Annotated in this window: 64 protein-coding genes and 3 pseudogenes (2 of these 67 only partly in view); 40 read left to right on the forward strand and 27 right to left on the reverse strand. The window is 66.3% G+C overall.

From position 1 onward, the window contains the following. The 5 genes from Y900_RS17845 to Y900_RS17865 form a co-directional block, all read left to right on the forward strand. Window positions 1–455 carry the final stretch of a hypothetical protein gene (locus tag Y900_RS17845; protein WP_036343570.1) on the forward strand. It extends 763 nt beyond the left edge of the window, so 455 of the gene's 1,218 nt are visible here — the last part of the coding sequence; the start codon falls outside the window, past its left edge; it ends in the stop codon at window positions 453–455. Between the two features lie 275 nt (window positions 456–730). Continuing rightward, window positions 731–1,687 carry a mechanosensitive ion channel family protein gene (locus tag Y900_RS17850; RefSeq protein WP_036343571.1) on the forward strand — a complete coding sequence of 319 codons (957 nt, stop codon included), beginning with the start codon at window positions 731–733 and terminating at the stop codon, window positions 1,685–1,687. A 191-nt stretch (window positions 1,688–1,878) separates the two neighbouring features. Next, window positions 1,879–2,781: an NAD-dependent epimerase/dehydratase family protein gene (locus Y900_RS17855; protein ID WP_036343572.1), complete on the forward strand. Its 903-nt coding sequence runs from the start codon at window positions 1,879–1,881 to the stop codon at window positions 2,779–2,781. Between the two features lie 20 nt (window positions 2,782–2,801). After that, entirely contained in the window at window positions 2,802–3,191 is a 390-nt protein-coding gene (locus Y900_RS17860) for a YchJ family protein (protein WP_036343573.1), read from the forward strand. Between the two features lie 52 nt (window positions 3,192–3,243). After that, window positions 3,244–4,038, forward strand: a complete 795-nt coding sequence (locus tag Y900_RS17865; protein WP_036347129.1) for a glycoside hydrolase family 16 protein — start codon at window positions 3,244–3,246, stop codon at window positions 4,036–4,038. Between the two features lie 40 nt (window positions 4,039–4,078). On the opposite strand, the gene Y900_RS17870 is transcribed toward Y900_RS17865, so the two are convergent. From Y900_RS17870 to Y900_RS17880, 3 genes are all read right to left on the reverse strand, one after another. Then, window positions 4,079–4,312 carry a hypothetical protein gene (locus tag Y900_RS17870; RefSeq protein ID WP_051660127.1) on the reverse strand — a complete coding sequence of 78 codons (234 nt, stop codon included), beginning with the start codon at window positions 4,310–4,312 and terminating at the stop codon, window positions 4,079–4,081. An 84-nt stretch (window positions 4,313–4,396) separates the two neighbouring features. Next, entirely contained in the window at window positions 4,397–5,104 is a 708-nt protein-coding gene (locus Y900_RS33095) for a hypothetical protein (protein ID WP_131536207.1), read from the reverse strand. Between the two features lie 139 nt (window positions 5,105–5,243). Then, window positions 5,244–6,242 (reverse strand): GlxA family transcriptional regulator, encoded by a 999-nt coding sequence (locus Y900_RS17880; protein ID WP_036347134.1) that lies wholly within the window; start codon window positions 6,240–6,242, stop codon window positions 5,244–5,246. A 319-nt stretch (window positions 6,243–6,561) separates the two neighbouring features. On the opposite strand from Y900_RS17880, the gene Y900_RS17885 reads away from it, so the two are divergent. The 11 genes and pseudogenes from Y900_RS17885 (at window position 6,562) to sodC (ending at window position 13,797) form a co-directional block, all read left to right on the forward strand. Next, entirely contained in the window at window positions 6,562–7,092 is a 531-nt protein-coding gene (locus Y900_RS17885) for a DUF1097 domain-containing protein (protein WP_036343576.1), read from the forward strand. Continuing rightward, on the forward strand, window positions 7,092–7,829 hold the full coding sequence (nthB, locus tag Y900_RS17890) for a nitrile hydratase subunit beta (protein ID WP_036343578.1): 738 nt from the start codon (window positions 7,092–7,094) through the stop codon (window positions 7,827–7,829). The genes Y900_RS17885 and nthB overlap by 1 nt, the downstream gene beginning before the upstream one ends. Next, window positions 7,826–8,446: a nitrile hydratase subunit alpha gene (gene nthA, locus Y900_RS17895; protein WP_036343579.1), complete on the forward strand. Its 621-nt coding sequence runs from the start codon at window positions 7,826–7,828 to the stop codon at window positions 8,444–8,446. The genes nthB and nthA overlap by 4 nt, the downstream gene beginning before the upstream one ends. Further along, on the forward strand, window positions 8,443–8,754 hold the full coding sequence (locus Y900_RS17900; protein WP_036343581.1) for a nitrile hydratase accessory protein: 312 nt from the start codon (window positions 8,443–8,445) through the stop codon (window positions 8,752–8,754). Before nthA ends, Y900_RS17900 begins: the two co-directional genes overlap by 4 nt. 18 nt (window positions 8,755–8,772) lie before the next feature. Further along, window positions 8,773–8,997, forward strand: coding sequence for a CbtB domain-containing protein (locus Y900_RS17905; RefSeq protein WP_036343583.1), 225 nt, complete (start codon window positions 8,773–8,775; stop codon window positions 8,995–8,997). Next, window positions 8,988–9,806: a CbtA family protein gene (locus Y900_RS17910; RefSeq protein WP_081845155.1), complete on the forward strand. Its 819-nt coding sequence runs from the start codon at window positions 8,988–8,990 to the stop codon at window positions 9,804–9,806. Before Y900_RS17905 ends, Y900_RS17910 begins: the two co-directional genes overlap by 10 nt. A gap of 41 nt (window positions 9,807–9,847) precedes the next feature. Continuing rightward, window positions 9,848–10,270 (forward strand): annotated as a pseudogene (locus tag Y900_RS31005) (L,D-transpeptidase); the annotation flags it as partial. A gap of 225 nt (window positions 10,271–10,495) precedes the next feature. Then, window positions 10,496–11,689 carry an outer membrane porin GjpA gene (gene gjpA, locus Y900_RS17920; protein WP_131536209.1) on the forward strand — a complete coding sequence of 398 codons (1,194 nt, stop codon included), beginning with the start codon at window positions 10,496–10,498 and terminating at the stop codon, window positions 11,687–11,689. 83 nt (window positions 11,690–11,772) lie between these two features. Beyond that, window positions 11,773–12,537 (forward strand): hypothetical protein, encoded by a 765-nt coding sequence (locus Y900_RS17925; protein WP_036343585.1) that lies wholly within the window; start codon window positions 11,773–11,775, stop codon window positions 12,535–12,537. Then, complete coding sequence (locus tag Y900_RS17930) at window positions 12,534–12,905, forward strand: hypothetical protein (RefSeq protein ID WP_109751090.1); 372 nt, start codon at window positions 12,534–12,536, stop codon at window positions 12,903–12,905. Before Y900_RS17925 ends, Y900_RS17930 begins: the two co-directional genes overlap by 4 nt. A gap of 46 nt (window positions 12,906–12,951) precedes the next feature. Continuing rightward, window positions 12,952–13,797 carry a superoxide dismutase[Cu-Zn] gene (gene sodC, locus Y900_RS17935; protein ID WP_036343586.1) on the forward strand — a complete coding sequence of 282 codons (846 nt, stop codon included), beginning with the start codon at window positions 12,952–12,954 and terminating at the stop codon, window positions 13,795–13,797. Here the strand turns inward: sodC and Y900_RS17940 are convergent. From Y900_RS17940 to Y900_RS17950, 3 genes are read right to left on the reverse strand one after another with little or no spacing between them, the layout of a single operon-like run. Next, the gene (locus tag Y900_RS17940; protein WP_036347143.1) at window positions 13,775–15,334 is read right to left on the reverse strand and encodes a radical SAM protein; all 1,560 of its coding nucleotides are present in this window, start codon (window positions 15,332–15,334) and stop codon (window positions 13,775–13,777) included. The two genes, sodC and Y900_RS17940, sit on opposite strands and share 23 nt — an antisense overlap. Before the next feature lie 8 nt (window positions 15,335–15,342). Next, complete coding sequence (locus Y900_RS33100; protein ID WP_237752589.1) at window positions 15,343–15,774, reverse strand: hypothetical protein; 432 nt, start codon at window positions 15,772–15,774, stop codon at window positions 15,343–15,345. After that, on the reverse strand, window positions 15,771–16,556 hold the full coding sequence (locus Y900_RS17950) for a prolipoprotein diacylglyceryl transferase (protein WP_036343587.1): 786 nt from the start codon (window positions 16,554–16,556) through the stop codon (window positions 15,771–15,773). Before Y900_RS17950 ends, Y900_RS33100 begins: the two co-directional genes overlap by 4 nt. Before the next feature lie 151 nt (window positions 16,557–16,707). Here Y900_RS17950 and Y900_RS17955 point away from each other — a divergent pair, with 151 nt between their 5' ends. Next, entirely contained in the window at window positions 16,708–17,454 is a 747-nt protein-coding gene (locus Y900_RS17955) for an SDR family NAD(P)-dependent oxidoreductase (protein WP_036343590.1), read from the forward strand. Here Y900_RS17955 and Y900_RS17960 read toward each other — a convergent pair. Continuing rightward, complete coding sequence (locus Y900_RS17960; RefSeq protein WP_036343592.1) at window positions 17,445–17,939, reverse strand: MarR family winged helix-turn-helix transcriptional regulator; 495 nt, start codon at window positions 17,937–17,939, stop codon at window positions 17,445–17,447. The genes Y900_RS17955 and Y900_RS17960 overlap by 10 nt on opposite strands. Before the next feature lie 175 nt (window positions 17,940–18,114). Between Y900_RS17960 and Y900_RS17965 the strand changes: the two genes are divergently transcribed. The 4 genes from Y900_RS17965 to Y900_RS17975 are packed head-to-tail and all read left to right on the forward strand — an operon-like array spanning window position 18,115 to window position 20,906. Further along, window positions 18,115–18,327: a hypothetical protein gene (locus tag Y900_RS17965; RefSeq protein ID WP_036343593.1), complete on the forward strand. Its 213-nt coding sequence runs from the start codon at window positions 18,115–18,117 to the stop codon at window positions 18,325–18,327. Then, window positions 18,324–18,485, forward strand: a complete 162-nt coding sequence (locus Y900_RS32790; protein WP_192827526.1) for a hypothetical protein — start codon at window positions 18,324–18,326, stop codon at window positions 18,483–18,485. The genes Y900_RS17965 and Y900_RS32790 overlap by 4 nt, the downstream gene beginning before the upstream one ends. A gap of 24 nt (window positions 18,486–18,509) precedes the next feature. Beyond that, window positions 18,510–19,148: a pyridoxamine 5'-phosphate oxidase family protein gene (locus tag Y900_RS17970; protein ID WP_036343595.1), complete on the forward strand. Its 639-nt coding sequence runs from the start codon at window positions 18,510–18,512 to the stop codon at window positions 19,146–19,148. A gap of 6 nt (window positions 19,149–19,154) precedes the next feature. Beyond that, a complete protein-coding gene (locus tag Y900_RS17975) occupies window positions 19,155–20,906 on the forward strand; it encodes an MOSC domain-containing protein (RefSeq protein ID WP_036343596.1) in 1,752 nt (583 codons plus the stop codon). 4 nt (window positions 20,907–20,910) lie between these two features. On the opposite strand, the gene Y900_RS17980 is transcribed toward Y900_RS17975, so the two are convergent. Further along, the gene (locus Y900_RS17980) at window positions 20,911–21,948 is read right to left on the reverse strand and encodes a CobW family GTP-binding protein (protein WP_237752590.1); all 1,038 of its coding nucleotides are present in this window, start codon (window positions 21,946–21,948) and stop codon (window positions 20,911–20,913) included. Window positions 21,949–22,408: 460 nt separating this feature from the next. On the opposite strand from Y900_RS17980, the gene Y900_RS17985 reads away from it, so the two are divergent. Both Y900_RS17985 and Y900_RS17990 read left to right on the forward strand, forming a co-directional pair. Continuing rightward, entirely contained in the window at window positions 22,409–24,274 is a 1,866-nt protein-coding gene (locus tag Y900_RS17985; protein WP_051660419.1) for a glycoside hydrolase family 2 protein, read from the forward strand. A gap of 46 nt (window positions 24,275–24,320) precedes the next feature. Then, window positions 24,321–24,656 (forward strand): hypothetical protein, encoded by a 336-nt coding sequence (locus Y900_RS17990; protein WP_036347153.1) that lies wholly within the window; start codon window positions 24,321–24,323, stop codon window positions 24,654–24,656. Here the strand turns inward: Y900_RS17990 and Y900_RS17995 are convergent. Genes Y900_RS17995 through Y900_RS18005 form a run of 3 tightly spaced genes read right to left on the reverse strand, consistent with a single transcriptional unit; the run spans window position 24,638 to window position 27,030 of the window. Then, complete coding sequence (locus Y900_RS17995; protein WP_237752591.1) at window positions 24,638–25,978, reverse strand: FAD-dependent oxidoreductase; 1,341 nt, start codon at window positions 25,976–25,978, stop codon at window positions 24,638–24,640. The genes Y900_RS17990 and Y900_RS17995 overlap by 19 nt on opposite strands. Before the next feature lie 11 nt (window positions 25,979–25,989). Next, entirely contained in the window at window positions 25,990–26,262 is a 273-nt protein-coding gene (locus tag Y900_RS18000; protein WP_036343599.1) for a DUF6295 family protein, read from the reverse strand. Between the two features lie 12 nt (window positions 26,263–26,274). Next, complete coding sequence (locus tag Y900_RS18005; protein WP_036343601.1) at window positions 26,275–27,030, reverse strand: dienelactone hydrolase family protein; 756 nt, start codon at window positions 27,028–27,030, stop codon at window positions 26,275–26,277. Window positions 27,031–27,128: 98 nt separating this feature from the next. Between Y900_RS18005 and Y900_RS18010 the strand changes: the two genes are divergently transcribed. Beyond that, on the forward strand, window positions 27,129–27,911 hold the full coding sequence (locus tag Y900_RS18010) for a DUF427 domain-containing protein (protein ID WP_036343603.1): 783 nt from the start codon (window positions 27,129–27,131) through the stop codon (window positions 27,909–27,911). A 36-nt stretch (window positions 27,912–27,947) separates the two neighbouring features. On the opposite strand, the gene Y900_RS18015 is transcribed toward Y900_RS18010, so the two are convergent. From Y900_RS18015 to Y900_RS18030, 4 genes are all read right to left on the reverse strand, one after another. Beyond that, on the reverse strand, window positions 27,948–28,370 hold the full coding sequence (locus tag Y900_RS18015; protein ID WP_036343605.1) for an organic hydroperoxide resistance protein: 423 nt from the start codon (window positions 28,368–28,370) through the stop codon (window positions 27,948–27,950). Window positions 28,371–28,394: 24 nt separating this feature from the next. Next, window positions 28,395–29,168, reverse strand: a complete 774-nt coding sequence (locus tag Y900_RS18020) for an amino acid ABC transporter ATP-binding protein (RefSeq protein WP_036343607.1) — start codon at window positions 29,166–29,168, stop codon at window positions 28,395–28,397. Continuing rightward, window positions 29,165–30,550, reverse strand: coding sequence for an amino acid ABC transporter substrate-binding protein/permease (locus Y900_RS18025; RefSeq protein WP_237752702.1), 1,386 nt, complete (start codon window positions 30,548–30,550; stop codon window positions 29,165–29,167). Before Y900_RS18025 ends, Y900_RS18020 begins: the two co-directional genes overlap by 4 nt. Before the next feature lie 401 nt (window positions 30,551–30,951). Beyond that, window positions 30,952–31,611: a DUF3060 domain-containing protein gene (locus Y900_RS18030; RefSeq protein ID WP_036343609.1), complete on the reverse strand. Its 660-nt coding sequence runs from the start codon at window positions 31,609–31,611 to the stop codon at window positions 30,952–30,954. Between the two features lie 128 nt (window positions 31,612–31,739). On the opposite strand from Y900_RS18030, the gene Y900_RS32875 reads away from it, so the two are divergent. Next, window positions 31,740–32,261, forward strand: coding sequence for a hypothetical protein (locus Y900_RS32875; RefSeq protein ID WP_202807779.1), 522 nt, complete (start codon window positions 31,740–31,742; stop codon window positions 32,259–32,261). A gap of 14 nt (window positions 32,262–32,275) precedes the next feature. Here the strand turns inward: Y900_RS32875 and Y900_RS18040 are convergent. Next, window positions 32,276–32,909 (reverse strand): annotated as a pseudogene (locus Y900_RS18040) (TetR/AcrR family transcriptional regulator). 39 nt (window positions 32,910–32,948) lie between these two features. On the opposite strand from Y900_RS18040, the gene Y900_RS18045 reads away from it, so the two are divergent. Further along, window positions 32,949–33,878, forward strand: a complete 930-nt coding sequence (locus tag Y900_RS18045; protein ID WP_051660136.1) for a CPBP family intramembrane glutamic endopeptidase — start codon at window positions 32,949–32,951, stop codon at window positions 33,876–33,878. Between the two features lie 23 nt (window positions 33,879–33,901). Then, a complete protein-coding gene (locus Y900_RS18050; protein ID WP_420329825.1) occupies window positions 33,902–34,537 on the forward strand; it encodes a M15 family metallopeptidase in 636 nt (211 codons plus the stop codon). Window positions 34,538–34,542: 5 nt separating this feature from the next. On the opposite strand, the gene Y900_RS33470 is transcribed toward Y900_RS18050, so the two are convergent. Continuing rightward, a complete protein-coding gene (locus Y900_RS33470) occupies window positions 34,543–34,665 on the reverse strand; it encodes a hypothetical protein (RefSeq protein WP_272945557.1) in 123 nt (40 codons plus the stop codon). Between the two features lie 741 nt (window positions 34,666–35,406). Between Y900_RS33470 and Y900_RS18055 the strand changes: the two genes are divergently transcribed. Together Y900_RS18055 and Y900_RS18060 are read left to right on the forward strand one after the other, a co-directional pair. Continuing rightward, window positions 35,407–36,549, forward strand: coding sequence for a YncE family protein (locus Y900_RS18055; RefSeq protein WP_157838260.1), 1,143 nt, complete (start codon window positions 35,407–35,409; stop codon window positions 36,547–36,549). 21 nt (window positions 36,550–36,570) lie between these two features. Continuing rightward, window positions 36,571–36,957: a nitroreductase/quinone reductase family protein gene (locus Y900_RS18060; protein ID WP_036343611.1), complete on the forward strand. Its 387-nt coding sequence runs from the start codon at window positions 36,571–36,573 to the stop codon at window positions 36,955–36,957. On the opposite strand, the gene Y900_RS18065 is transcribed toward Y900_RS18060, so the two are convergent. Next, window positions 36,954–37,268 carry a hypothetical protein gene (locus Y900_RS18065; protein WP_036343612.1) on the reverse strand — a complete coding sequence of 105 codons (315 nt, stop codon included), beginning with the start codon at window positions 37,266–37,268 and terminating at the stop codon, window positions 36,954–36,956. The genes Y900_RS18060 and Y900_RS18065 overlap by 4 nt on opposite strands. Before the next feature lie 253 nt (window positions 37,269–37,521). Between Y900_RS18065 and mbp1 the strand changes: the two genes are divergently transcribed. Then, the gene (gene mbp1 / locus Y900_RS18070) at window positions 37,522–37,755 is read left to right on the forward strand and encodes a microaggregate-binding protein 1 (RefSeq protein ID WP_036343613.1); all 234 of its coding nucleotides are present in this window, start codon (window positions 37,522–37,524) and stop codon (window positions 37,753–37,755) included. Window positions 37,756–37,797: 42 nt separating this feature from the next. Here mbp1 and Y900_RS18075 read toward each other — a convergent pair whose 3' ends face one another. Further along, window positions 37,798–38,130 (reverse strand): YnfA family protein, encoded by a 333-nt coding sequence (locus tag Y900_RS18075; protein ID WP_036343615.1) that lies wholly within the window; start codon window positions 38,128–38,130, stop codon window positions 37,798–37,800. Window positions 38,131–38,191: 61 nt separating this feature from the next. On the opposite strand from Y900_RS18075, the gene Y900_RS18080 reads away from it, so the two are divergent. Continuing rightward, on the forward strand, window positions 38,192–39,247 hold the full coding sequence (locus Y900_RS18080) for an alpha/beta fold hydrolase (protein ID WP_157838261.1): 1,056 nt from the start codon (window positions 38,192–38,194) through the stop codon (window positions 39,245–39,247). A 46-nt stretch (window positions 39,248–39,293) separates the two neighbouring features. Next, window positions 39,294–40,922 carry a long-chain fatty acid--CoA ligase gene (locus Y900_RS18085; protein WP_036343617.1) on the forward strand — a complete coding sequence of 543 codons (1,629 nt, stop codon included), beginning with the start codon at window positions 39,294–39,296 and terminating at the stop codon, window positions 40,920–40,922. Here Y900_RS18085 and Y900_RS18090 read toward each other — a convergent pair. Further along, the gene (locus Y900_RS18090; RefSeq protein WP_036343618.1) at window positions 40,919–42,118 is read right to left on the reverse strand and encodes a lipid-transfer protein; all 1,200 of its coding nucleotides are present in this window, start codon (window positions 42,116–42,118) and stop codon (window positions 40,919–40,921) included. The genes Y900_RS18085 and Y900_RS18090 overlap by 4 nt on opposite strands. A gap of 84 nt (window positions 42,119–42,202) precedes the next feature. Between Y900_RS18090 and Y900_RS18095 the strand changes: the two genes are divergently transcribed. From Y900_RS18095 to Y900_RS18110, 4 genes are read left to right on the forward strand one after another with little or no spacing between them, the layout of a single operon-like run. After that, complete coding sequence (locus tag Y900_RS18095) at window positions 42,203–43,261, forward strand: NAD(P)H-dependent amine dehydrogenase family protein (protein ID WP_036343620.1); 1,059 nt, start codon at window positions 42,203–42,205, stop codon at window positions 43,259–43,261. A 14-nt stretch (window positions 43,262–43,275) separates the two neighbouring features. After that, window positions 43,276–43,749: an SRPBCC family protein gene (locus Y900_RS18100; protein ID WP_036343622.1), complete on the forward strand. Its 474-nt coding sequence runs from the start codon at window positions 43,276–43,278 to the stop codon at window positions 43,747–43,749. Beyond that, the gene (locus Y900_RS18105) at window positions 43,632–44,762 is read left to right on the forward strand and encodes an ankyrin repeat domain-containing protein (protein ID WP_337588781.1); all 1,131 of its coding nucleotides are present in this window, start codon (window positions 43,632–43,634) and stop codon (window positions 44,760–44,762) included. The genes Y900_RS18100 and Y900_RS18105 overlap by 118 nt, the downstream gene beginning before the upstream one ends. Beyond that, a complete protein-coding gene (locus Y900_RS18110; RefSeq protein WP_051660139.1) occupies window positions 44,759–45,610 on the forward strand; it encodes a patatin-like phospholipase family protein in 852 nt (283 codons plus the stop codon). Before Y900_RS18105 ends, Y900_RS18110 begins: the two co-directional genes overlap by 4 nt. Here Y900_RS18110 and Y900_RS18115 read toward each other — a convergent pair. The 3 genes from Y900_RS18115 to lpqV form a co-directional block, all read right to left on the reverse strand. Further along, window positions 45,591–46,643, reverse strand: a complete 1,053-nt coding sequence (locus Y900_RS18115; RefSeq protein ID WP_036347169.1) for a patatin-like phospholipase family protein — start codon at window positions 46,641–46,643, stop codon at window positions 45,591–45,593. The two genes, Y900_RS18110 and Y900_RS18115, sit on opposite strands and share 20 nt — an antisense overlap. A gap of 82 nt (window positions 46,644–46,725) precedes the next feature. Further along, on the reverse strand, window positions 46,726–46,911 hold the full coding sequence (locus Y900_RS18120; RefSeq protein WP_036343624.1) for a hypothetical protein: 186 nt from the start codon (window positions 46,909–46,911) through the stop codon (window positions 46,726–46,728). A gap of 166 nt (window positions 46,912–47,077) precedes the next feature. After that, entirely contained in the window at window positions 47,078–47,521 is a 444-nt protein-coding gene (gene lpqV / locus Y900_RS18125) for a lipoprotein LpqV (RefSeq protein WP_036343627.1), read from the reverse strand. Window positions 47,522–47,635: 114 nt separating this feature from the next. On the opposite strand from lpqV, the gene Y900_RS18130 reads away from it, so the two are divergent. Both Y900_RS18130 and Y900_RS18135 read left to right on the forward strand, forming a co-directional pair. Then, window positions 47,636–48,196, forward strand: coding sequence for a cupin domain-containing protein (locus tag Y900_RS18130; protein WP_051660140.1), 561 nt, complete (start codon window positions 47,636–47,638; stop codon window positions 48,194–48,196). 4 nt (window positions 48,197–48,200) lie between these two features. After that, entirely contained in the window at window positions 48,201–48,602 is a 402-nt protein-coding gene (locus Y900_RS18135) for a rhodanese-like domain-containing protein (protein ID WP_036343628.1), read from the forward strand. On the opposite strand, the gene Y900_RS18140 is transcribed toward Y900_RS18135, so the two are convergent. From Y900_RS18140 to Y900_RS18150, 3 genes are read right to left on the reverse strand one after another with little or no spacing between them, the layout of a single operon-like run. Continuing rightward, entirely contained in the window at window positions 48,586–50,280 is a 1,695-nt protein-coding gene (locus Y900_RS18140) for an alpha/beta hydrolase (protein ID WP_036343630.1), read from the reverse strand. The genes Y900_RS18135 and Y900_RS18140 overlap by 17 nt on opposite strands. Window positions 50,281–50,289: 9 nt before the next feature. Beyond that, window positions 50,290–51,072, reverse strand: coding sequence for an enoyl-CoA hydratase (locus tag Y900_RS18145; protein ID WP_036347173.1), 783 nt, complete (start codon window positions 51,070–51,072; stop codon window positions 50,290–50,292). A gap of 7 nt (window positions 51,073–51,079) precedes the next feature. Beyond that, complete coding sequence (locus tag Y900_RS18150; RefSeq protein ID WP_036343632.1) at window positions 51,080–52,120, reverse strand: enoyl-CoA hydratase/isomerase family protein; 1,041 nt, start codon at window positions 52,118–52,120, stop codon at window positions 51,080–51,082. Between the two features lie 228 nt (window positions 52,121–52,348). Here Y900_RS18150 and Y900_RS18155 point away from each other — a divergent pair, with 228 nt between their 5' ends. Beyond that, the gene (locus Y900_RS18155; RefSeq protein WP_036347175.1) at window positions 52,349–53,197 is read left to right on the forward strand and encodes a Bax inhibitor-1/YccA family protein; all 849 of its coding nucleotides are present in this window, start codon (window positions 52,349–52,351) and stop codon (window positions 53,195–53,197) included. A 129-nt stretch (window positions 53,198–53,326) separates the two neighbouring features. Further along, window positions 53,327–53,895: pseudogene (locus tag Y900_RS33755) on the forward strand (hypothetical protein). A gap of 41 nt (window positions 53,896–53,936) precedes the next feature. On the opposite strand, the gene Y900_RS18165 reads toward Y900_RS33755, so the two are convergent. Then, window positions 53,937–54,429: the final stretch of an acetyl-CoA C-acetyltransferase gene (locus Y900_RS18165; protein WP_036343636.1), read on the reverse strand. The gene runs 725 nt beyond the window's last position; the window shows 493 of its 1,218 coding nt (coding positions 726–1,218); its start codon lies beyond the right edge, outside the window — the gene reads right to left on this strand; its stop codon occupies window positions 53,937–53,939.

Below are 54,429 nucleotides of genomic sequence, written 5' to 3' on the forward strand. Positions count from 1 at the left end.
TCGGGTTCCTTGGCAGCGGACCGATCGCCAGCCTGCTCCAGCTGCGGGACGTCATCGCCCAAGCCATCGGGGCCACCCCGCCGGCTACGGCTGCTATCAGCGCGGCCAAAGTGCCCGCCGCGGCCAAGACTGTGACGCTGTCGACCGCCGCCCCGGAGACAACCGGCACGGCATCGGCAGCCCGTGGTGCCATCAAGGCGCCGTCTGACAGCGCGGCTGGCGACACCGCAGCAGATGCTGACGCGACCGAATCCGCCACCGGCAGCACGGGTTCCACGAAGGCCAGCACCAAAGCCACCCCGGCCGCGGCAACCGATTCGGCCACCGGCAATTCGGATTCGTCGAGCGACACCAAGGCGGGATCCTCGTCCGCCGGCGGTCACGATTCGAAGGCCGGGAGCGGCAAGAAGAGTTCATCGGGCAAGTCCGGCAGGCCCGCGAAGGCCGGCAAGTAAGTGTGACCGCTGAGCGCCGGTCGCTCCCCGATGAGGGAGCGACCGGCGCTTTGGCGTCGCCGCGAGGCGCCGCGGCGGATAGGCCTCAGTCGGGCCGAAAAGCCTTCGTGTGTCTCAATTTTCACTAGGGCTGTGACAGTGGGAGAGGATGGGCTCCCCACCGGCGGCGCACAGCGAGTGGCCCGAGCTGATCGGCATGCAGCCCCGACTGAATCCGTGTCCGTGCCCACGGGAGGTGAACCTGTCCGGCTCTCCGGGTACGTAACGTCGTGAACATGGACGCACGTAACTTGGCCTTGGAATGGACGGACACAACTCAGCACTGGCTCGTCGAGGTGCCGATCCGCCTGGCGGCGTACCTGAGCGTCGTGCTGTTAGTCCGGTATCTGCTGCACCGGATGATCGACCGTGCCACGACCCGCCGGAGCGGCAAGAGCAGCGTCGAGGAGCGGCCCCAGGACACGAAGCCGACCTTGCTACGGCGCCTTCGTCCTGACGTCCCGGTGACGACCATCAGCGATCAAGCCGGCACTCGACGGAAGCAGCGTGCTCACACGATCGGTTCCGTCCTCAAATCCACCGTGTCGATAATTCTGCTGTCGTGGTTGGTGCTGGCAGCTCTCAACGTGGTGGGGGTGAATCTCGCGCCGTTCATCGCCTCGGCCGGCGTGATTGGCCTCGCGATCGGATTTGGTGCCCAGAATCTCGTGCGCGATTTCGTCAGCGGCGTGTTCATGCTGCTCGAGGACCAATACGGGGTGGGTGATGTGGTCGACCTCGGCGAGATGAGCGGCGAGGTCGAAAGCGTCGGTCTGCGCATCACCACCGTCCGCGACATCGATGGCACGCTGTGGTACGTCCGTAATGGGGAGATCTCCCGCGTCGGCAACATGAGCCAGGAATACGCGGTGGCCCGTATCGAGGTGCCGGTCGCGTTGACGGCCGACGTCGAGCGGGCGGAGCAGGTGGCGCTGGACGCGGCCGCTCAGGCTATCGAGGATCCGACAGTGGGCGCAAAGGTGCTCGGCGAGCCTGAGATGCTCGGCGTACAGGAACTTGCCCCGGATCTGCTGAGGCTGCGGATGACGTTGAAGACGAGGCCGGGCGCGCAATGGTCGGTGCAGCGCCGCCTGCTGCGGGAGATCTTGCAGGCGTACGACGAAAACGGCGTCGAGCTGCCATATCCGCGGGGGCGCATCCACGCGGTGGTGGGCGGGAGCGCCGAGAAGTGAGGCGAGACGGGGCGGTTAGCGCTGAAGACGAGCGCTCCCCGCGGATATCGGCGTTGGCGATGGCGTCTTCTGCTCCAGGGATCCGTTCAGCGGCGGCGCTGGGCGCGAACAGGAGTGTGGCTGAGTGAGGGGTTTCATCCCACTGGGACAAAATCGATCGTCCGAACCATCGGCGTGCCTACCATCAGCCGATGCGCGGATCCAAGATTCTGATCACCGGAGTGAGTGGCCAGGTCGCCACCCCTGTCGCCCTCGCGATGGCGCCGGACAACGAGGTCTGGGGCATCGCCCGATTCACCGACGCGGCCGTCAGGAGCAGCCTGGAGAAGGCCGGCGTCCGCTGTGAGACCGTCAACATGGCGGCCGGGGACTTCACCGGGCTGCCGTCGGATTTCGACTACGTCCTGAACTTGGCGGTGGCCAAGAGCGGTCGGTGGGACAAAGACCTCGCCGCCAACGCGGAATCGGCTGGTCTTCTCATGGCGCACTGTCGCAGCGCAAAGGCGTTCCTGCACTGTTCATCCGGCGCAGTCTACGACCCGCCCGGCGACGAGCCCCGGACCGAACGCACGGTCTACGGCGACAATCACAAGAGCCTGCTGCCGACCTACTCGATCACCAAGATCGCCGGTGAGACCGTCGTCGCGACCATGGCACGCGCCCTTGGCGTACCGACCACGATCGCGCGCCTCAACGTTCCCTACGGCGACAACGGCGGCTGGCCGTACTTCCAGATGGAGATGATGCTCAGCGGCATGCCCGTCCCCGTCCCGCCCGGCGGACCGGCTGTCTACAACCCGATCCATGAAGACGACATCATCGCGATGATCCCGAAACTGCTTGAGGTGGCGTCAGTTCCGGCCACCACCGTCAACTGGGGCGGCGACCAATACGTCAGCGTCCAAGAATGGTGTACCTTCCTGGGATCGCTCGTCGGCACGGAACCGGTCTTCGAGGAAAGCGATCAAGCGCTGCGCGGCAATCCGTTGGACGTCACCAAGATGCATGAGCTCGTCGGGGGCACCACCGTCGACTGGCGCGACGGGATGCGGCGGATGGCAGTCAAGTTCCGCCCGGAGCTGGTCGGCGCGTAAGCGATTGCCACACTGAGTGCATGCGGCCGACCGATGCGTGCCCATGCGGCTCCGGTGCACCGCTCGGCCGCTGTTGCCTGCCGCTGCACCGTGGCGAGAGCCCGGCCGGCACCGCCGAACAGCTGATGCGGTCGCGATACAGCGCCTACGCCGTCGGCGACCTTGACTACGTCTGGCGGACCTGGCATCCGCGCACCCGCCCCGACTCGCTCACTGCGACCGACGGACTGACCTGGATCGGGCTGGAGATCGTCGACACCGTCGATGGTCAGCCAGGTGACGAAACCGGCGTAGTGGAGTTCCGGGCGCAGTACCGACAAGGCCTTCGAACTGGGGTGTTACACGAGCGGTCTCGCTTCGCCGTGCGAGCCCGCCGCTGGTTCTACCTGGACGGGGACATCTTCGACTGACCAAATCCGCGCCCGAGCGCGGCCGCTGCTTTATGGTCGAGCCGTGCCCGAATTGGACCGTCGAAGCATGATGTTGATGTCGGGGCTGGGCCTGCTGGCCGCTGCGCTCCCGCTCCCCAGTGCACACGCGGAGGCCCCCTACCTGTTCCAGGACGACTTCGACGGACCGTCGGGGTCGGCCCCCAATCCCGCGAATTGGTCGATTCAGAACTGGCAGGACGACGTCTGGCCACCCGTCGATAGCCAGTACCGCGACGACCGGCGCAACGTCTTTCTCGACGGAAACTCCAACCTCGTGCTTCTCGCCACCCACGAGGACGACCAGTACTTCAGCGGAAAGGTGCGGGGAAACTGGCGAGTCCCCATGGGGCACACCTGGGAAGCGCGAGCCAAGCTCGACTGCTTGACCGCAGGTGCCTGGCCCGCGTACTGGGCGGTCAACGAAGACCCGCTGCCCGACGGCGAGGTCGACATCTTCGAGTACTACGGCAACCGCAGCTGGGCCCCGGGCACCACCGTCCATGCGGCATCGAACGGCAAGACGTGGGAAAGCAAGTCGATTGCCGGACTGGTCGACGGCGGCTGGCATACCTGGCGGATGCGTTGGGACGCTGACGGGTTCAAGTTCTGGCGCGACTATGTCGACGGCGCGAAGCCGTACTTCACCGTGCCGCCGAAGCCCATCCCCGTGCACGGCAACCCGACTGACTTGCGCTGGCCGTTCAACAATCCCGGTTATTGGCTGGCGCCGATGTTCACCCTCGCGGTTGGTGGACCGGGCGGTGGGGATCCTTCGCTGGGTACCTGGCCGGCGGCGATGCTCATCGATTGGATTCGAATCTGGTAGCGAAAGCTACTGCGGGGCAGTCGACTTCAGGTCTGCGCCGCTACCCGCCGCCGCTTGGCGCATCGACAATTCCTGCTTCATGCGCTCCGGGAGTCTCCGGCATCTCGTGCCGTCCACCGCCCGATCGGCGCTGAATGAACCACACGCCCACACCCACTGACACGACGGCGCCGACGATGATCGTGGGCCACATCAAGACTTGCGCCAGCCAGACCCGTCGTTGGGTTTTGACGACGCGCTGCTCGGCATGCCGAACTCGGGCGAGCTTGTTCATGTGTCCTCTAATGCCCACGATCCGCCGAGGGAAAACAGCCACGACGTGGAATCGGTACCGCGCCGGTGGGTACGATGGCGAGCCTTACTGGCAGCCGCCGGCCGGTGTGGTCACGAAAAGATTGTCGCCACCACTGGCATCGGCGTGCGAGCCGCAGTATGCGGTCGCCTCGTTGTTGCTGCCGTTGCCGGCGAACGCCACGCTGCCGCTGCCGTCTGCGATCGCCTGATTCCGGTCACCGCCGCTCACCGATGCCGTGCTGCCGTTGCTGGCATCGGCGATGTTGAGTTTTCCGCCGGTAATCGTTGCGGTACTGCCATTTTGGGCCGTGGCCACGGTGAAGAGCCCATCGTGCGCGATTGCCTGGCTACCGTAGTCGGCACTGGCGAAGTTCAGGATCCCGCCGGTCGCGTCGGCCGTGCTGTTGTGATCCGCCACCGCGAAATTGAAGAGGCCGCCGCCGGCGTTCGCGCTGCTGCCCGCGCCTGCCACCGCCAAATTGAATCCGGGATCCGATGTCGCCGTCGCGCTGCCGTACTGGACGACGGTGCGTCCGTTGAATGAGACGGCAAAGTCGGGCTTGGGCTGCGGATCCGCGGCCGCGTTCAGATGTGGGTGCCGCTTTGCACTGCTGCTCGAGTTCTCCGACGATGCCTGCTTGTGCGCGGCGCCGGTTCCGCTCGACGGCGCCGCCAGGGCGACAGGCGCCCCGATCACGAGGGCGACCACCGGCCCTCCAATGCATACGGCACAAATCTTTGCTGATATTGACGGGCTGATGCTCGATTTCACGATCCGGTCCTTAATATGCCGAGGTAGTACCCAACCCGGCTGTGACTGTAGCCACGTGTTGACGCCTAAGCAAATATATCCGTGCTTGCTGTGTTGTATTCAATTTTCACTCTGGCACCCGAGGGGCCAGATAAAGGACCTAGCGATGGATTCCGGTCGTGCGAAAGCGGCTCCGGTAGGAGCTCGGTGACACGCCTAATGCGCGGCGGAAGGTGCGGCGCATGGTGTCCGCCGACCCGAAGCCGGCCCGCCGCGCGACAGTTTCTTGACCGTGATCGCCGGTGGCCAGCAGTACTTTCGCCGCTTCCAATCGGGCCTGCTCAACGAATCGCGACGGTGTCAATCCGACCTGCTCGCGGAACATCCGAACCAGGTGCCGCTCGCTGACGGCGGCACGTTCGGCCATCGACGCGATCGAATGATCGGCTGCCGGATCGGTCACGACGGAGTCGAGTATCTCGCGAAGCCCGCGAGATACCGGCGAGGCCGCCTCGGTCCAGACGCTGAACTGGGCCTGGCCCCCGGGGCGTTGCAGGAACACCACCATCCAACGCGCCACCCGCCGGGCCACGTCGGGGCCGTAGTCGCTTTCGACCATGGCCAGACCGAGGTCGACGCCCGCGCTGATTCCGGCCCCGGTGATGTACGGGCCGTCCTGGACGAACAACGAATCCGGCACCACCTCGATCTCGGGGTAGGTGCGTGCCAACTCCTGGCAATGCGCCCAATGGGTGGTCGCACGGCGGCCTTCGAGTAAGCCCAGGGCCGCGAGCACGAACGCGCCGGTGCAGACCGAGGCCACCCTGCGCGCCCGCGGAGCCAGCTCGCCCACCATCTCCAAGGCCGATGCCACGACGTCCGGTGTCTGCTCTTCGGGGATGTCGTGCTCGCCGGGGGTGAAGCGGAAGTCCGGTGGCACCCCGCCCGGCACGATCAAGGTGTCGATCCGGTCCGGCACCTCGGCCAGCGGGACGTCGACTTTGAGCGTGACGAACGAGGTCGTGTTGACAGCTTCACCGGTCAGCGAGGCCAGGATCACCTGGTATCGCGCGCCGAAATCGTTTGCCCGCGCGAATATTTCAAGCGGCGCGGCTACATCTTGTAGCGTCACTTTGTCGTACAGTGCGAACACGACGATTTTGGGCGCCTGTGATCCCTGCGCATTCGCCGGTCGACGCCCTGCGGCGGTGGGCCGCTGTGAACTGTGCTCGCCTGACACCCGGTGCTGTCCTCTCGTGACCCATCCGAGGTGAAGTCAACGTAGCGGCCCCGGGGTGCGACGGCAACGCGAACAGTGGCACAGCACCGCGAAGTCCGGAATTGCGCGTTTCGTGTCCGGAGCTGACGGGCCGGGCAACCGTGCCGTAACGCGGCTGAAACCCTCTGGGCTGAGGCTGATTTCACCGTACTCCGCTCCGGTGCCGAAGCGAGTCATCAACCCTCGAAGAAGGTGGGCCATGGATTCTCGGACAGCCTTGACGCTGAGCATTGGCGTGCTCGGCGGCGTGGCAGTCGCGTTCACTGCCGAGGTCATCACCGTGCCGATCTGGGTGGTGTTCTTGGCGTGGGCTTCGTTCTTCTTCGTCGGTGGCGGCGTCGCCGGCTGGGTTCGGTCGGTCGCGTCGAACATCGTCGGCGTGATCATCGCCTCGGCCAGCCTCTACGCCGCCTACCTGATGGGCGGCAGCCTGCTGGTGACCGCAATCGCCGTGGGTGTAGGTAGCGCTGTCATGGTGCAGGCGTCGTGGGTGCCGCTGTTGGCCGCAACTCCCGCCGTCGTCGTCGGATTCGCCTCCACGGTGTCGACGGTCGCCGGCCGAGGCAACGACGTCACCGTCACCACCATCTCGCACCCCGGGCTCGTCGCCGCGGTGGCCTGCGTCCTCGGAGCGTCCTTTGGCCTGCTTTCCGAATACCTGGCAACCGCCATGACCAAGAAGTCGGTCGCAGACACCGCACCCCCGCACACGGAAGGAAGCCCGGCCTGATGAAACTGCAGCATTATCTCGGCGGCCTCGAAGGCCTGCCCGAGCCGTTGACCCTGGAGAAGCGGGTCTTCGTCGAGGAGTGGGAGAAGCGCATCTTCGGCATCCACGTCGCGATGATGGGCTTGTCGAACCATCTCGGTGCCGCGTTGCCGGGGTATCCCATCGACGAAGTGCCCACGGCCTTCGCAGACGAGTGGACGTGGGCCGACCTGCGTACCGGCGCTGAGGCGATGAACCCGTTCGACTACTTCAAGTTTCGCTATTACGAGAAGTGGCTGGGCGGCATCACCCAGTTCTTCATCGACAAGGGCTATGTGACCGAGGAAGAGCTCGCTGAACGGATGGCCGAGGACGGCTCGGGCACCGACGCCGACGACCGTCCGGCGATCGACGACCAGGTGATCGCCTATCTGCGCCTAGGGGACAGCCCGCGCCGTGACATCGCGCACCCGAAGTTCACGGTCGGCTCGCAGGTACGCATCACCAATGTTCCCGCTGACGCACATAGCCGGTTGCCGGGCTACCTGCGTGAACGCGTCGGCACCGTGGAACGCGTATTCGAGGGTGACTACGGCTATTTCACCCACACCGGCGACGGCATCGGCGACCCGATGCCGATTTACATCGTCGAATTCGATCCGGCCGCGATCTGGGGCCCGCGCGCCGAGGGCGGCCCACTGAAGCTCTACGCCGAGTTGTTCGAAGCCTATTTGGCACCGATCGAGGAGAAAGCATGACCGGACAGTTCGCCTACCCGCCCGACCGCGAAGAGATCAGCGCCAAGCAGGTGGCCGCACTCGAGGCGCTGCTCATCGAGAAGGGCGTCATCACACCGCAGACCGTGGACAAGGTGCTGGCCTACTTCGAGACCGAGATGACGCCGCTCAACGGCAAGAAGATCGTCGTAAAGGCCTGGACTGATCCCGAATTCGCTGCGAAGGTAGTGGTCGACACCCCGGCGGCCGTCGCGGAACTGGACCTGCCGGAGGGAATGGCCGGCGCCGAGGGCGAACACCTGCAGGCGGTGGCCAATACGGCCGGTGTGCACAACCTGGTGATCTGCACGCTCTGCTCGTGCTTCCCGTGGCCGGTGCTCGGCCTGCCGCCCTATTGGTACAAGGACCCGACGTTCCGGTCGCGGGCCGCCCGCGAACCGCGCAAGGTGCTCGCCGAGGTGGGCCTGGAGCTACCCGCCGACACTGAGATCAAGGTGTGGGACTCCAGCGGCCACTCCCGGTGGTTTGTCATTCCCGAACGTCCCTCGGGGACCGAAGATTTCACCGACGAGATGTTGATGGATCTGGTGACCACGGAGTCGATGATCGGAGTGGCATTGGCGGGTCCGACGTCATGAAGCTGCACGACACCTGCACCACGGATCAGGCCGCACCGCAGTTCGACCATGAGTGGCAGCGCCGCGCCTTCGGACTGGCGCTCGCGCTCTCGGAGTTCCGGCACTACCCCTGGAGCGAGTTCCAGGAGACTCTGATCTCGACGATCGGCGAGTGGGAAGGCCGGCCCGAATCCGAACGGGGGCAATGGGAGTACTACGACCACTGGGTTGCCACACTCGAGAAGCTCGTCGACCGCCACGAGCTCCTCACTGCGCCCCCGCTCACCGACGCCAACGATCACGCGCTCGCCCACGACCACGACCACTAGAACTGCGAGGACCTTTCGATGAATGAAGCCAATCCCACCCTCGGCGCGCCGCGTGTCGACCTGCGTGCCGCTGCGAACAGTCTCGCCACCCCGCTGCGGTTGGCCGTGCTGACGCTGCTGGCGCTGATCGTCTATTACTTCGTCGGGTACGACCAAGGTGCCGTGTCGGTGTTCGGTTCGGACACCCACATCCACGAGTTCGTGCACGACGCACGTCACCTGCTGGGGTTCCCGTGCCACTGACCGCCGAATTGCCCTCAGCTGTACGCTATCTCGTACCCGGTGTGATGGGCGGCATCGTCTGCTTCGCGTTCAGCCGGTGGCTCATCGCGCCGTTGATCTCCACCGCGGTGGCCTACGAAGGCGATCGCGAACACGCCGAGGCCGTGCTCGCCGGCGAAGCTCACGGCCATGGTCATGAGCTGTTCAGTCGCTCGGTGCAGGAGAACGTCGGTGCCGCTGTCGGGATCGTCGCCTTCGCCGTCGCGATGGGCGTGCTGTTCGTGGTGGCCTACACCGCGATTCGTTCGGCGATCGAACGACGCGGCGGCACGGCCGATCCCACGGGCCTGGCGCTGCTGTTGTCGGCGGGAATGTTCGGCGCGATCACGTTGCTGCCGGGCCTGAAGTATCCGCCGAATCCGCCCACCGTCGGTTTGGAAGAGACCATCGGCGCGCGAAGTTCGGCCTTCCTGACCATCACGGTCGCCTCGGTGATTGCGGCGTGCGTGGCAACAGCTGCCGGGTTGGCGTGGTCCCGGCGGTGGGGGAATTGGCCGGCGGCCGCGCTCGCATCCGGTGGCTATGGTGCGGTCATGCTGGCCGCTTGCACGGTGCTGCCCGGCTTCCACGAGGTGCCCGGCCCGCTCTCCGGACCGGACGGCATTCTGATCGAGGGCTTCCCGGCTCAGGTGCTGGCCGATTTCCGGGTGTATTCGTTGCTGAACCAGGCATTGATGTGGGCGACGATCGGCGTGACGTGGGCGCTTCTGTCCCGGCTGGCCGCCCGCAGCCGACGGCGCTCGTTCGGAATGGGTTATGTCGCAGCCTGACTGATCTAGTCGATCCGTCGTGCGACTCTGACTCCCAGAGCACCCAATTGCGGTGGCGCCCGCTCAGCTTCTGGCCTGCGCACGCGGCGGTGACTGTCGACGCGGGCGGTACCGTGTCCACCTTCCGCACCGGTGACACGCTGATCGCCACCGCCGACAGTGCCACCCATCAACTGACCATCACTCGCAACGGGGTGGTGGAGGTCCCGGTCAACTCCACCTACGGCTACAAGACGACGGTCTAGCTCGCCGTGCGATTCGATGACAGCGGCAACTTCGTGCACAGCGCTCCCTGGTCGGTCGACGATCAGGGGAAGCGCGACGTCAGTCACGGGTGCATCAACATCAGCCCGGCGAACGCCCGCTGGTTTTACGACAACTTCGGCGCCGGCGATCCCATCATCGTGAAAAACTCCACCGGCACCTACGCCAGGATCGACGGCTCGAGCGACTGGCAGCGATAGCGGCATAGCGTTCAGTTCGCTGACGGGGACCCACGCTGACAACAGATGCGGCAAAGTCTACGTTCACGGTCCTCTGGGTAATTTGCCAGAAGGCACAACGCCGGGAGCCGCGGGACCGGTCCAACGGTCCAAACACGGCCCATCCCTGTCGAATTCAATTTTTCCGCCCCGGCCATGGGGTAGGTTGCTCATGGGTCAGGGGTGACACGACGACGGGGAGTCAGTATGTATGCAGTCCCTCGGCCCTTTGTTGCCGCCACGGTGGCAGTGGTCGGAGCCGGCGCCATCGCGATCAGCCCGGCGGCCCCGGCGGCACTGGACATCCACGCGGCGCCCGCGATTCAACTCGCTGCCAGCACCGACTGGACGGACATCTTCACCAGGGCCGGCCAAGGCGCGCAGACGTTGTTCGACACCTGGCGAGAGGCGCCGGCTCCGGTACTGCAGCAGATCGTCGCCAACCAGATCTCCTACCTCAAAGAGCTGCCCGACTTCGCGGCCATCGCCAACCAGATCCAGACCCATCTCCGGGCCGCCCTCTCCGCACCGACCGCCCCCGATCTGAGCACCCTGGACAGCACTCACCGGACCTTCTACCAACTGCTGCCCGCGGTCCTGCAACTGCCTGGTGTCCCAGATCTGTTGCAGCTCAGCATTTCTCCCACCGGAAAGCAGCTCTTGGCCTTCTCGACCACCGCGCTGAGCGGTGTCGTACTCGGCATGGCGGGCCCGGTGCTAGGGCCCCTACTGGTGTTGGCGTCGAGCGTGGATGCGATCCGGGCGGAGCTCACCTCGCCGACACCCGATGTGGCTGCTGCGCTCAGCACGTTGACGAACATCCCGGCGGCGATGACCGACGCGTTCCTCAATGGCGGCCAGCATGTCGATCTCACGGCGCTGGCGCAGACGTTCGGACCGGCGATCGGGGTGAGCTTCCCGACCGGCGTGAAAGTCGGGATTGCGCTTGGCGGTCTGCTCAGCCCGGGTGGCTCGATCTTCAACGCGCTGGATTTCGCCTACGACAACGACCTGCTCGGCGTGCTGCACATCCACGTCCCGCTGGCGACGGGTAATCCGATCGGTCCCATCGGCGCCTTCATGGAGTTCACCCGTGCCATCGCGAAGTCCATCGGGTGGACCGCACCGGCAACTGCTGCGGCCGCTCGGAGCGCGGCCGCGCCGAGCGGTTTGGCGGCGGCCAACGAGGTGCCGAGGTCCGTCCTGGCCTCCGTGCCAACGCCAACCGTGACGACGCCGATCACGACCAAGGCGACCACGAATCGTCAGGTCAAGGCGAGCACGGGAAGTAATGTCGGGGCTCGCGGCAACACCGCCGCCAAGCGCACCCCGGCGGCAGCCGGGTCCGGCAAGGGGTCCAGCGCCCGGGCGAAGGCGCCGGCGAAAGCTGCAGCCGGGTAACCGCCGGTCAGTGATCCAAACTCGGTGGCCGGGCCTCGGCGCGCCAGGGCCACGTTTCGACCACACCGGGCGATGATACGGATGTGGCTGCTGATACCAATGTGACTAACCAGGAACCGCCGGTCGAGCGCCCGACATCGCAACCGGAGGCGTTCGCCCGGGCCGTGGCGGGTGAGCCGCCAGCCGAGCCGACTCCCGTGTCGCCGCGCAAGCAGCGGACATGGTCGATGCCGAAGTCGCCGATCACGCGTAAGCAGGCCGACGAACTCGGTCGCGCGGCGGTCAAAGCCGTGACCAGCATGGCCCGTTTCATCGCCGCGGTCGCCCGCAACACCGCGCTTGCCGTCACAAAGATCTGGCGGGTCATCGAAGGCGTACCGGCGGCCGTGCAGTTGTTCGGCGCCGCGGGCATCGGGATGCTGCTCGGTATCGTCGGCGCGATCACGCTGCACTCGACTGCGGGCTTGGTCTGCACCGTCGTAGTCATCCCGGTCTGCGCCGCAATCCTCGGTGCGCTCGGCCACCGCTGGTATCGCGGACTGGCCATCGACGCGACCGAGCACCACACGCCGGCCGAGCCGACCCCGTCCGACCTTCAGCGTTCGGTCGAGTACGTCGACAAGAAGCTGGCCCTGGCCCTCAACGCGTTCGGCACCGAGCAGCACCAGCAGGCGGTCATCGCGTTGTTCCAGGCCAAGACAGCGGTCGAGCTCACGCTGGGAACAGAGCAGGACCCGCCGAGCCATGTCGACCTGTCGCTTCGCGCGGACGACTATGCCCTGCGGCCGCGGATCCGTGCCGGCTCGACTTCTGCGCTATCGGAAAGCAATTCACTGGCGGCATCGTGACATGGGCAGCGATCACCGGTCAGGTCGCTCTCGTCGAGGACGACTACACGCTCGTCATCAACCGCGGCAGGGACGCCGGGGTGAGATCGGGCATGATCTTCGCAGTGCACTCCACTTCAGGGCCGGTGATCACCGATCCCGAATCCGGCCGGGAACTGGGCAGACTGAGCCGGGAGAAGCTGCGGGTCCGCGTCTTTGATGTGCAGCCCCTGTTCGCCCGTGCGCACACCTTCGTCGAGACCGACAGCTTCCACGGCCTGCTCCAGGTTCCGTTCGTCGCGTCTGACGGAGCTGTCACGATCGACGTCGGTGATTCGGTCGAATTGATCCATCGAGACGCAGCCGGAATCCACGCTGCCGCCCATTAGCTACGAAACGCGGTACAAACGCAGCAATAGCGGGTACTCCAGCGCGATGGTGAACCGTGCAACCGCCGCCGCAGCGCTCATTGCGGCACCCGTGGTCGTCCTCGCAGGCTGCAACTCCGCGCAGAACGGCAGTCCGCAGACATCTGGTACGACGACGTCGGGCTCCAGCGCCCAGACGATCAAAGCAGAACTGAAGTCTCCCGACGGCAAGCCCGTCGCCAACGCGACCATCGACTTCGCGAACGGGTACGCGACCGTGACGGTGGAAACCGTCACCGGAAGCACCCTGTCCCCGGGAAGCCATGGAATGCACATCCACTCGGTGGGTAAGTGCGAGGCCGACTCGGTCGCCCCGTCCGGTGGGGCGACGGGCAACTTCCTGTCCGCCGGCGGTCACCTACAGGTCGGCGGCCGCACCGAACACCCGGCGAGCGGTGACCTGACACCGCTGTTGATTCGCAAGGACGGTTCCGGGAAGCTCGTCGCCACCACCGACGCCTTCACCCTCGACGACCTCAAAGGTCCGCAGGGCAGCGCGTTGATCATCCATGCGGGTCCCGACAACTTCGCCAACATCCCGCAGCGCTACACCCACGACGGCGTGCCCGGGCCCGACGCCGAGACGCTGGCAACCGGCGACGCCGGCGCCCGAGTGGCCTGCGCGGTCCTGTCGCCCGCGAGTGCGAGCGCCTCCACATCCGTCACGACGAGTACGTCGACCGTCACCGAGACGACGGCTACTCAGGTGCCGCCGGCGGAGACAAGCCCGACCACGACGCCGTCGACCACACCCACCACCACCACCACGACGGTGAGTCCTACCACCGCGGTGACGACGTCGACAACGGTCTCGACCACAACGACGCCGGTCAGTCCTCAGCCCGCGGGGTGACGGCGAGCAGCGGGAGTTGTCTACCCGCTGCGATCGACATGCGCTGGCGGGCAAGAGCCGGCCATGCCTGCACTGCGCAGAACGGCGCGCACTGATGTTGAGCTGCGCTGGTGCCGACGTGCACGCAGCACTGCACCAGCCGCTCCTCGATCATGGTCGACATGTCCATGAACGGTTTGATTGTGATGCGAACGACCCGCTCGCCCAGCATTCGGCGAAGTTTGCGACGCCTCCCAGGCAGCGCCGACGATGCCAGGGTGAGCAGCGTGCTCATACCGAGATCGCAACTCTCGCAAATGGTTCGCCACACGTCGCCGATATCGGGGTGCGACAGCGACGACTGCTCCGAGAGCAGTCCGAGCAGTGATTCCTTGACCGCAACGCGAAGCTGCTGGGGAAGTTCGCTGTCGGCGATCCGGTTGGACACCAGCCCGAGTCTGGCCTTGAGGCCGTCGTGGCCGAGGAGCGAGACCAGTGAGCGCCACGCGCCGGCGTCGTCGCGGATCAGGTATCCGACCGAGCAGCAGTGCGGGTGCGAGCACGGTAATGCGGTCAGGTCGCGCCACGTCACCGCACCGTCGGTCTGCGGGCCGAGTCGCTTGAGCACCCCGGTGTGGGTGAGCCGGTCCAGCGGGTCGATGTGCCCGGACCGGCCGGAGCCGAACTGCGGCTGGATGCTGATCCCACCGACGTAGGGCGTGGCCAGAGCCAGCGCGACCATGTCTCCGATCTCGGTGTCGTTCACCCCGAGGGCGGCCGTCATCACCAGTGTCGTGAAGATCTCTCGCTGCGACAATCGTTGCAGCGCGCTGTGTTTCACCGAACGCAGATCCCCACCACGGTGATGGCGATGCGCCGTGTCCGTGAGACCGTCGTATTGCAGATAAACCTCCACCCGATCGCGATGCTCGGTCAGCAGATCGAGCAGGGCGTCGTCGTTCGCGATCCGAACACCGTTGCTGTTGACCAGTATTCGGGTGATCGGGCGAGAGGTCAGTTCGGCCAACAGCTCGGGCAGGGCCGGGTGCAGCGTCGGCTCGCCACCGGAGAGCATCAGCACGTCGAGGCGTCCGTTTTCGCGGGCCAGCCGCTGGTCGACGTTGGCGAGCACGTCGGCGACGGCGACCACGTTGCGCAGGTCCGGCGAGGAACCCGTGAAGCAGGTGGGGCAGCGCAGATTGCAGGTCTCGGCGATGTCTTCCAGCAGGATGCAGGTGTGCTGAGTCTGCATCTCCGGCAGTCCGCGCAGATACGCCGATGGGATCGGATCGAAATTCCCCGCCACATCGGGGGTATGAGCCTTGGTCGGCGCGGTCCACTCCTCCAGATAGCGCAAGATCTCCGGATCTTCGTCGTAAAGGGTGCTCACCAAACCGTGCGTCGCGCAACCACGCTCGAGCCACACCCGCTCGTCGCGCTCGACGAGCCGGCCGCTGAGGCGGCCGACATCGGCCAGCGACTTCTCTGGGGCCTCGTCGTGGCAGGACGGGCAGAAGGCGGTGACGTATCGCAACAGCCGGTCGCCGCGCAACCCCATCCCGGCGGTCACGTGTACAGCTCGGGGTTGAGACCCGTGCAGAATCCGACGGAGACGACGGACAGCACCGCCCAGCCGATCATCAGGCCGAGGCCCAGTCCCTTGCCGTTGGCCTTCGCGGTGGCCAGCAGTACACCGCCCCCGCCGAAAGCGATGAGCGCCAACACCACTGCGCCTAGGACTACTGTGCCGTGCCCACGCCCGTTGGACATGGCCAGTACTGCGAAGCCGATGACGAAGTTCAGCGGCATGTACAAGAACGCGCCGAGGAACGCCATACCGACCGAGATGCGCGGGGTGGGTGGCTGCCACGGCGGCGGCACAGGTGGCGGGTAGTCGTACTGACCCGGCGGCCGATACCCCGGCGGGGGCGGGTATCCCGCGGGCGGCGGTGGGACGCCGTCTCCGTTCTCGTCATCGCCCGGTGGGGGAGTCGTCATGCGGGTACCTCCTGGCGCTGCGCTGGGAAGCGATAGTAGCCGCGGCGGTGGCCGTACCACGTCCGAACACCGACGAGGGCAAGCGACGGTAGTAGAAACCATTGCGGCCGAGTCAGATCCAGCCACACGGTCTGGTTGGCGCGGGTGAACTCGACGAAGAAGCGGAACACGGCGTACGCCGCGACATAGATGACGAACAACTCGCCCGGCCTGGTGATGCGGGACCTCAGCCACATGAGCGCGGCGAAAGCCGCCAGCTGGAAGGCGATCTCGTACAGGAACGACGGGTGCATCGCCTGGCCGGTCAGGCAGCCGGGGCATTCGGGTGTGCTCGCGGCGGCGTGTACACCCCAGGGCAGGGACGTGGGTCGACCGGGCGCCTCGGTGAGATGACACCCGATCCGGCCGACGGCCATCCCGAGCGCCACCGCCGGTGCGAACAGATCGCCGGTCTTGCCGCGGTATCCGCCCAGGCGTTTGGCGATCAGCACCCCGGCATATGCCCCGAGCAGGCCGCCGAGAATGCTCTTGGAGCCGTACTCCCAGGCGCGCGCCAGGGTGGGGTTGGCGGCGAAATCCAGGTGACGTGCCCAGCCGGAGAGGCGCATTCCGATCGCGCCGCCGACCAGCGCCCCGGCGACCGCGACGAGGGACTGGTCGTTGACGGCCCCTCGCCGTCGCGCCTCGACCATGAAGACGGCCATCGCCGTCACCACCCCGAGGCCGACGAACAGACTGTGCACCGGCACCGCCACCGGTCCGACATGCCATTCGGGGACCATGTGCCAAAACCTATCGGCAATTGTGCGAACGTGACATGTGATTGCCCGGCGAGCGGTTCGGCGCGGACCATCGCGCCGGGGTGCACGATGGAATAACGTGACATATCACGTAGTTCTTCTGGCCATAGGTCCCACACATCGAGGAGCAATCATGGGTCAACTCAGTGGAAAGACAGCCCTGGTCACCGGAGGCACATCAGGCATCGGTCTGGCGACCGCGCAACGCCTTGCAAGCGAAGGCGCGCACGTCTTCCTGACCGGACGGACCCAGGAGCGGGCCGATGCGGCAGCAGCCTCGATCGGTGACGGCGCGAGCGGAGTCGCGGCCGATGTCACCGATATCGCCGCCCTCGATCGTCTCGCCGACGTGATCCGGCAGCGCGGCGGCGGCGTGGACGTGATCTTCGCCAACGCGGGCGGGGGCGAGTTCGCGACTCTGGAGGATGAGACACCCGAACACCTGGCCGACACCTTCACCCGCAACGTCGGCGGCACGGTCTTCACCGTGCAGAAGATGCTGCCCCTACTCAACGAAGGCGCGTCGATCGTGCTCACCGGGTCGACGGCTGCCAGCCGCGGAGTGCCCGCATTCGGTGCCTATGCCGCATCCAAGGCCGCGATCCGCTCACTGGGCCGGACCTGGGCGGCGGAGTTGGTCGGCCGCAAGATCCGGGTCAACACGGTGGTGCCCGGTCCCGTCGAGACACCGGGGCTCAAGGGACTGGCGCCCAGTGGTCAGCACCAGGCACTGCTGGACGGCGAGGCTGCGACGGTGCCGATGGGCCGCGTCGGCGCCCCTGCCGAAATCGCCTCTGTGGTGGCATTTCTCGCCTCCGACGCGAGCAGTTTCATGACCGGATCCGAGATCTTCGTCGACGGCGGGTCCGTTCAGGTCTGATCCGGGCTCGGCAAGGTTCCCTCGCGCAGGATGCTGGTGTAGACCACCGCGAGGATGTCGGCCAACTGCTCGTCCTGGCGGGCGTCGAGGTCGGAGAAGAACAACGTGCGAACCCGCTCGGCGTGAAGCGGGGCCGCCGACCGCAGCGTGTTCCAACCCGCGTCGCTGAGCAGCACGTCGGTGGAACGGCCGTCGGTGTCCGATCGCACGCGCTCGACCAGTCCGCGTCCGGACATCCGTTGAAGGTGGTGGGACAACCGGCTGCGTTCCCAGCCGATCGTGGTCGCCAGCGCGGTGAGTTGAGTCCGCCGGCCCGGTGCCTGCGACAACGCGTTCAGCACCGTGTAGTCGCTGAGCGACAAGCCGCAGTCGGCCAGTAGTTGCCGGTTCATCTCGTATTCGAGCCGGTGGTACACCCGCATGTAGTTCAGCCAGGTCCGCTGCTGGGATGCGTTGAGCGGATAGTTCTTACGGTGTGCGGCCACGCGTGGTGCTCCTGCCTGGAAAAATGTGACGTGTCACGCATCTCAAATGTACTCGCACCGCGTTCAGCGACGTTTCACAACGTGTCCAGTCCGTGGTGACACACTCACCGAATGGATATCGAGTCCAGCGATACCGCCGTCGTCGTCATCGACCCGCAGAACGACGTGCTGAATCGTGGCCAGTCCCCACAAGATGTGGGGACCCCAGACCACCGAGCAGGGGTTCGAGGTGGCGCTGATCCGCGACGCCACCGCGGGGCCCCGGCGCCCGGCCAGAGGTGACGGCTATCAGGCAGCGCTGGTCAATTACGCGTTTCTGGCGCACGCTGTGCTGAGTACCGCCGGCGTGGTGGCAGCCATGGCGGTTTCGACGGAAGGCGCGACGTGACGGAATCCCGACCACCGTTCCCACGCTTCGACTACTACACCGCGGTGCAGAAGGTGCAGGCCGCCCAAGACAACGATGTCGCCATCGCCGAATCTGGACGACGCTACTTCGAGCCGCGGCTGGAAGACGAACGAGGCCTGGATATTCCGCTGCGGTGAACCCGAGCTGGTAGGGAGACTTTCATGAGTAAGCATTACGCGTCCATCGCCTTCACCGACGATGTCCGCGCCGTCCAGAGCGACCACGGCAGCGACGCGTTCTACGGACGCAAGATCGTCGCCGGTAAGGCCACCCCGGGACGCGACTCGCTCACCGAGGACGAGAAGGACTACCTGAGCGAGCGGGACGGCTTCTATCTGGCGTCGGTGTCGGAGACCGGGTGGCCGTACGTTCAGTTCCGCGGCGGCAAACCGGGATACATCCATGTCGTGGATGACCACACCATCGGGTGGGCCGACTTCCGGGGCAACCTGCAATACATCAGCACCGGCAACATGACTGGTGACGACCGGGTGGCGATCATCGTCCTCGACTACGCTCACCAGCGCCGGCTGAAAATCTTCGGGCATGCGCGCATCGTGACGGCCGCCGAAGACCCGGAATTGCTGAAATACTTGACCGACCAGACCGACGACTCGGTGGTCGAGCGGGCTGTCCTCGTCGACGTCCAGGCCTACGACTGGAACTGCCAGCAGCACATCACCCCGCGCTTCAGCACGGCGGAACTCGAACCCGCTGTGGAGCCACTGCGCGCCAAGCTGGCGGAGCTGCAGGCTGAAAACGACCGTCTGCGTGCCCAACTCGACGACCGTAAGGAGTGATCACCGATGGCGAGCCTGGTTTCGGTCAACGTGGGACTCCCCAACGACGTGCAGTGGAACGGGCGCACCGTGCACACCGGCGCCTGGAAGGCGCCGGTGTCTGGTCCACGGATGGTGCGCCGGCTCAATATCGACGGTGACGGCCAGGGTGATCTCGGTGGCCACGGCGGAGAGAACCGTGCCGTACTGGTGTATCAGGTTGCCTCCTATGAGTATTGGGCCAATGAACTCGGTCGAGACGACCTGCGGCCGGGTGCATTCGGAGAGAACCTGACCGTCGATGGGCTTCCCGACGACGAGGTCTGCATCGGTGATCGGTACCGGATCGGCGATGTCGTCCTGGAGGTGACCCAACCCCGAGTCACCTGTTATCGCGTCGGAATGCGGCTGGGCGAACCGCGAATGGCCGCGCTGTTGGTGTCGCATCACCGGCCCGGGTTCTATTGCCGGGTGCTGGCCGAAGGTGAACTCGCGGCGGGCCAGGAGGTGGTCAAGATCTCCGACGGTCCGCAACAGGTGAGTGTCGCCGAGATCGATGCTCTGCTCTACCTTCCCGGGCATCCCGGCGACGCCCTGGAACGCGCTCTCGCCATCCCGGCGTTGAGTCCGGGATGGAAGGCTTCGCTGCAAAGCCTGTTGGAGCAGGACTCGGCAACCGGCAACACGGGCCTGACCGGAGTGGCGCCACCACCGCCGGCGTGGCCGGGCTTCCGCACGCTGAAGGTGACCGCGGTACGCGACGAGAGCCGCCATGTCCGCTCGGTGTCGCTGGCTGACCCCAACGGCGAGCCGTTGCCGAAATGGCTTGCCGGCCAATCGATCGTGCTGCGGGTCTCGGTCGGCCCCGATGGGCCGTCGCTGGTCCGTAACTACTCGTTGTCCAATGAGCCGGGCATGCCGCAATACCGCATCGGCGTGAAGCGAGAACCGATGGGCGTGGTCAGCGCGTACATCCACGATCATCTGACGGTCGACGACCTCATCGAGGTGGCGGCGCCGCGGGGGAGTTTCTTCCTCGACGACAGCCCTCAACCGGTGGTCCTGATTTCGGCCGGTGTCGGGGTGACACCGGTGTTGTCGATGCTGCACGCACTGGCCGAGCGCGGCTCCCAACGGCCCATCTGGTGGCTGCACGGCGCGCATGACGGCACCGAACTGCCGTTCGCCGCAGAGGTTCGAGAGCTGCTGAACCGGCTGCCGCACAGCAAGTCTCGGATATTCTTCAGCAGCCCGGGCCCTAGCGATCGCTCGGGTGTCGACTTCGATGAACGGGGCCGGCTGACCGCGCAGGCGTTGAGCGCCCTGGGCCTGCCGAGTCAGGCGCAGGTGTTCGTGTGCGGGCCGGAACGATTCATGGACGCGGTGAGCGGGGCCCTTATCGCGTCGGGTGTCGACGCCCTCAACATCCACTCCGAGCGGTTCGGCGCCCACACGGCGATCACGCCCGGCATCGCAGCGGCCACCTCCCGCCCGCCTCACCAACCGGAGGGTCCGCCCGGTCCAGGCCCCAGCGTGCAATTCGCACGAAGCGCGCTGTCGGCTTCGTGGCGGCACACCGACACCAGCCTGCTCGAGTTCGCCGAAGCCTGCGACGTGCCCACCCAGTGGTCGTGCCGCACCGGCGTCTGCCACACCTGCGAGACAGCGCTTCTCGCCGGCCGGGTCCGCTACGAGCTCGACCCGCTGGAACCGCCGGCCGAAGGAAACGTACTGCTGTGCATCGCCGCACCGGCCGAGGACGTCGTCGTCGACCTGTAATCGGTCAGGACTTGGTGAGGTAGCGCTGCCAGCGCCGCTGGACGGTGGTCGACGCCGGCCCGTCGGCGGGCCGCAGCGCATCGGTCATCCGGGTCCGGACGGTCGCGGTGTCGAAGTGGGTTCCGATTGCCACGAGGTGGTTGTCGGATCCCGGCGGGAGGGTGCTTCGGGCGACGTGCACAGCAGGCCCGACGACGTTGACCACAAAGCCCTGCACGGCGGTGCGGTGTCGCACCGCCACCCGGCCCTTCATCCGGTACACCCCTGCGGGTGGGAATTCGAGCAGCTCGAGCAGCCGCCCCGGGTCGATCGGCTCGGCGGCAGTCACCGTCACCGACTTGGCGTGCACATGGTCGTGCTCGCCGAACGCTTCCTCGAACAGCGCATCGCGAAACGACAACTGGCCGGTCTCGTCGGTCGCCGCGGCGACGTCGTACAGCAGGGCCGGATCGATGCTTCCGTTCGTCGCCCCGATGACGTGGGCACGTGAATTGCGTTCGCGTACCCGGGCTTCGACCCGTGCCAGAACCGTATCGTGGTCCTCCGCCGGAACCTGATCGAGTTTGTTGACCACCACCAGCGTTGCCGCGCCGTACCGGGCGGGGGCCACGCCACCGCGGTCGACGGTCTCGAAGTGCTGTACAGCGTCGACCACATCGACGACCCCGCCGTCGCGAACTCCGCCGATCTCGCTGAAGCCGATGATGCGGGCCAGTGCCGCCGGATCGGCCAGCCCGCTGGCCTCCACGATGATGGCGTCCAAGCGCAACTTGGGGTCCGCGAGCCGGGCCAGCGCAGCGTCCAACTGGCCGTCGTCGGGAAGGCAGCAGATGCAACCGCCGGCGATCGAGGCGGGCTCGTCGATTTGCCCGCTGATCAAGCCCGCGTCGACGTTGATCTCACCGAAGTCGTTGATTACCACCCCGATCCGAGCCTGCGGGGTGCGCAACACGTGATTGAGCAGCGTCGTCTTACCCGCGCCCAGATGACCGGTGAGCGCGATCACCGGGATCGTTGCACCGCTGACAGCCCGGGACACCACGTTCCAGATGGTGCCATACTCGGCCGCACCCCGGCTCGTCGCTTCCTGCCGCGTTTGCTGGAAGTTATGAATATCCACATCGCAGCGGGCAAATGCCGAGGCCGTCGCGGTGCCGGTTCCGCAACGCCCTGCATGGTGTCCGGCCGTCTCGGCGCCTCGAACATTGCTGGGCGAAACACCCTCTCAGGCAGTGGCTACCTCGCTGGTGGCGGGCTAAAGTGCTCCAGGCAATCGCATTAGCCGGTCCGTTTCGCGACACTGTTGCGCAGCGCCGCGGGACCCATGTCAGGACCGGATCGTGTCGTTTGCTGTGTAGAAGCGGCCGTGCGCGGGGGCGCGCGCCGTGGTCGTCTCGAGCTCGGGGGGAACAATCGTCACCGATGGGCAAGCGCTGACTGCCCGCGGACGGGTGTGGGTCGGCCGTGCCATCGTGGTGGCGTTGACTGTGCTACTCCTCACGATGTTCGGACACCCGCCGGCGAACGCCGTCGTGATGTGGCATCCCAAGGCTGCGTTGCTGCCCACTCCGTGGACCAAACTGGTCGGGCCCGAGAACGCGCTGCCCGACTACCCCCGTCCGCAGATGAGACGGGCGTCCTGGATGAACCTCAACGGTGTGTGGGGTTACATGGGTCGGTCAGCGGGATCGGTGTTGCCCGCGCCTCCCGCGCCGAGCGCCTACCGCGAACAGATCCTCGTCCCCTACCCGGTCGAGTCAGCCCTGTCCGGCATCGAGCGTCACGATGACGAGATGTGGTACCGCAAGGTGGTCAGGCTGCCGAGCAACTGGGTGGGGCAGCACGTGCTGCTGCACTTCGGTGCGGTCGATCAGATCGCGACAGTCTGGGTGAACAACCAGGAGGTGGCCCGACACGAAGGCGGCTACACCGAATTCAGCGTCGACATCACCCGGGCGCTGCACCTGCCCGGTCCCCAGGAGATCACCGTCCGCGTTGAGGACCGCAACGACGCCAATCCCTTTCCGATCGGTAAGCAACGCAATCGACCGAAGGGGCTGTTCTACACCGGCGCGTCCGGGATCTGGCAGACGGTCTGGATGGAGCCGGTCCACGCCACCTACATCAACAAGGTGGACATCAGCACCAGTCTGACCGGTATGAACGTCACGCCGCGCATCGCCGGGACGAAGGGTCAGCGCGCTGTGGTGTTCGTCGTCAAGCCCGACGGTGGCCGGGTGGTGGCGGTCGGCTCCGCCGGAGCAGGCGACACCATTCGCCTTCCGGTACCCGAACCGCACCTGTGGACACCCGACGATCCGTACCTGTACGACCTGAAGGTGGCGCTGGTCGATCCGTCGGGCAAGGTTGTCGACGCGGTCGCCAGCTATGCCGGTCTGCGGACGATCGGGACGATGCCCGATGCGCAGGGCCGGCCGCGAATCGCGTTGAACAACAGGATCACGTTCCTGCACGGCCCGCTCGACCAGGGGTACTGGCCGGACGGTATCTACACCGCGCCCACCGATGACGCGCTCAAGTCGGACCTGCTGCGGATCAAGGATCTGGGCATGAATTTCGTCCGTAAGCACGGCAAGGTGGAACCCGCGCGCTGGTACTACTGGGCGGACAAATTGGGGCTGATGGTCTGGCAGGACATGCCGTCGCTGGATGTGTCGTTGGACATCCCGGTGGGCCCCGCGCCGGAGCCGTCTCCCGCCGCGAAGGCCAACTTCGAAAAAGAGCTGCTGGCAATGATCGACCAGCTGCGCAGCGTGACGTCGATCGTCGGCTGGGTGCCGTTCAACGAGGGCTGGGGAGAATTCGACACCGCCCGGATCGCCGGCCTCACGAAGGCTGCGGACCCCACTCGGATGGTGGACGCCAACAGCGGGGTGAACTGCTGCAAGTCGCGTGGTGACACCCTGGCCGGCGACGTCTACGACGACCACACCTATGTCGGTCCTGGCGAACCTCAGATCCACGACGACCTGATGAAGGCACACTCGAAAGGCCCCGTCCCGGTGGACAATCGGGTGCGCGTCGACGGCGAATACGGTGGGCTGGGACTGGTGCTCGACCAGAATCGCTGGCCGGGGCGACCGGAAGCGTACGAAATGGCCGACAGCCCGGCGCGGCTCACCGAACGGTATGTCCAAGTCAGCCGAAGATTGGAAGACATCGTCCGCAGGACGGGTCTGTCCGGGGCGATCTATACCCAGACCACCGATGTCGAGAACGAGGTCAACGGCTTCCTGAGCTATGACCGCTGGCAGGTCAAGATGCCGATTGCCGTTGTGGCCGAACGTAATCGCGCGGTCATCGCCGCGGGTACCCCGGGGGTGGCGCAGCAAGACGTCCGCCGGTGACGGCGATTGCCATGTCGAACGTCTCGGTGTGGTCTACCGTGGTCCGATGCCGTATCGACGTAGCTTCGGACTCGTGGCCGGGATCGCCGCGGCGCTGATCACCGGTGCGAGCGGTATCGCACAGGCCGCACCGCCCCCGCCGAGCCCGGATCAGGCCAGCGCCGAGTGGACGGTCACCGACGGCTATTTCGTCAAGCAGATCGGGTGTACCCCCGAGACGCCGGGCGATCCGCAGTCGATCACCTGGGATCCGCCCGGGTTCATCCCGGGCCTCGGCGGGCAGGGAATGATCAACGACGCGAATCCGGCTCTGGGCGGACATTTCTCGGCCCGGTGGGACCCGGCGCCCGGCTTCTGGGATGTTCAGTACGAATTCTGCTGAGCAAGCAGCCGATCCGCGCTGCGGATCGCCAGGGCCGCCCCGGCCAGCGTGGGATTGACGGCCAACGAGTTCGGAATCACCCCCACGGTGGCCAGGTAGAGATTGTCGGTGTTCCAGACTCGCCCGAATTCGTCGGTGACGCAGGTGCCGTCGTCGCTGCGGCCCATCCGGCAGGTACCCATCACGTGAGCGAATCCCAGCGCCATCCACTGCGGCTCCAAACCTGATCGGAAGCGGCCCAACGCCCCTGCCAGCGTGTTCTGGTCGGCAAGCGCCGCCGCCATCCGCACCTGATCTGCCTCGCGCAGCGGGACATCGAAGCGCACGGTCCCGTCGTCGCCGATCGTCATCGTGTTCTCGGGATGGTTGTCCACCGGACAGAACGACTGCATCTCGACGAGCCGGTCGGACGGAATGTCGATGTCCGGTGGTGACGGCGGCACCGGGTTGGTGTCGCGCAAGATCATCGTGTTCCACGGGGCGGCCGGGGTCGGGGGGATCCACAGGCGAGGGGGCACATCGTCGGCACCGCCGCACAACTGCCGGTCGAGCACCAGCTGCGAGTAGAGCACCGGATGGTAGGTGAGGCGCTTGCCCATGGCCTGCGGGCGAATTCCCGACCGATGCAGCAGGATCGGGGTGTCCAATGCGCCGGCAGCCACCACCACCGCGGAGGCGTCCAGCGTCGTGCCGTCGTCGAGTTCCACCGCCGACACGCGGCCCCGGTCGACGATGACCCTGCGGACGGCGGCGTGCTCGATGCGCACCCCGGTGCCGGCCAGGATGTCGCCGGTCGCGACATAGTGGATAGTGGCGGGATCGACGAGATGACCGGCCATGGGCTGTTCGCGGATCTCGCGGCCGGCCGCGACGAGCAGCGGCCGCAGTCGGTGCGAGATGCGCTGCTGGCGAACGGATCCGGCGAATGTATCGGCTGCCACGCCCAGATAGCGTTGGGCCACGTCGAGGTAGTGGTCCCACTCGCCGGCCGCAACCAGCTCGCCGCGTTCGAACAGGGCCGGCCGCGGGCAGTTGTTGGTCCACAACACGCCTTGGCCGCCGACCGCCGCGGACACCGACGCGCCCGGCAAGCCCCTCGCCGGAGCGGCCTCGTCGAAATAGCGGAGCCGCGAGGCGATTGCCTCGAAGTAGGAATCCGGGTCACGGTGAAACCGGTCCTGATTGCGGACGTGATGCCCAGGCGGATCGGAGATCGGCGGACCGGCTTCCAGGATCGTCACCGGGCAGCCGTCCTCGGCGAGCCGGCGCGCGACGACAGCCCCGATCGGGCCGCTGCCGATCACCATCACCGGGCTGGTCACCGCGCCGCGCTCTACTGGTCGCGCGACGCGAGACCGGCGGGGGCGTGCCCGATGGCCCGGTGGATGGCGTCGGCCAGTGCCAACGCACTCTCCTCGGTCAACTCCAGTGCCACGCGGGCCGCGGGTCCCAGGGCCGGATTGAGCACGTCGATGTTCACCGTGTGGGTGTACGGCGCGTGCACCGGGTGGTCGACGTAGACGGTGGCCCGGTCGGCGCCGAACCATCCCGTCGCGCCCTTCCCGCTGCCCTCGATGACCACACGTTCGGTGAGATAGGTGCACATGAGATCGGAGACCTAGCCTTTCAGGTGGGTGGCAAAGAAGGCGTCGATGCGTCGCCACCCGTCGACGGCGGCATCGACGCGGTAGGCGGGCCGGTCGACGGAGAAGAACGCATGCCCCGCGCCGTCATAGCTGTGGAACTCGTGCAGCTTGCCGAGCCGGGTCAGCTCCGCGTCGAGGGTCGCCACCGCTTCTGGCGTCGGGAACCTGTCCTCGGCCCCGAACAGCCCGAGCATCGGGGCGCTCAGGCTCGGAGCCAGGTCGAGGATCGGCTTCATCGCCTTGGGCATTCCCTCCGGCGGATCCTCGACGATGAACGCGCCGTAACAGTTGACCGCGGCGTCGAACGGCAACGAACATGCCGCCAGGAACGCGTGACGGCCACCCGAGCAATGACCGATCACGCCGAATTTCCCGTTCGCGCCGGGCAGCCCGCCGAGATGGGCGACCGCACCGGCCACATCGCCGACGAGGCGCTCGTCGGGTACACCGCCGGCGGCCCGGGAGGCGGCCGCGGCATCGTCGGGATCGGCGCCGGGCGCTTCCCGCGAATACAGGTTGGGGCACACCACGTGGTAGCCGCTGACGGCGAGCCGACGCACGAACTCCTTGGTCTCCCGGTCATAGCCGGGCATGTGGTGGATCCACACGAGACCGCCGCGCGACCCGCTGGTCAGCGGCCCGGCCCAGTAGGCCTCGATCTCGTCGCCGCCGTGTCCCTTGATCGTGATGGTCTCCGCGCGGATCGCGTCCGAGCCCGCTCGTGTCATCGCACCGCTCCTTGGTTGAGTCTCCCCGCCGCTGGTTTACCCGCCCCACCGCTCGTCATCATGGAAGGTGACGTGATCCACGGCAAGGGAGTCCCATTGTGAGTACCGCATCCGAGCAGCCGGCGACTGATTATCCACAGGTGGCTGCGGCCCGCGGCCGGATAGAACCGTCGCCCCGGCGGGTCCGCGGCTTCCTCGGCACGCAGCTGATCTTCGATACCACAGCGGCCCGGTATGTCTGGGAGGTCCCGTACTACCCGCAGTACTACATCCCGCTGGCCGACGTGCGGTCGCAGTTCCTGACCGATGAGGACCATCCGCAGCGCGTGCAGTTCGGTCCGTCGCGCACATGTGCCCTCACTGCCGGGTCGCAGACGCACCCGTCGGCGGCGCGAGTGTTCGACGCGGGAGAGGGGCCGGTCGCCGGCCTGGTCCGATTCGACTGGGCAGCGCTGAGCTGGTTCGAGGAGGACGAGCCGATCTATGGCCACCCCCGCAACCCCTACGCGCGGGTCGATGCGCTGCGCTCCCACCGTCATGTCACAGTGGAATTCGACGGCGCCGTGCTGGCGGACACCCACAGCCCCGTTCTGCTGTTCGAAACCGGTTTGCCGACAAGGTATTACATCGATCGCACCGACGTCGCGTTCGAGCACCTGGAGCCGTCGGACACCCAGAGTCTGTGCCCGTACAAGGGCGTCACCTCCGGCTACTGGTCGGTGCGTGTCGGTGACACCCTGCATACCGACATGGCCTGGACCTACAACACCCCGCTGCCTGCGGTCGCCCCGATCGCGAACATGATCGCCTTCTACAACGAGAAGCTTGACATCAGCGTCGACGGCGTCGAGCTGCCCCGCGCGCACACGCACTTTTCTTAGCATTCGGGGGACCGATTCGCGGCGCCCGGCCTGACCTCAGTCGTCGGTGACGGTCAACGTCACATCGATGTTGCCGCGGGTGGCGTTCGAATATGGGCAGACCTGATGCGCCTTGTCCGCCAGCGCCACGGCCGTCTCATGGTCGACGTTGGGCAGCACGATCTCCAGCTCGACCGCCAAGGCAAAGCCGCCGGCGTCATTGCTGCCGAGTGAAACCTTTGCTCCCACAGCTGAATCGGAGACATCGGCCTTCTCCTGCCGGCCAACGAGCCGCAATGCGGAGTGATAGCACGCGGCGTAGCCAACAGCGAACAGCTCCTCGGGGTTGGTTCCGGTACCCGTGCCGCCGAGCTCCTTCTGGATGCTCAGATCGACATCGACCTTGCCATCGGAGGTACGGCCGTGCCCGTCGCGGCCATCACCGGTGGCCAGCGCTTCAGCGGTGTACAGAACCTTCATTTTTCGGATCCTTCGGTTGGGTGGTCAGAGGACTTTCGACAGGAACTCTTGCAGTCGTGGGCTTTTCGGATTGTCGAACACTTCGGCGGGGGCGTCGTCCTCGACGATGTTGCCGTCGGCCATGAAGATCACCCGCGAGGCCACCTCGCGGGCGAAGCCCATCTCATGGGTGACCACCACCATCGTCATACCGCCTTCGGCCAGGTCCCGCAAAACCTGCAGCACGTCGCCGACCATCTCCGGGTCCAAGGCACTGGTCGCCTCGTCGAACAACATGATCGAGGGATCCATCGCCAGCGCCCGCGCGATGGCGACCCGCTGCTTCTGGCCGCCCGAGAGCGTGGCCGGCTTTACATGAGCCTTCTCGGCGAGACCGACCTGACCGAGTAAGTCCATCGCCTTTTTCTCGGCGGCGGCCTTGTCCATCTTCTTGGTCGTCAACGGTGCCAGCGTGACGTTCTGCAGCACGGTCATGTGCGGGAACAGGTTGAAATGCTGGAACACCATGCCGATGTGCTGCCGGACCTTGTCCAGATCGACTTTGCGGTCGGTGAGGTCGAAATCGCCGACCACCACCTTGCCCGCGGTGATGTCCTCGAGCTTGTTGAGGCAGCGCAGGAACGTCGACTTTCCCGACCCGGACGGGCCGATGACGCACACGACCTCGCCCTGCTTGATGTCGGTGGTGATGCCGTCGAGGACTACGAGTTCACCGAACGATTTCTTCAGCTCGTCGATGTGGATCATCACGGTGCCTGCCGGCTTTGCCTCGGCGGAATCGGGAACGAGGTCGGTCATTTCACGATCCTTTTCTCGATGCGGTCGGAGAGTTTGGTGAGCGCCATGATGACGATGAAGTAGATGATGCCGATGATCAGCCACATCTTGAACGACTGGAAGTTGCCGGCGATGATGATGCGCCCCGTCTGCGTCAGCTCGGCAATCCCGATCACCGACAGGATCGAGGTGTCCTTCAGCGTAATCACGAACTGGTTGATGTACGACGGAATCATCGTCCGGATAGCCTGGGGCAGTATGACTTTGCGCATTGTGGGCAGATATCCGATGCCCAGGCTGCGGGCCGCTTCCATCTGCCCCTTGTCGACGGATTGAATACCGCCGCGCACGATCTCGGTCATGTATGCGCCCGCATTCAGCGAGAGGGTGATGATGCCCGCGGTCAGCGCGCTCATTTGAAAGCCCAGCGCAGACGGGATGCCGAAGTAAATGAAGAAGGCCTGCACCAGTAGCGGGGTGCCGCGGAAGATGTCGACGAACGTCGTGCCGATGGCACGCAGCACAATCGACCGGGACACCCGGAACAGGCCGAAGATGACGCCGAGCACCAGGGCGATCGCGATGGAGACGACCGTAAGGATGACGGTCATCTTCAGGCCCTGCAGCAGGATCGGGTAGGTGCTCTTGATCAGCCCGAAGAACGAATTGTCGTCGTTGGCGGCGCCTTCGCCGAGGTAGCGGTTGACGATCTTGTCGTACTGCCCGGACTTCTTGAGGTTCTCCAGACCGGCGTTGAACTTCTTGATCAGCTCGGCGTTGCGGCCTTTGTTCACCGCGAAGCCGTAGCCGGTCGGCTCCTCCTTGGGGGTGACGGTCTTGAAGCCGTTGCCCTGCGCGATCCCGTACAGCAGCACCGGGTAGTCCTCGAACACCGCCACCGAGTTGCCGGTCTTGACCTCGTCGAACATCGACGAGGAGTCAGCGAATGAGACCACCTGGAAGCCGTACTTGTCCTTGATGGAGTTGGCGAAGGTTGCGCCCTGGGTGCCGTTCTTGACCGCCACTCGCTTGCCGCGCAGATCCTCATAGGACTTGATGTCGTTGTTGGTCTTCAGGACCGCCATCTGAATACCGGACTCGAAGTACGGCTCGGAGAAATCGAAGACCTGCTTGCGCTTGTCGGTAATTGACATGCCGGCGATCACGCCATCGACCTGGTTGGCTTGTACGGCCTGCAGCGCGGCGTCAAAGCCGAGCGGTTTGATGTCGACGGTGAATTTCTGATCTTTGGCGATCGCGCGGATGAGATCCATGTCGATTCCGACGAAATTGCCCTGCTTGTCCTGGAATTCGAACGGAGCGAAGGTGGTGTCGGTGGCGATCAGGTAATTCTCGCCATCGGCTGACGCCCGCGCGGGCGCGAACAGTCCAGTCGTGAGCATTGCCACGATGGCGGCCAACGCCACCAAGGCGAACGCGCGCGCAGGACTTCGGTGAGACTTTCGGCGTAACCATCCGGTCGGCATGCGCTGCCCTCCCATTTTCCGATTGTGCGCGTGCAGTTCACGCTAACGGCAAGACTTGCCGCGTGTCTGGGTAACTGCCCATCAACGACGCCCACCGTAACGGCCCGGGCGACGCCGCCCGGGGGCCACGTGACGCGCACCGACCTCGCCACGGGTGACACCGAGACGCCGGTGTCGGTCACCACCGACCGGCCCGGCCAGCGGTTGGCATACCCGTCCCGGCACTGAATTGCCGGTCGCCGCCCCGGTCCGCCAGTCTGATCACGTTCCCTGTCAAGGATTTTCGGCACATCCTGAACGGGTGCGCAACGCTGACGTCAGCCCTGTCCGACGGCATTGGAAAAGCCGGACTTGTCGACCGTCGGTGAGCCCGCGTGGTAGGTGATCTCGTTGTCCATCCCGGATGCCTCGATGGTGTCGGCCGAATCGACGGTCACGATGTTGTTCATGCCGGACACCTGAACGCGCGTGCAGTGGCCGGTGATCACCACGGTGTTGTCCATGCCGCTGATGGTGACCACGCTGTCGTCGCACGCGAGCCGCTTGTTCTCGTTGACACCGGAGACGCTGAGGTTGACGCCCGATTCGGGCGGGGCCACCGTGGCAGCCGAATTCGACGGGAGAGTCGGGGTGCTGCGGCTGGGCCGGGTCGCCGTGGTGAATGTGCCGCCGCCACCGGAGATGGTGGGCAGCCCCGGCGAGGTGCGCCCGGCGTTGAGGTGACTGTCGATCAGGAGTGCGCCGCCGCCCGCAGTGAGCCCAAGCACCAACAGCACGAACACAATCCAGCCTATGCGCAGACTCGGTGCGGATGACGAAACTGACGGTTGCGGCATCGACGGCCCGTAATACCCGGGGGGAGGCGGTGCCCAGTTGCTCGGCGGTACCGACGTGCCCAGTTCGCTGGTGTGCGCCTGCTCGGTCAGCGGGCGCTCGAGTTGCTGAATGCGTTTCTCGGGATCGTCTTCTGGGTTCATCGCCTCGCACTCCTGGGTCCGGTACCCGTCAGAATATTGCCCATCCGGGGCGGCTCGGGGTTTGATCAGGTCAACTTTTGGGTGAGCGCGAAACTGCCGGTCTTTGACCTCGAAAGGGCCATTGCTTGATGTCGAAAGCGCCCGTTTCGCGATGGTCGGGTACGGGTATTTGGCGGCATGGTTCGACCGCACCCCATCATCCGGCTGGCGCTGCACACGCCGGCGAGATCTACGAGCACGGCTTCGGCCGGCTGCTCGGCAAGCGCTTTGTTCGCCTCAGTCACGGCGAATCCGACTCGTGCGAGTGCCGCACGGTCCTCGAAGTCATCGGCGCGAGCGACGACGAGGTGATGGTCATCGCCGGTCTCGGGCCGTCGTGCGAGTGGTTCCGCGACATCGCGTCCGGTTCACCGGCATCAATCGAACTCGGCGGGATGACGTTCTCCGCCGAGCACCGGGTGCTCGGCGAGCCGGAGGCCGTCGCGGTGATCGCCGAGTACGAACGGCGCCACTGGCTGATCCGCCCCCTCGTTTACCGGGTGATGGGCATCCTGCTGTGCCGGGAGTACGACGGCAGTCCGGCCGCGCACGTCGACCTTGCGCACCGGCTGCCGATCGTCGCGTTTCGCCCGGCCCGCGTGGCCGCCTAGGCATACGTGAGGGACTAGTTCGGCAGCAGTAGCCGAACGGCATGGGCGACGACCCCGTCGACGTCATCGCCGAGTGCGCCGGCGAGCCACTGCCGAGCCAATTCGGCCATCGCGCCCGCATACATTGCGGCAGCGACTTCCGTTGCCACCCGGTCAGATTCGGGTGAAGTGCGGCGGTGCTCGTCGAGTACCAGTTCGCGGACATGGTCCTGGGCCAGGGTCCGCCGCGCGGCCAGAACAGGGTTGGTGCGGGCCTCGGTGAACAGGATTCTGCCGCGCCGCGGGTCGGCCGAGCCGAAGTCGAGTACGGCTCTGATGCCGGCCTGCAGCCGGGTTCGCCGGTCGCGGGCATCGGCCATCGCCGCGGTCAGGATCCCGCCGAGTTCTCCCGCGACCTCGTCGTACACGGCGCCCAGGAGGTGCGTCGGTGTCGGTGAAGCTTTCGTAGAAGTATCGGGTGTCGAGTTCGGCTGCCCGGCACACCGACCGCACGGACACCGCGGTCTCGCCACCCTCGCCGAACAACGTGTAGGCGGCGCGGACCAGGAGAGTCCGGCGCTCGGCCTGGCGGGCGGCGGCGGACAAACCTGCCCACCGGAAACCTGTTGCTGACGGCCGACCGGCGCCTCGGCACCGCCCAGGAGCCACAGCCGCACTGACCCGGACGTTGCCGCCTATGCTGCCGTGATGCCCGAAACCACGTGGACCGCGCAGATCGCCCACGTACTGCGCGCGCGGCCGCTGACGTCGTTCTTCGTGCTGTCCTACGTCGTCACCTGGGTGCTGTGGGCGCCGTTGGCCTTCGCCGGGGTCCCCGCGTTCTCGGCGACCACCCACACCCCGTCCTGGTACGCGCTGCCCGGCGTCGCGATCGGAGTGACCGGCACAGCGTTCTTCATGACCGCGATCACGCAGGGGCGCGCCGGTGTGCGGCGGATGCTGCAGCGACTGGCGTGCTGGCGGGTGGGCGTGCGCTGGTATCTGGTGGCGATCCTGCTGATCCCGGTGGGGCAGGTACTCGTCACCGCCGCACTCGTCAGCCCGGGGGCGTTGCGAGCGCTTAGCCCTTCAGCGCTGGCCGCCTACCCGCTGTCCTATCTGGCGCACTTCGTGTTCGGCCCGCTGTTCGAGGAGTCGGGCTGGCGTGGGTTCGCGCTGCCCCGGATGCAGCACAGGTTCGGCCCGCTACGGGCGACGCTACTGCTGGGACTGTTGTGGAGCGCATGGCACTTCTTCCTGTACGCGCCCTCGTGGTTCGCCGGCGGAGCGGCGAATGCCGTTGCGGGCGTTGGCATTTTCGTGGTGTTCACCACCAGCATCAGCTTCATCTTCACCTGGCTGTCCAACAACACCACCGCGAGCCTGCTGCTGGCGATCCTGCTGCACGGTTCGGTCGACGGCACCGCCACCTACCTGCAACGGCTGGGCGACCGCGGCGTGATCTCTTCGGACGCCGCCGCCTTCAGCGGCCAGTTCGGCGTGCTTATCCTGTGCGTGCTGACCGCGGTGGTGCTGATCGTGTTCACCCGCAGCCGGCTGAGCTATCCCCGCTACCACCACGCAGCCGAGCGCCTCGACATCGGCGACTCCCCCGCGGCGAAAGTGGCTCCAGCGTGACGCCCGGCGCCCGGCCTCACGCCTTGGTGACGCTCGCGGCGGTGCTTGCCATAGTGACCGCGCCGCTCGCGGCCGCCGATCCGGTGCCGCCGGTAAGCCCGCAGGCCGCCGCGGCCGGTTTCGTCGACGTGCGCACCGTGGTGCCCGACGCCATCATCGACCTGCGGTACGCCACGCCGAACAACTTCACCGGCGTGCAGCTCTATCCCGCCGATGCGCGCTGCCTGGTGCATCAGTCGATGGCGCAGGGGTTGGCGACAGCCGCCGAGGCGCTTCGGGCGCAGGGCGACACGTTGGTCTTCTGGGACTGCTACCGCCCGCACGACGTTCAGGTGCGGATGTTCGACGTGGTGCCCAACCCGGCCTGGGTCGCCAAGCCGGGACCGTACGCCCGCAGCCACGAGACGGCCAGATCGGTCGACGTCACAATCGCCGAGCGCGGCCAGTTGGTCGACATGGGAACCGGTTTCGACGACTTCACCGCACGCGCTCAGGCCTACGCCACCGACGGGGTCAGCGCCGCGGCCCAGGCCAACCGGGCCAGGCTGCGCTCGGCGATGCAGGCCGGTGGGCTGGCGCCCTATTCCGGGGAGTGGTGGCATTTCGACGGTCCGGGTGCGGGTGTGCAGCGGCCGATCCTCGACGTGCCCGTCGACTAGGAAGCTCAGCCCAGCAGCGGACGGCGGTGGCTGGTCATCTCGGTCAGCGCGTCCTGCATGGCGGTGTGGATGCGCTCGCCGTAGGCCTCGGCGTCCTCACCGGGTTCGCCGGTGGTGGCCGCCAGCACGCGGGTCTGCAGCTTGGTCGGCAGCCGCGGTTAGGTCAGCATGCCGACGGCGCCGACGTTGAGGCCCCACGGCAGCGAGATGCTGGTCGGCAGCGCCTTGACGCGAAGCAGCTTGTCCAGGCGCAGCGTGCGGGCCAGTCGCTCGCCGCCGGCGGGTGGCCAATGGCACCATGGTCGACCACACCGAGCCGTCCTGTGTCTTGGGTAGCGACCCGGTCCGCAGCCGGGAGGCTGTCGAACACATGGTGTGATCTGGCCCACTGGCGAGTTGTTGAGACTCACTCGCTAAGTGTGCCGAACAGCGAACACTTTCGGGATCACGATCGCCTGGGATCGCAACCCGCCCGGTCGGGGCGCCCAGCGCGTCAATAACCTAAGGATTTTCCTTAAGAATTTAGACGCGGCTGAGGCATTGTGATTTGTGCCTCTTTCGGCTTCGCGCCGGTAAGGAAATCTAAGGACGTGCTTCGTCGCGTTCATTCGTTTGTGATCTTGAATACCGGAAAACTGCCATGTCAGAACGCCTTTTTGCGCCGCTAGGCAGTCGTTGCAACGAATTGATAACGATCCTTGCCTTAGCAGTTCCTGAGATCCTCGGGCTGCTTGGTAATGGGTTCTGAAAAGCCGCGAATTCTCCGTGAATTGACTCGCTACACTCGACCCAGGCGGTTACCGGCAGGTAACGCGAAAACGACTAAAGACAATGCGCGGCGCAGTCCAGGCCGCCGGAGGTACGAGATCATGGCAAACACAACGGGAGTTACGGAAGGGTCCAATGTCACCGGTGTCGCGGTGGCTGAACGGGTCGCCGCAGACCGCTCTTTGTGGCTGTCGGCGCTGCCGTCGATCCGGCGGGCCCCGATCGGTGACCTGCTGCCGCGGCTGCTTGGTGGCGCCGAACTCGAGCCGCTGACCGAGCCGATCGCAGCGCCGGTGATGACGGTCGCCCGCACTCTCGCTGCCGGGCACGGGCCAGTCAGTGACATCGCCGTCAGCCCCGACGGCCGGCACCTCGTCACCGCCCACTACGGCGCCGACGTGGTGTGCGTCATCGACACCGCGACGTTGTCGGTCACCGCGACGATCGACGGCCTCAGCGAGCCCTACGCCGCCGTCATCGTCGGTGACCGCGCCTATGTCAGTGCAGCCTCCAACGCGGAGGACGCCGTCGTCGCCGTCGACACCCGCACCGCGACACCGCTCGCGGCTAAGACGTTCGACATGACCCTGTCCGGCCTGGCCGTCAGCCCGGCCGGTGACGTGCTGTACGTCGGCAGGACCGGCGAGGACGAAGTCGATATCGCGGTCATTGACATCGAGTCCGGCTCCGTCGGCAGCATCGCCATCCCGGCTGCGCCCGGTGCCTCCATCGAAACGGTTCGAGTCAATGCCGATGGCACGCGTCTGTTCGCCGCGCTGACCACCTCGACGGGCGGCATGCTGGCGATCATCGACATCAGGGCACGTGCGATCAAAGCCGTCGTATCCATCGCCGGGTCGATCGGTGACATCGCGGTTGTGCCCAACGGCCGCACCGTTTTTGCCACCGGATGGGACGTTGAACTCGGCGGCGTCATCCATGTCGTCGACGTCGCCGGTGCTCGCGTCACCGACACCATCGATATGGGTGGTGTCCCGACCCAGCTGGTGCTCAGCCGCGGCGGCGCGTGCGCCTACATCGTCGACCGTGACGAGATCGCGGTGATGTGTACCGCCACCACCGAGATCGTCGACAGCGTCGTCATCGGCCCGCAGTTGTCCTGCTTGGCAGTCGACCCGGTGCGGAACCGGTTGTACGCCGCGGACTACGCCGGTGTGATCACCGCCGTCCGGCTCGATCCGGCCGTGCCGCAGCCACAACAGTTGGCCGTCGCGGCATCCTGACCGGGCTGCCACGATGGAGTCATGACTTCGACTCCACGGCAGCGCGTCGTCAACTTCGTCCAGCGGCGGGTCGCCAACCCACTGATGCGGCTGGTCCCGATTCAAACTCTGCTGGAGACGACTGGGCGAAAATCCGGCCGACCGCGGACCACCCCGATCGGCGGTCGACTCGACGGTGACACGTTCTGGCTGGTGTCGGAGTTCGGCGATCGATCCCAATACGTCCGCAACATCGCAGCCAATCCGCGCGTACGGGTTCGCGTCCGCGGGCGATGGCACAGCGGAACCGCCGTGGCTTTACCTGACGATGACGCGCGGGCACGACTGGCCGAGCTTCCGCGGATGAACAGTGCGGCGGTCCGTGCGATGGGAGACAACCTGCTCACGATCCGTGTGGACCTGGATTAGTGGGCGCTGCAGTCCAGTGAGACCGAGATCGTCTGGCTGGTGACGACCGGCACCAGGATCGTGCGATTGTTGCCACGCCCCGGTCCGGTGTAGGGCACCCACTGAGTGACGGTCTGGGGATTGCGCACGTTCGTGACCACGCACTTCGACATCGGACCGGTGCCGATGCGGTCGATGTTCACGGTGTAACCCTGACTTTGCAGCTGACTGATCGTGGCCTGCGCCGAACTGTCGGCCCATGCCGTCGCGGCCGGCCCGGCGACGATGCCACCCGCGGCCGCCGCCACAGCGAGCGCATATGCGGTCCGCATTATCGCGCCTCCTCTTTTCCCGACCAATGATCCTCCAGTTACATCGTCGCTGCCGACGAAATCGTTCCCGTTCCTGCATATCTGCCTGGCGTTGTTTAGCCGCTGCAGGGTCGGGAACCCCGGAGCTGCGGGCGAATGTGCAGTCGCACGGTCGAAATCGACTGGCACTGCAGGAGAAGTCCCGCGATCAATGGGATGAACGGTGCGCACGCGCCTCATCCTGCACTGCAGGAACAGACGCCAAGGAGGACCCATGGCAGGCAACAGCGGACCCGAAGAGGGCATCAAGGGCGTCGTCGAAGACGTCAAGGGCAAAGCCAAGGAAGCCGTCGGCACCGTGACCGGCAGCGATGACCTCACTGAAGAGGGCAAGGCGCAGCAGGACAAGGCTGAGGCTCAGCGTGACGCTGCGGCCAAGGAAGCCGAGGCCGAAAAGGCTCGCGGCGAGGCCAAGGCCCAAGAGAAGCGACAAGAGTCGCACCAGTAGACGAAAGAACCCGGCCGGTGAAACCCGGCCGGGTTCTTCTTCTCAGCCTCGTGGGCCGTACATGATCAGCGCCACTCCCACCAGGCAAATCAGCGAACCGGTCACATCCCAGCGGTCTGGGCGGAACCCGTCGGCCGCCATACCCCACAGCAGTGAACCCGCGATGAACACCCCGCCGTAGGCGGCCAGGATCCGCCCGAAGTGCGCGTCAGGCTGCAGCGTTGCGACGAAACCATAAGCCCCCAAGGCGATTACGCCGAAGCCAACCCAAATCCAGCCTCGATGTTCGCGAATGCCCTGCCACACCAGCCAGGCACCGCCGATCTCCAGCAGCGCCGCAGCCAGGAACAGGGCCGCCGATTTCAGCACAAGCATCGGGTCAGCATGGCATGGCGAGTTGCTCACACCCGCGCCGAGCAGTCGCCAACGACACAGTGTGCCAAGCCGATCTGCGGTGAACCCCAGCCCGGTGTCCACCACAGAACTGCCTTCCGGCACCCGTGTCCGGCTCAGCCACGACGTGCTGTGCCTCGACGACGGGCATCGGGTCGGCGTCTCGACGGGCGGTCGCGGCGTGCCGCTGGTGTTCCTGCACGGCTACGGCCTCAATGCGCGGGCCTACCTGCGGCTGCTGAGCCGACTCGGGGCCCTCGGATTCACCGTGATCGCCCTCGACGCCGCCGGCCACGGCGGAACACCGACGCTGCCTGCCGAGGCGACTCTGGAAGGCCGCGTCGATCTGACGCTGCGCGCCCTGGATGCTTTGGGCATCGGTAAAGCGGTGTTCCTCGGCCACTCCATGGGCGGACGGATGATCGTCGACCTCGCGGCCCGCGCACCCGAACGGGTACTTGCGGCGGTATTGCTCAACGCCGCCGCGGGCGCGCCGTTCGACGAGTCGATCTCGCCCGGGCACCGCTCGCCCCGCGCGGTCGCCGAGCGGCTACTGGCCGTTGCCGTCGACGCGCAGCGCGACCCGAGGCGGCTCCCGCTCGGTGAACTGGCCGGCTATCTGCGAGTGATGGCGGGTGCACTGGCTCGAAATGCGCGCGCGCCGCTCGGACTGACCGGTGCCTTGCGGGCGTTGCTGGGCTCCGGCGACTTCGCGGAAAAGCTGGTCGCCATGCGCGCCAACGGTGTGCCCACGATCGTCGTGCACGGCGAGAAGGACGGTGTCGTGCCGTTCGAGAACGCCTATGACATGGCCGAGCGGGCCGACGCGGCCCTCTACCGGGTTCCGGGCGCGCATCATTCGTGGATGTTGGCTCACCCGCGGCAGGGCGCCGACATGATGCGCCAGTTGCTCGGCGCAGAACTCGGCCGAGCGCTGCAAAGGGTGTACCGGGATACCCCGGAGCTGGCCGCCGAGGACCTCGAACCCGTCGAGCTCGAGCTCCTCCGATCACCGGCCGCGCGCCGCTACCCGCGCCGTCGTCCGTTGGCTTTCCGGTGGCCGGGCCGCCGCCGGGTTCCGGTGGCACTGACCGGGTGACCGATCCCGGGCCTGCTGCGTTGCTCGCCGCGATAGATTCGGCCCTATGCAGAGCACCATGCAGAACTTTCCGCTGACCGTTTCCGCGATCCTGCGCTACGCCGCCACCGTTCACGGCGATCGGACCGTGACCACCGCGACCGGCGACGGGTTCCGGCACGCCACCTACCGCGAGGTCGGACGGCAGGCCGCCCGGCTGGCCAATGCGTTGCGGCGCCTGGGCATCGAGGGTGACGACCGGGTCGGGACTTTCATGTGGAACAACCAGGAACACCTGGAGGCCTACGTCGCGGTGCCCTCGATGGGGGCGGTGCTGCACACGCTGAACATCCGGCTGTTCCCCGAGCAGATCGAGTTCGTCGCGTACGAGGCCGAGGATCAGGTGGTGATCGCCGACCTGTCGCTGGCGCCGATTCTGGCTCCAGTGCTGCCCAAGATGGAGACGGTGCACACGGTCATCGCCGTCGGGTCCGGCGATCTGGAGCCGTTCGAGGCGTCGGGCAAGCGGGTGGTGCGCTACCACGACGTGCTCGGTGCCGAGTCCGACGAGTTCGAGTGGCCGGAGATCGACGAAAACTCTGCCGCCGCAATGTGTTACACCAGCGGCACCACCGGACACCCGAAGGGTGTGGTCTACGGGCACCGGTCGAACTATCTGCACTCGATGGCGGTCTGCAGCGGTAACGGGCTCGGACTCAGCTTCTCCGACAAGGCCTTACCGATCGTGCCGATGTTCCACGCCAATGCCTGGGGTCTTCCCTATGCGGCGTTGATGGCCGGCGCGGATCTGGTGCTGCCCGACCGATTCATGGACCCCACCTCGTTGGTGAACCTGATCGAAAGTCAGCGTCCTACGGTGGCCGGGGCGGTGCCGACCATCTGGAACGACGTGATGAACCACCTGGACCGCAACCCCGGTCACGACATCTCGTCGCTGCGGTTGGTGTCGTGCGGCGGGTCGGCTGTACCGGTGTCGCTGATGAAGGCATTCGAGGAGAAATTCGATGTGGAGATCCGCCAGCTGTGGGGAATGACCGAAACGTCGCCCATCGCCACCCTGGCCTGGCCGCCACCGGGCTTGACCCCCGAAAAGCAGTGGGAGGTCCGCGGAACGCAGGGCAGGCCGATCTGCGGTGTGGAGACCCGCATCGTCGACGACGAGGGCGCGGTGCTGCCGAACGACGGCGAGGCGGTCGGGGAGCTGGAGGTCCGCGGTGCCTGGATCACCGGCTCCTACTACCGCAACACCGACGAGTCCAAGTTCCAGTCAGGTTGGCTGCGCACCGGGGACGTGGGGCGCATCGACGGCCAGGGCTACATCACGTTGACCGACCGGGCCAAAGACGTCATCAAGTCCGGTGGTGAGTGGATCTCGTCGGTCGAACTCGAGAACTACCTGATCTCCCACCCTGCGGTGCGGGAGGCCGCGGTGGTAGGGGTGCCCGACGAACGCTGGCAGGAACGGCCGCTGGCCGCGGTGGTGCTGCACGAGGGGGCTGAGGCATCGCCGGAGGAACTTCGGAATTACCTGTCCGACAAGGTCGTTCGGTGGTGGCTGCCGGAACGGTGGACATTCGTCGACGAGATCCCGCGGACCAGTGTCGGTAAGTACGACAAGAAGACCATCCGCGCCAGGCATGCCGACGACGTCTACGACGTCACATACCTGTCCTAGCGCTCCGCGCGCTGGTAGGCGGTGACAACCGCCGCCCCGCCGAGACCGATGTTGTGCTGCAGCGCGGCGGTGACGTTGTCCACCTGACGCTTGTCCGCGGTGCCGCGCAGCTGCCAGGTCAACTCGGCGCATTGCGCCAGGCCGGTCGCGCCCAGCGGATGTCCCTTGGAGATCAGCCCACCCGACGGGTTCACCACCCAGCGTCCGCCGTAGGTGGTGTCGCCTGCGTCGATCAGCGCGGGAGCCTCGCCCTCGCCGCACAGCCCCAGGGCCTCATAGAGCAACAGCTCGTTGGCGGAGAAGCAGTCGTGCAGCTCGATCACCTGGAAGTCGGCCGGGCCTAGACCGGACTGGTCGTAAACCTGTTGTGCCGCCTGCACATTCATGTCGTACCCGATGATGTTGGCCGCGCTGCCGTCGAAGGTCGACGCGAAGTCGGTGGTCATCGCCTGCCCGACGATCTCGACGGCCTGATCGGCCAGCCCGTGCTTGTCGACGAACGCCTCACTGGCCACGATCGCTGCGCCCGAGCCGTCCGAGGTGGGCGAGCACTGCAGCTTGGTCAGCGGATCGGAGATCATCTTCGCGCCCAGGATGTCGTCGAGGGTGTACTCCTCCTGGAACTGCGCGTACGGATTGTTCACCGAATGCTTGTGGTTCTTGAAACCGATCTTCGCGAAATGCTCGGCGGTGGTGCCGTACTTCTTCATGTGCTCGCGGCCTGCCGCACCGAACATCCACGGCGCCACCGGAAACGTCATCGAGTCGGTCTCGTTGAGAGCGACGATGTGACGCATGAGTGGCGACTCGCGGTCTTCGGCGCCACCGCCGAGCGAGCCGGGCTGCATCTTCTCGAACCCAAGAGCGATGGTGCAGTCGGCGAGGCCACCGCGGATGGCCTGCGCGGCCAGGTACAGCGCCGTCGAGCCCGTCGAACAGTTGTTGTTGACGTTGACGATCGGGATGCCGGTCATGCCGAGCTCGTAGAGCGCACGTTGCCCGGAGGTCGAGTCACCCGAGCAATAGCCGACGTACCCCTGCTGCACCTCGGCGTAGTCGATGCCGGCGTCGGCCAGTGCCTTGGTGCCGGACTCGTTGGCCATCTGGGGGTAGTCCCAGCCTTCGCGGCGGCCCGGCTTCTCGAACTTGGTCATCCCGACCCCGACGACGAACACCCGGTTCTTTGTTCCGGCCATGGCCTATTCCTTCCGTCCGCAGTGACGATCCCGCTAGTGTAGACCCGGCTGTAACACGTTCTAGTTTTCTGCGGAGGAGCACCAATGACGTTGCGAGTCGTGCAGTGGGCAACCGGGTCGGTCGGGGTCGCGGCGATCAACGGTGTGCTGGAACATCCCGAACTCGAACTGGCCGGCTGTTGGGTGCATTCCGCGGACAAGGCAGGCAAGGACGTCGGCGACATCATCGGCACCGAACCGCTGGGCGTCACGGCCACCAATAGCATCGACGACATCCTCGCCATGGACGCCGACGCGGTGATCTACGCGCCGCTGCTGCCCAACGTGGCGGAAGTGACCGCACTGCTGCGCTCGGGCAAGAACGTCGTCAGCCCACTGGGCTGGTTCTACCCGAGTGAATCCGAAGCCGCCCCGCTGGAGGCCGCCGCTCGCGAGGGCAACGTCACCCTGCACGGTGCCGGGATCGGACCGGGGGCGGCCACCGAGCTGTTCCCGCTGCTGCTGTCGGTGATGTCCACCGGGGTGACCTACGTTCGCGCCGAGGAGTTCTCCGACCTCCGAACCTATGGCGCACCCGACGTGCTACGGCACGTGATGGGCTTCGGCGGAACGCCGGAGAGCGCGTTGACCGGACCCATGCAGAAACTGCTCAACGGCGGCTTCTTCCAATCGGTTCGGCTCATCGTCGACCGGCTCGGTTTTGCCGCCGAGCCGCAGATCCGCACCTCCCAAGAGGTAGCTGTCGCAACCGCGCCCATCGACTCGCCGATGGGGGTGATCGAACCCGGCCAGGTGGCCGGGCGGCGCTTCCACTGGGATGCCGTCGTCACCAACACCATCGTCGTGCGCATCACCGTCAACTGGCTGATGGGCGAGGAAAACCTCGATCCCGCATGGTCTTTCGGCCCGGCCGGCGAGCGCTACGAGATGGAGGTGCGGGGAAACCCGAACACGTTCGTCACCGTCAAGGGCTGGCAGCCGGAGAGCGTCGAGGAAGGGTTGGTCAGCAACCCCGGTGTGGTGGCCACCGCGGCGCACTGCGTCAACTCAGTTCCGGCGACCTGTGCCGCCGCGCCGGGCATCGCCGACTTCTTCGACCTGCCACTGATCACCGGACGCGCAGCACCTCAGCTCGCACGCTGACTATCGTTGGCGAGATGGCTCACCCCGTCGTCGTCCAGCAGTCCCGCGCCATTCCCATCGCGGTACCGGATGCGTTCGCCAAGACGCTGCCGATGCCGCTGCCCCAGTTGTTCCACCGCTGGTACGGACCGATCCCGCCGATCAAAGACGTGCACGACCAGACGGGCGACTGGTCGGCGGTGGGGCAGACCCGCACCATCGTCCTGGTCGGGGGCGGAGGCATGCGGGAAACCCTGACCACGTTCGACGCGCCCCATGCGTTCGGCTACACCCTTACCGACATCCACGGTGCGATGGCGCCGCTGATCGATCACGTCGAGGGGCTGTGGGCCTTCAGCGAACAGGGCACCGGCACCAAGGTCACGTGGCAGTGGACCCTGCATCCCAAGTCGGCACTGACTGCGCCATTGCTTCCGGTGTTCGCCCGGATCTGGCGCGGTTACGCCAACCAGGCCCTGGCCACCCTCTCGGAACACCTGCTGAGCTGATGGCAGGCGGCTTGCACGAGAACGATCCGCTAGTCGTAAACCCCGGTGCGGTCGACGACAACGCTCTGGGAACGGCCTTCCGATTCTGTTCGTTGGCCTCGTTGCGTTATGACGCCAGTGATGAGCCGCCGCGCTGGCAGGCGGCTGCGGAGCTAATCGAGGTGAATCCCTCTCTGCCCCAAGAGAATGTCTGGGCCGCCGCATCGGCCGCCGACCCGGCGGCGCTGACCCGTCACCTACAGGATCGGCCGGAACTGGTCACCACGGCCGGCGGCCCCTTCGGCTGGGTACCGCTGCTGTATCTGTGCTATTCGCGGGTCCCGTTGCCGCACAGAGAGACTGATGTCCTCGCTGCAGCCTCTGCGCTGCTCGACGCCGGCGCCGATCCCAACGCCGGCTATCTGTGGCGCGCACTGCCGACACCATTCACGTTGCTCACCGGAGTTTTCGGCGAAGGCGAGCAGGGCCCGGGTCGTCAACCCCGCCATCGGTTCTCGAGCGAGTTGGCACGCCTGCTGCTGCAGCGCGGCGCGCACCCCGTCGACCAACAGACCCTCTACAACCGGATGTTCCGAGCCGACGATTCGCACCTCGAGCTGCTGTTCGACCACGGCTTGGCCGACGCCGGTCCGAGTCCATGGGAGCGTCGCATGGGCGAGGCGATGGAGACACGCGAGCAGATGTGGCAGCGCCAAATCGATTGGGCCGCTGACCATGGCTTCGCAGACCGACTGGCCCTGCTGGCTCGTCACGGGATCGACGTCTCGGGAGCCGACCTGGTGCAACCGCCGTTTCCCGGCGACCCGAACGTGCGCGACGCCGAGGGCGCCACGCCGCTGCATCACGCGGCGTGGAGCGGCGACCTGGACCTGATACGTCGGCTGCTCGAGGCCGGTGCGGACGCGGACCTCGTTGACTTCCGCTATGGCACGACGCCTTTGGGCTGGGCGCAGCACGCCTACCAGACCGACGCGATCGACTACCTGAGCAACTGGCAGACTCACACGCTGTGACGACTAAACGTGCCCTGATACTGGCCGGCGGCGGCATCGCCGGCATCGGCTGGGAGACCGGCATTTTGCGCGGGATCGCCGACGAATCGCCGCATACCGCGCAGAGCCTGCTGGACTCCGATGTACTGGTCGGAACCTCGGCGGGCTCCACCGTCGCCGCACAGATCAGCAGCTCGCTGTCACTGGAGGCGCTCTTCGAACGCCAGACGGCGGAACCCTCGTCAGAGATCGACCCCGGGGTGGACATCGAACAGATCTCGGCGCTGTTTCTCACGGCGATGGCCGAACCCGGTGAGCTGAGGGACAAACTTCAGCGGATCGGACGCGTCGCGCTGGACACGCCAACCGTCAGCGAGGCTGTCCGCAGACGCGTCATCGAAGCGCGACTCCCCGAACACCGTTGGCCGAAACAGGATCTGCGGATCACCGCCATCGACATCGAAACCGGTGACCTGGTGGTGTTCGACTCGTCGTCGGGGGTGGATCTCGTCGACGCCGTGGCTGCCAGCTGTGCGGTGCCCGGTACCTGGCCGCCGGTGACGATCGGCGCTCGGCGCTACATGGACGGCGGTGTCAGCAGCTCGGTTCACACCGCGGTGGCCGCCGACTGTGCGACGGCCGTGGTGCTGGTGCCGGCGAGCGAATCAGCGCCGTCGCCGTTCACCCACGGCACCGCGGCCGAGATCGCCGCCTTCGGTGCGCGAACATTCGCCGTCTTCGCCGACGACGCATCCCTCAGCGCCTTCGGTCCCAACCCGCTGGACCCGCGCTGTCGGATCCCGTCGGCGCTGGCCGGACGCGAGCAGGGCCGCCGGGTGGCGGCGGCGGTCACGGAGTTTCTGGCGTGATGATGATTTCCGGGCCGCTGTAGCGATAGCCGTCCAGCGCTTTCACCGCCAATTCGCGACCCAGGTCGATGATCTCGGCGGCGCGGTGGAAATCCAAACTGCGGCAAGCGGTTCGGGGCACCTCGATGAGCAGATCAGGGGGATAGGCTGCCATCTGGTGGCGGGCCAGCGCGGCCTGCGCGATGTCGATCGTGCGGTTCATCACCGCGAAGCTGCCCAGCTTGGGGATCGCAGCTTCACGTGAGCTGTCGATCAGTTGATCGTCGCCGCTCGGTTCGGCGTCGTCGCCCTCCTCCGACACCGAACTGGTGCCGAAGCGGCTCAGCATCGACCGGGCCGCCGGGGTGTCCAGAATCGAGCGGGCAGTGTTGGTGTCCAACAGTGCCGACGTGCTGCGCAGCAATCGGCCGAGCCATTCGCTGCTGGCGGCCGCTTCCGGGGCTTGGGTGGTGTCCTGGCTGCCGTCGGGGTCGGGGCCGGACAAGCTGATCGCGATCGTCAGGTCGGCGTTGACGGCGGCGATCGGAGCCAACGGCAGTGGGTCGAGGATGCCGCCGTCGGCAAGTAATCTGCCGTCGAGTACGTGCGGGACGATCACGCCGGGGATGGCGATCGAGGCGCGGATCGCGGCATCGACCGGTCCGCGCTGCAACCACACCGATTTTCCCGCGATCAGGTCGGTGGCCACCGCGGTGTAGGGGATCGGCAGGTTCTCGATGGTGACGTCGCCGAGGATGTCGCGGACCGCGTCGAGGATCTTCTCGGCGCGCAGAACGCCGGCCGCGGTGATCGACGGATCGAGCAGTCGCAGAACGGCTCGCTGCGTCAACGTCTGGGCCCACTGAGCGAATTCGTCGAGCGATCCGGCTGCGTGCAGGCCGCCCACCAATGCTCCCATCGACGATCCGGCGACACCGACGATCTCGTAGCCGCGACGTGTCAGCTCGTCGATCACGCCGATGTGCGCGTATCCCCGCGCGCCGCCGCTGCCGAGCGCCAGAGCGACCCGAGAGTTAGGGGATTGGTCGGGCATGGAGTCCATTCTGCTCACCGACAGCGGAAGGGCACCCCTTTCGGGATGCCCTTCCGTGGTGGCGCGTGTCACCGCGCCGCGCTCAGTCGCGCTGAATCACGTCGATGGTGCCGAGCTTGTCGCCACCAACGGTGTATCCGAGCGAGTCGATTGTGTTTCCGCGGGCGTCACCGGACCCGCCGGGGGCGGCGGCCGCGGGGGCGGCCAGGCCGATGACGAACGCGCTCATCGCGGTGCCCAGCAGGCCCGCGACCGCGTACTTGGTCATGATGATGTGCCTCTTTTTTGGTTTCCTCTTCTGCCGGCTTTCGCCGATCAATTACAAGGAGGTAAACCGCGAGGTCAGGCAATTAATTCCGATGGCAGCAACTGAACGGCGGGTGGCAGTAATCGTGTGCGCCGCTACGGACTTTTGCTACCCGTGATCGAAACGATCAGCAGCCGCCGTCCGCGGCTGCCTTCACCGCGATGATGACCGCAGCCTGCTGCGCCGTCGACAACTGGCCCCAGGTGCTGTTGAACGTCGCCGGGCCGGGGGCGGCGTTGCTCTGCAATTGCTTCAGGAACGGTTCGACCAACGCCTTCGGGTCGCCACCCTTGCCGTCCATCCACGTCTTAGTCGCCATGCAGGCCTGCGCATATTGTTCTTCGGTCGATTCAGCGGGCGTGTCGATCCGGGTGGTGACCCCACCCGGCGACATGCCGACCGTGCCCGACGGGGCGGCCGCTTGCGTCGACTGCGCCGCACTGCTCGACGGCGCCACAGTGGTGGACGGGGACTGCCCGCCGACACCCGAGGAGCACGCCGTCAGCACGGCGGCCACGCCCGCGACACACGCCGCGGCGCCGGACAGGGAGCGACATCGATAGGGGCGCATCGTTTCAATCTATGCAACACTGGCGGCCATGACGGAGCGGACCAGGTCCAGGGAGTGTTGTCGGTTCTAGCCGACCCCCGATCTGACCCTGCAACGTGCGGAAAGTTTCTCGTCATGCCGTATTCGGGCGCTGCCCCTTCACTTGCCACCTTCCCGTCCATCGCACCAGCGGTGTCCGCACCCACCCGGCTACGGTTACCCGACCTGATGCACGCCACCGATCGGTACGCCGACGGTGTGCTGCGCGGCCAGTTCGACGCGCTGCTGCCCGCCGGCGGTCCGCCCACCGACGAACGCTGGTTCACCCGGCTCCACGCCGACGACGAGCTCGACGTCTGGCTGATCAGCTGGGTGGCCGGCCACACCACCGAACTGCACGACCACGGCGGATCGCTGGGTGCGCTGACCGTGCTCTCCGGCGCGCTGCACGAATACCGTTGGGACGGTGAGCGATTGCGTCGTCGCCGTCTCGACGCCGGAGACCAGGCGGCGTTCCCGCTGGGGTGGGTGCACGACGTCGTCGGCGCACCCGCCGTCGCGGCACCTGCCTCTGCCACACTGAGTGTGCACGCGTATTCGCCGCCTTTGACGGCGATGTCGTATTACGAGGTCACCAAGCGTAATACGTTGCGCCGCAACCGCACCGAGCTGACCGACGCACCCGAGGGGAGCTGATCCGATGAGCAGTCGAATCGACCGCGTCCTGGCCGATGCCAGGGCGCGACTGCACCGGCTGGCGGCTGAGGAGATCCCGGCGGCGTTGCGTCGCGGAGCGGTCCTGGTCGACATTCGCCCGGCAGCGCAACGCGCCGCCGAAGGCGAGACGCCGGCCGCGCTGGTGATCGAACGCAATGTGCTGGAGTGGCGCGCCGACCCGACCAGCGAGGCTCGGTTGCCCCAGGCGAAAGACGATGACGTCGAGTGGGTGATCCTGTGCTCGGAGGGCTACACCTCGAGCTTGGCCGCCGCCGCGCTACAGGACCTTGGGCTGCACCGCGCCACCGATGTCGTCGGCGGCTACCAGGCGCTGGCCGCAGCCGACGTACTCGCCGAGCTGCGCGAACTCACTCCGGCGCCGTGACGATTCCGCGCAGGCGCTCGGTCTTCTCCGGTGTCCAGCCCGGCGGCTGCAGGATCGACGCCCACGCGTTGACGACGTCGCGCACGTAGCGGTGACCGTGCCCGTCGGGAACATCGACGGCCACCGCCATGTCAGCCGACACCTGCAGGAACGTCACGATCGGAATCCAGTACATGTCCGGCGACACGTCGTACCCGCGCGCCTCACGTAACCAATCCGGTTCGGCGAACAGCAGATTGGGGTTCCACCAGCTGATGGGGTCGGACGCGTGTTGGAGATAGACGATCCGCGGATAGCCCCACGGCTTGTCGGGCCGGCCCAGATTGTCGGGGCGTGCCGCGAACCGGATGTTCTGGCCGTCGTCGAAGATCGGCAGCCACATCGGGGATCCGGGGTCGCGATTGACGGTGACGTCGTCCCACATCGTGTTGTTGAACGTCGGGCCGGAGAACAGTGCCCCGTCGGTGCGGGCGATGATGTTGTTCGGGCTCAGGAACGGTGCCTCGCCCCCGAAGGATCCGAGGCTCTCGCCGAACACCACGATCTTGGGACGCTGCGCTTCGGGCATCTCGCGCAGTCGCGCGTCGACCGCCTCGAACAACGCCTGGCCCGCCTGCCGGGCGTTCTCCTTGTCCACCAGGAACGACAGCCAGCTCGGCAGGAACGAGTACTGCATGCTGACGATCGCGGTGTCGCCGTTGTACATGTATTCCAGAGCAGATGCTTCGGCCTCGTTGATCCAGCCCGTCCCCGTCGTGGTCGCGACGGCGATGACCTTGCGCTTGAACCCGCCGGCGCGCTCCAACTCTCGCGCGGCAAGCTCGGCGGACGCCTTGATTCCGTTGGCGGAGTTCTTGCCCGCGTAGGCCCGGATCGGTTCGACCGCGGGGGTGCCGTTGAATTTGGTCAGCTCTTCGACGGAGGGTCCGCCGGCGACGAACACGCGGCCCTGGTGACCGACGGTGTCCCAGGCGACCAGCGAGCCGGGGCCACCGGAGCGCAGCGGCGTCTTCGGGGCCGGGTTGTCCGGACCCATCTCGTCGTTCACCGAGGCGAAAGTGCTGTTCAGGAAGCTCATTCCGCCCCTGATTACCACGCCGTTGAGTATCGCGATCGTCAGGCTCAGCAGGAGGATGACCACAACTACCGCCGAAACACGCGGTGGCGCATACCGATTCAAGAGGCGGACGAGATATCTGACGAGTCTGCCGACCAGCTGGCCGATTTCGACGAACAAGAACAGCACGACAACGCCGATGATCGCGGCCTGCGGGTAGTTGTACCACTGCAGCCGCGGCACCCCCATCAGGTCGCGAACGTGGTCCTGCCAGACGTGGAACCAGTAGATCGTCACGACCAGCCAGACGATTCCGACGGCGACCAGCACCGGCCAGGACCACCGCGGCGGGCGCGGGCTGGACGGCCGCGACAACATGAACCGCACCAGCCAGACGGCGAACACACCCAGCCCGTAGCCGACCGAGCCGGCCGCGCCGCTGACGAGGCCCTGGAACAGCGGGCCGCGCGGCAGCAGCGACGGGCTCAGGGAGAGGCCGAGGAACACCAGGCCGACAGCCGTTCCGGTGAACGTGTAGCGGCGCTGCCACCAATCCGGCTTGCTCTCCGAGGCGGGCGCCGGGTCGGCGGCCTCGGTCGGTTCCGACTCGGTGACGGTCACGTCAGCACCTTAGCGGTGCGTGAAGTTGGCAGGGCGCTTCTCGGTGAAGGCGGCCATTCCCTCGGTCTGGTCATCGGTGGCGAACGCGGAGTGAAACAGCCTGCGCTCGTAGAGCAGGCCTTCGGTCAGCGTGGATTCGAAGGCGCGGTTGACCGCTTCCTTGGCCATCCGGGCGGCCGAGCGGGACATCTGCGAGATCGTCGTCGCGACGGCTTTGGCCTCGGTGAGCAGGTCGTCGGCCGGTACCACCCGCGACACCAGGCCGCTGCGTTCTGCCTCGGCGGCGTCGATGGTGCGGCCGGTCAGAATGAGGTCCATCGCCTTGGCTTTGCCGATCGCTCGGGTCAGCCGCTGTGAGCCGCCCATGCCGGGCAGCACGCCCAGCTTGATCTCGGGTTGGCCGAACTTTGCGGTGTCGGCGGCGATGAGGACGTCGCACATCATCGCCAGCTCGCAGCCCCCGCCGAGGGCGTAGCCGGCGACCGCGGCGATGGTGGGTGTGCGGACGGCGGCCAGCTTGCCCCACGCCGCGAAGAAGTCCGCGTCGAAGACCTCCGAGAACGAGAGTTCGGCCATTTCCTTGATGTCGGCACCGGCGGCGAACGCCTTTTCGTTGCCGGTGATGACGATCGCGCCGATACCCGGGTCGTTGTCGAATTCTGCGGCGGCCGTGGTGACCTCGACCATCACCTGGCTGTTGAGCGCGTTGAGCGCCTTGGGCCGGTTGAGCGTGATGGTGCCGACCCGCTCGTCGCGGTCGACCAGGATGGTTTCAAAGGTTTCGGTGGTCATCATGTCCTCACTCGAAGGTCAGGTCCGGGTCTGCCGGCGCGAAGTACTGTTCCACATCCTGCTCGGTCACCGCGGCCAGTGAGGGCGGGTTCCACGTCGGGTTGCGATCTTTGTCGATGATCTGCGCGCGGATGCCCTCGACGAAGTCGTGGGAGTCCAGCGACGCCGACGACACCCGGTACTCCTGAACCAGAACGTCTTCGAGGGTCTCGAGCTCGGCGGCGCGCCGCACCGAGGCCAGCGCGACGGACGCCGCGATGGGGGAGCGGGACGCGATGAGATCGCCGGCTTTCCTGGCGTCCTCGTCGTCGTGGCCTCGCAGGGCGGCGACGATGTCGGCGACGGTCTCGCCGGCATAGCATTCGTCAATCCAATGCTGTTGGAACAGAAGGTGACTGGCCGGCGGCTCGGTGGCGAACGCCTGAACGGCGGCGTCCACGCCGTCGGCGACGATCGCTTCGACGAATCCCTGGAGCTGCACGTGCGGGACGTAGTGGTCGGCGAACCCGAGCGCGATGGCGTCGGCCCCGGAGAACGGCGCACCGGACAGCGCGGCGTGCAGGCCGAGTTGACCGGGAGCCCGCGACAACAGATAGGTGCCGCCGACGTCGGGGACGAAGCCGATCCCGACCTCGGGCATGGCGACCTTGGAGGTGTCGGTCACCACGCGGACGTTGCCGTGCGCGGCGACGCCCACACCGCCGCCCATCACGATGCCGTCCATGATCGCCACGAAGGGCTTGGGGTAGCTGCCGATCTGGGCGTTGAGGCGGTACTCGTCGAGCCAGAAGCGGCGAGCCTCGGAGCCGTCGCCACGGGCGCTGTGATAGATCGCCACCACGTCGCCGCCTGCACACAGGCCGCGTTCTCCTTCGCCGGCGAGAACCACCGCGCGGACATCGTCGTCGTGCTCCCAGTCGGTGAGCGCCTTGGCGATGATCGTGACCATCGTGTGGGTCAGCGAGTTGATGGCCTTCGGGCGATTGAGTGTCAGGAAGCCGACACCGCCGTCGACCCGGGTCAAGACTTCGTCGGATTCAGCCGTCACGGCAGAGCGGTCCTTTCCGTCCATCAAATTGGTTGGATGTCCTAGTTTTTGGAAACGCAAAACTACCAGTTGGCAAAAGATCGTCACCCGCCGGATGCCGCTCACAGGTAAGGTCTGGCTTCGTAGCGCCGGACACGCCGGGAAGAACGTTGTGGACTTCCTGGGAACTGGTTCCGGCAGCCGTTCGTTGACGGTGTGTTACGCGACTTCCAGGAGAGGATTCCGACGGTGCGGGAGACCAGCAACCCGGTATTTCGTTCGCTGCCCAAGCAGCAGGGCGGATACGCACAATTCGGTACCGGTGTAGCCGGTGCCCAGCAGGTGGCTTACCAGACCGATCCATACGCGGGCGCCTACCAGCCGCAGACCGGCGTCTCGCGGCCCATGACGATCGACGACGTCGTCACCAAGACCGGCATCACCCTCGGTGTGCTGTCCGTCGTCGCGGTCATCTCCTACTTCCTCGTCTCGGCCAACCTGGCCCTGGCCACGCCGCTCACCCTGATCGGTGGGCTCGGCGGGCTGGTCCTGGTGCTGATCGCGACCTTCGGTCGTAAGCAGGACAACCCGGCCATCGTTCTGAGCTACGCAGCGCTCGAGGGCCTGTTCGTCGGCGCGGTGTCGTTCATCTTCGCCAACGTGGTGGTGTCCGGCGCCAATGCCGGTGTGCTGATCAGCCAGGCGGTCCTCGGCACCATCGGCGTGTTCTTCGGCATGCTCGTCGTCTACAAGACCGGCGCCATTCGGGTGACCCCCAAGTTCACCCGCATGATCGTCGCGGCCATGGTCGGCGTGCTGGTGCTGCTCCTCGGCAACTTCGTGCTGGCGATGTTCGGTGTCGGCGGCGGTGAGGGCCTCGGCCTGCGCAGCGGCGGCCCGGTGGCCATCATGTTCTCGCTGTTCGTGATCGCGCTGGCGGCGTTCAGTTTCCTGATCGACTTCGACGCTGCCGACCAGATGATCCGCGCTGGTGCGCCGGAGAAGGCGGCCTGGGGCGTGGCCCTCGGCCTGACCGTAACGCTGGTGTGGCTGTACATCGAGATCCTGCGGCTGCTCAGCTACTTCCAGCAGCGATAGCTGCTTCACCGTGCAAAGCCCCGGCCTGACGGCCGGGGCTTTGTCTTTGGTGGGCGACCATCGAGGCAGACCCCACGGCGATGCACTGGGGCATTTCGACGCACTGAGTTCTGCCTCGATGAGCTGTGGATGGGTGCATGCAGCGATGGCGGGTCACGCAATCCTGTCCGACTGCAGCGAGTGTTCATCGGGAGCGACGTGATCGCTGCGGGCAAGCTGACGCGGTATCAGCTCCGGGCCCACTGCCGACGAATATTTCCGGACGTGTACGCGTACGGAATCGGTGAGCTGTCGGTTCGTGACCGGGCAGTCGCGGCTGTTCTGTGGTCTCGGGGTCGTGCGGTCGTGACCGGTGTGGCGGCGTCTGCAGTGCACGGAGCGAAATGGGGACGTGGTTGCGGCTGCTGCCGATGGCGGCTGGATTTCCGCGCCCCGAGACCCAGATCCCCGTGTTCAGGGACGACGGCCGTTCGCGCTACTTCCTGGACATGGGTTGGCGCGAGGTGATGGTCGCGGTCGAATACGACGGTGAGCAGCATCGGCTGGATCGCGGTATCTATCGCAACGATCGAACCCGATCGGAGTTCATCGCCGACATCGGGTGGCGCCGGATCCGAGTGGTCGCCGGCGACCGAAAAGCCGACATCATCGAACGGACCAGGCGCGCATGGACATCGAGTCAGACCCCAGGGCGATGAAGCGGTACCGATCGTCGCTCTGAGGTCTGACTCGATGACAGCTAGCTCAGGCGCTCGATCACCATGGCCATGCCCTGGCCGCCGCCGACGCACATCGTCTCGATGCCGAACGTCTTGTCGTAGGTCTGCAGGTTGTTCAGCAGCGTGGCGGTGATCCGCGCGCCGGTCATGCCGAACGGATGCCCCAGCGCGATCGCGCCACCGGAGACGTTCAGCTTGTCCTCGTCCATGCCGAGCGCCCGCGCCGAGCCGAGCACCTGGACCGCGAACGCCTCGTTGATCTCGTAGAGGTCGACGTCGCCGATCGTCATGTTCGCCTGTGCGAGAGCCTTTTTCACGGCTTCGATCGGGCCGAGGCCCATGATCTCGGGCGACAGGCCGGACACGCCCGTCGACACGATGCGCGCCAGCGGGGTCAGCCCCAGCTCCTTGGCCTTGGTGTCGGACATGATCACCAGCGCGGCCGCGCCGTCGTTCAGCGGACACGCATTGCCCGCCGTGATCGTGCCGTTGGGCCGGAACACCGGCTTGAGC

This window comes from Mycolicibacterium aromaticivorans JS19b1 = JCM 16368, from assembly GCF_000559085.1.
GTDB classification, from domain to species: domain Bacteria; phylum Actinomycetota; class Actinomycetes; order Mycobacteriales; family Mycobacteriaceae; genus Mycobacterium; species Mycobacterium aromaticivorans.

What these genes read in the sequence shown, in the direction of transcription:
- Y900_RS17850 (WP_036343571.1), top strand. Translation starts at nt 731, where the DNA reads ATGGACGCACGTAACTTGGCCTTGGAATGGACGGACACAACTCAGCAC.
- Y900_RS17855 (WP_036343572.1), top strand. Translation starts at nt 1,879, where the DNA reads ATGCGCGGATCCAAGATTCTGATCACCGGAGTGAGTGGCCAGGTCGCC.
- Y900_RS17860 (WP_036343573.1), top strand. Translation starts at nt 2,802, where the DNA reads ATGCGGCCGACCGATGCGTGCCCATGCGGCTCCGGTGCACCGCTCGGC.
- Y900_RS17870 (WP_051660127.1), bottom strand. Translation starts at nt 4,312, where the DNA reads ATGAACAAGCTCGCCCGAGTTCGGCATGCCGAGCAGCGCGTCGTCAAA.
- Y900_RS17885 (WP_036343576.1), top strand. Translation starts at nt 6,562, where the DNA reads ATGGATTCTCGGACAGCCTTGACGCTGAGCATTGGCGTGCTCGGCGGC.
- nthB (WP_036343578.1), top strand. Translation starts at nt 7,092, where the DNA reads ATGAAACTGCAGCATTATCTCGGCGGCCTCGAAGGCCTGCCCGAGCCG.
- nthA (WP_036343579.1), top strand. Translation starts at nt 7,826, where the DNA reads ATGACCGGACAGTTCGCCTACCCGCCCGACCGCGAAGAGATCAGCGCC.
- Y900_RS17900 (WP_036343581.1), top strand. Translation starts at nt 8,443, where the DNA reads ATGAAGCTGCACGACACCTGCACCACGGATCAGGCCGCACCGCAGTTC.
- Y900_RS17905 (WP_036343583.1), top strand. Translation starts at nt 8,773, where the DNA reads ATGAATGAAGCCAATCCCACCCTCGGCGCGCCGCGTGTCGACCTGCGT.
- gjpA (WP_131536209.1), top strand. Translation starts at nt 10,496, where the DNA reads ATGTATGCAGTCCCTCGGCCCTTTGTTGCCGCCACGGTGGCAGTGGTC.
- sodC (WP_036343586.1), top strand. Translation starts at nt 12,952, where the DNA reads ATGGTGAACCGTGCAACCGCCGCCGCAGCGCTCATTGCGGCACCCGTG.
- Y900_RS17940 (WP_036347143.1), bottom strand. Translation starts at nt 15,334, where the DNA reads ATGGGGTTGCGCGGCGACCGGCTGTTGCGATACGTCACCGCCTTCTGC.
- Y900_RS33100 (WP_237752589.1), bottom strand. Translation starts at nt 15,774, where the DNA reads ATGACGACTCCCCCACCGGGCGATGACGAGAACGGAGACGGCGTCCCA.
- Y900_RS17950 (WP_036343587.1), bottom strand. Translation starts at nt 16,556, where the DNA reads ATGGTCCCCGAATGGCATGTCGGACCGGTGGCGGTGCCGGTGCACAGT.
- Y900_RS17955 (WP_036343590.1), top strand. Translation starts at nt 16,708, where the DNA reads ATGGGTCAACTCAGTGGAAAGACAGCCCTGGTCACCGGAGGCACATCA.
- Y900_RS17970 (WP_036343595.1), top strand. Translation starts at nt 18,510, where the DNA reads ATGAGTAAGCATTACGCGTCCATCGCCTTCACCGACGATGTCCGCGCC.
- Y900_RS17975 (WP_036343596.1), top strand. Translation starts at nt 19,155, where the DNA reads ATGGCGAGCCTGGTTTCGGTCAACGTGGGACTCCCCAACGACGTGCAG.
- Y900_RS17985 (WP_051660419.1), top strand. Translation starts at nt 22,409, where the DNA reads ATGTTCGGACACCCGCCGGCGAACGCCGTCGTGATGTGGCATCCCAAG.
- Y900_RS17990 (WP_036347153.1), top strand. Translation starts at nt 24,321, where the DNA reads ATGCCGTATCGACGTAGCTTCGGACTCGTGGCCGGGATCGCCGCGGCG.
- Y900_RS18000 (WP_036343599.1), bottom strand. Translation starts at nt 26,262, where the DNA reads ATGTGCACCTATCTCACCGAACGTGTGGTCATCGAGGGCAGCGGGAAG.
- Y900_RS18005 (WP_036343601.1), bottom strand. Translation starts at nt 27,030, where the DNA reads ATGACACGAGCGGGCTCGGACGCGATCCGCGCGGAGACCATCACGATC.
- Y900_RS18015 (WP_036343605.1), bottom strand. Translation starts at nt 28,370, where the DNA reads ATGAAGGTTCTGTACACCGCTGAAGCGCTGGCCACCGGTGATGGCCGC.
- Y900_RS18020 (WP_036343607.1), bottom strand. Translation starts at nt 29,168, where the DNA reads ATGACCGACCTCGTTCCCGATTCCGCCGAGGCAAAGCCGGCAGGCACC.
- Y900_RS18025 (WP_237752702.1), bottom strand. Translation starts at nt 30,550, where the DNA reads ATGCTCACGACTGGACTGTTCGCGCCCGCGCGGGCGTCAGCCGATGGC.
- Y900_RS18030 (WP_036343609.1), bottom strand. Translation starts at nt 31,611, where the DNA reads ATGAACCCAGAAGACGATCCCGAGAAACGCATTCAGCAACTCGAGCGC.
- Y900_RS32875 (WP_202807779.1), top strand. Translation starts at nt 31,740, where the DNA reads ATGTCGAAAGCGCCCGTTTCGCGATGGTCGGGTACGGGTATTTGGCGG.
- Y900_RS18045 (WP_051660136.1), top strand. Translation starts at nt 32,949, where the DNA reads ATGCCCGAAACCACGTGGACCGCGCAGATCGCCCACGTACTGCGCGCG.
- Y900_RS18055 (WP_157838260.1), top strand. Translation starts at nt 35,407, where the DNA reads ATGGCAAACACAACGGGAGTTACGGAAGGGTCCAATGTCACCGGTGTC.
- Y900_RS18060 (WP_036343611.1), top strand. Translation starts at nt 36,571, where the DNA reads ATGACTTCGACTCCACGGCAGCGCGTCGTCAACTTCGTCCAGCGGCGG.
- Y900_RS18065 (WP_036343612.1), bottom strand. Translation starts at nt 37,268, where the DNA reads ATGCGGACCGCATATGCGCTCGCTGTGGCGGCGGCCGCGGGTGGCATC.
- mbp1 (WP_036343613.1), top strand. Translation starts at nt 37,522, where the DNA reads ATGGCAGGCAACAGCGGACCCGAAGAGGGCATCAAGGGCGTCGTCGAA.
- Y900_RS18075 (WP_036343615.1), bottom strand. Translation starts at nt 38,130, where the DNA reads ATGCTTGTGCTGAAATCGGCGGCCCTGTTCCTGGCTGCGGCGCTGCTG.
- Y900_RS18085 (WP_036343617.1), top strand. Translation starts at nt 39,294, where the DNA reads ATGCAGAGCACCATGCAGAACTTTCCGCTGACCGTTTCCGCGATCCTG.
- Y900_RS18090 (WP_036343618.1), bottom strand. Translation starts at nt 42,118, where the DNA reads ATGGCCGGAACAAAGAACCGGGTGTTCGTCGTCGGGGTCGGGATGACC.
- Y900_RS18095 (WP_036343620.1), top strand. Translation starts at nt 42,203, where the DNA reads ATGACGTTGCGAGTCGTGCAGTGGGCAACCGGGTCGGTCGGGGTCGCG.
- Y900_RS18100 (WP_036343622.1), top strand. Translation starts at nt 43,276, where the DNA reads ATGGCTCACCCCGTCGTCGTCCAGCAGTCCCGCGCCATTCCCATCGCG.
- Y900_RS18115 (WP_036347169.1), bottom strand. Translation starts at nt 46,643, where the DNA reads ATGCCCGACCAATCCCCTAACTCTCGGGTCGCTCTGGCGCTCGGCAGC.
- Y900_RS18120 (WP_036343624.1), bottom strand. Translation starts at nt 46,911, where the DNA reads ATGACCAAGTACGCGGTCGCGGGCCTGCTGGGCACCGCGATGAGCGCG.
- lpqV (WP_036343627.1), bottom strand. Translation starts at nt 47,521, where the DNA reads ATGCGCCCCTATCGATGTCGCTCCCTGTCCGGCGCCGCGGCGTGTGTC.
- Y900_RS18130 (WP_051660140.1), top strand. Translation starts at nt 47,636, where the DNA reads ATGCCGTATTCGGGCGCTGCCCCTTCACTTGCCACCTTCCCGTCCATC.
- Y900_RS18135 (WP_036343628.1), top strand. Translation starts at nt 48,201, where the DNA reads ATGAGCAGTCGAATCGACCGCGTCCTGGCCGATGCCAGGGCGCGACTG.
- Y900_RS18145 (WP_036347173.1), bottom strand. Translation starts at nt 51,072, where the DNA reads ATGACCACCGAAACCTTTGAAACCATCCTGGTCGACCGCGACGAGCGG.